At 67.3% G+C, this 57,671-nt stretch carries 51 protein-coding genes (1 of these 51 running past the window's edge); 34 read left to right on the forward strand and 17 right to left on the reverse strand.

From position 1 onward, the window contains the following. Positions 1-428: 428 nt before the first annotated feature. The gene (locus VP06_RS09950) at positions 429-1,391 is read right to left on the reverse strand and encodes a helix-turn-helix domain-containing protein (protein WP_156295525.1); all 963 of its coding nucleotides are present in this window, start codon (positions 1,389-1,391) and stop codon (positions 429-431) included. A 339-nt stretch (positions 1,392-1,730) separates the two neighbouring features. On the opposite strand from VP06_RS09950, the gene VP06_RS09955 reads away from it, so the two are divergent. The 6 genes from VP06_RS09955 to VP06_RS09980 are packed head-to-tail and all read left to right on the forward strand — an operon-like array spanning position 1,731 to position 8,380. Next, the gene (locus tag VP06_RS09955; RefSeq protein ID WP_048463618.1) at positions 1,731-3,353 is read left to right on the forward strand and encodes an ABC transporter substrate-binding protein; all 1,623 of its coding nucleotides are present in this window, start codon (positions 1,731-1,733) and stop codon (positions 3,351-3,353) included. Then, positions 3,350-4,366: an ABC transporter permease gene (locus VP06_RS09960; protein WP_048463619.1), complete on the forward strand. Its 1,017-nt coding sequence runs from the start codon at positions 3,350-3,352 to the stop codon at positions 4,364-4,366. The genes VP06_RS09955 and VP06_RS09960 overlap by 4 nt, the downstream gene beginning before the upstream one ends. Then, the gene (locus VP06_RS09965; RefSeq protein ID WP_048463620.1) at positions 4,363-5,205 is read left to right on the forward strand and encodes an ABC transporter permease; all 843 of its coding nucleotides are present in this window, start codon (positions 4,363-4,365) and stop codon (positions 5,203-5,205) included. The genes VP06_RS09960 and VP06_RS09965 overlap by 4 nt, the downstream gene beginning before the upstream one ends. A gap of 13 nt (positions 5,206-5,218) precedes the next feature. Continuing rightward, positions 5,219-6,229 carry an ABC transporter ATP-binding protein gene (locus VP06_RS09970; RefSeq protein WP_048463621.1) on the forward strand — a complete coding sequence of 337 codons (1,011 nt, stop codon included), beginning with the start codon at positions 5,219-5,221 and terminating at the stop codon, positions 6,227-6,229. After that, positions 6,226-7,230 (forward strand): ABC transporter ATP-binding protein, encoded by a 1,005-nt coding sequence (locus tag VP06_RS09975; RefSeq protein WP_048463622.1) that lies wholly within the window; start codon positions 6,226-6,228, stop codon positions 7,228-7,230. Before VP06_RS09970 ends, VP06_RS09975 begins: the two co-directional genes overlap by 4 nt. Before the next feature lies 1 nt (position 7,231). Further along, positions 7,232-8,380 (forward strand): NADH:flavin oxidoreductase/NADH oxidase, encoded by a 1,149-nt coding sequence (locus VP06_RS09980; RefSeq protein WP_048463623.1) that lies wholly within the window; start codon positions 7,232-7,234, stop codon positions 8,378-8,380. 139 nt (positions 8,381-8,519) lie between these two features. On the opposite strand, the gene VP06_RS09985 is transcribed toward VP06_RS09980, so the two are convergent. Next, positions 8,520-8,822, reverse strand: a complete 303-nt coding sequence (locus VP06_RS09985; protein WP_048463624.1) for a hypothetical protein — start codon at positions 8,820-8,822, stop codon at positions 8,520-8,522. A gap of 697 nt (positions 8,823-9,519) precedes the next feature. Between VP06_RS09985 and VP06_RS38960 the strand changes: the two genes are divergently transcribed. Then, positions 9,520-9,990: a transposase gene (locus VP06_RS38960; protein WP_425350901.1), complete on the forward strand. Its 471-nt coding sequence runs from the start codon at positions 9,520-9,522 to the stop codon at positions 9,988-9,990. Positions 9,991-10,102: 112 nt separating this feature from the next. Continuing rightward, entirely contained in the window at positions 10,103-10,348 is a 246-nt protein-coding gene (locus VP06_RS38965) for a hypothetical protein (protein ID WP_053081658.1), read from the forward strand. A 272-nt stretch (positions 10,349-10,620) separates the two neighbouring features. Here the strand turns inward: VP06_RS38965 and VP06_RS34075 are convergent, their stop codons facing one another. Continuing rightward, entirely contained in the window at positions 10,621-11,304 is a 684-nt protein-coding gene (locus tag VP06_RS34075) for a GntR family transcriptional regulator (protein ID WP_197093175.1), read from the reverse strand. Positions 11,305-11,507: 203 nt separating this feature from the next. On the opposite strand from VP06_RS34075, the gene VP06_RS10000 reads away from it, so the two are divergent. The 9 genes from VP06_RS10000 to VP06_RS10040 all read left to right on the forward strand — a co-directional run bounded on the left by VP06_RS10000 (position 11,508) and on the right by VP06_RS10040 (position 23,162). Next, positions 11,508-12,704 (forward strand): ABC transporter substrate-binding protein, encoded by a 1,197-nt coding sequence (locus VP06_RS10000; protein ID WP_048463626.1) that lies wholly within the window; start codon positions 11,508-11,510, stop codon positions 12,702-12,704. Positions 12,705-12,745: 41 nt separating this feature from the next. After that, positions 12,746-14,452, forward strand: a complete 1,707-nt coding sequence (locus VP06_RS10005) for a thiamine pyrophosphate-binding protein (protein ID WP_197093176.1) — start codon at positions 12,746-12,748, stop codon at positions 14,450-14,452. After that, the gene (locus VP06_RS10010) at positions 14,449-14,988 is read left to right on the forward strand and encodes a VOC family protein (protein ID WP_048463627.1); all 540 of its coding nucleotides are present in this window, start codon (positions 14,449-14,451) and stop codon (positions 14,986-14,988) included. The genes VP06_RS10005 and VP06_RS10010 overlap by 4 nt, the downstream gene beginning before the upstream one ends. 7 nt (positions 14,989-14,995) lie before the next feature. Next, positions 14,996-15,796, forward strand: a complete 801-nt coding sequence (locus tag VP06_RS10015; protein WP_048463628.1) for an SDR family NAD(P)-dependent oxidoreductase — start codon at positions 14,996-14,998, stop codon at positions 15,794-15,796. Between the two features lie 183 nt (positions 15,797-15,979). Beyond that, the gene (locus VP06_RS10020; RefSeq protein ID WP_048463629.1) at positions 15,980-16,768 is read left to right on the forward strand and encodes an SDR family NAD(P)-dependent oxidoreductase; all 789 of its coding nucleotides are present in this window, start codon (positions 15,980-15,982) and stop codon (positions 16,766-16,768) included. A gap of 324 nt (positions 16,769-17,092) precedes the next feature. Next, the gene (locus VP06_RS10025) at positions 17,093-18,541 is read left to right on the forward strand and encodes an aldehyde dehydrogenase (RefSeq protein WP_048463630.1); all 1,449 of its coding nucleotides are present in this window, start codon (positions 17,093-17,095) and stop codon (positions 18,539-18,541) included. Positions 18,542-19,320: 779 nt separating this feature from the next. Continuing rightward, positions 19,321-20,550, forward strand: coding sequence for an MFS transporter (locus tag VP06_RS10030; protein ID WP_048463631.1), 1,230 nt, complete (start codon positions 19,321-19,323; stop codon positions 20,548-20,550). Positions 20,551-20,714: 164 nt separating this feature from the next. Further along, positions 20,715-21,728, forward strand: a complete 1,014-nt coding sequence (locus VP06_RS33710; protein ID WP_197093177.1) for an AraC family transcriptional regulator — start codon at positions 20,715-20,717, stop codon at positions 21,726-21,728. 504 nt (positions 21,729-22,232) lie between these two features. After that, positions 22,233-23,162, forward strand: coding sequence for a LytTR family DNA-binding domain-containing protein (locus tag VP06_RS10040; RefSeq protein WP_053081663.1), 930 nt, complete (start codon positions 22,233-22,235; stop codon positions 23,160-23,162). 75 nt (positions 23,163-23,237) lie between these two features. Here VP06_RS10040 and VP06_RS10045 read toward each other — a convergent pair whose 3' ends face one another. The 3 genes from VP06_RS10045 to VP06_RS36180 all read right to left on the reverse strand — a co-directional run bounded on the left by VP06_RS10045 (position 23,238) and on the right by VP06_RS36180 (position 26,370). After that, positions 23,238-24,239 (reverse strand): hypothetical protein, encoded by a 1,002-nt coding sequence (locus VP06_RS10045; RefSeq protein WP_048463632.1) that lies wholly within the window; start codon positions 24,237-24,239, stop codon positions 23,238-23,240. 631 nt (positions 24,240-24,870) lie between these two features. Beyond that, positions 24,871-25,194 (reverse strand): hypothetical protein, encoded by a 324-nt coding sequence (locus VP06_RS10050; protein WP_048463633.1) that lies wholly within the window; start codon positions 25,192-25,194, stop codon positions 24,871-24,873. Between the two features lie 573 nt (positions 25,195-25,767). Continuing rightward, on the reverse strand, positions 25,768-26,370 hold the full coding sequence (locus VP06_RS36180; protein WP_156295527.1) for a hypothetical protein: 603 nt from the start codon (positions 26,368-26,370) through the stop codon (positions 25,768-25,770). A gap of 198 nt (positions 26,371-26,568) precedes the next feature. On the opposite strand from VP06_RS36180, the gene VP06_RS10055 reads away from it, so the two are divergent. Continuing rightward, complete coding sequence (locus VP06_RS10055) at positions 26,569-28,908, forward strand: FAD-binding oxidoreductase (RefSeq protein WP_048463634.1); 2,340 nt, start codon at positions 26,569-26,571, stop codon at positions 28,906-28,908. Here the strand turns inward: VP06_RS10055 and VP06_RS10060 are convergent. The 3 genes from VP06_RS10060 to VP06_RS10070 are packed head-to-tail and all read right to left on the reverse strand — an operon-like array spanning position 28,901 to position 35,346. Then, positions 28,901-31,855 (reverse strand): ATP-binding cassette domain-containing protein, encoded by a 2,955-nt coding sequence (locus tag VP06_RS10060; protein ID WP_048463635.1) that lies wholly within the window; start codon positions 31,853-31,855, stop codon positions 28,901-28,903. The genes VP06_RS10055 and VP06_RS10060 overlap by 8 nt on opposite strands. Beyond that, entirely contained in the window at positions 31,845-34,034 is a 2,190-nt protein-coding gene (locus VP06_RS10065; protein WP_048463636.1) for an NHLP family bacteriocin export ABC transporter peptidase/permease/ATPase subunit, read from the reverse strand. Before VP06_RS10065 ends, VP06_RS10060 begins: the two co-directional genes overlap by 11 nt. A 1-nt stretch (position 34,035) precedes the next feature. Continuing rightward, on the reverse strand, positions 34,036-35,346 hold the full coding sequence (locus tag VP06_RS10070) for an NHLP bacteriocin system secretion protein (protein ID WP_048463637.1): 1,311 nt from the start codon (positions 35,344-35,346) through the stop codon (positions 34,036-34,038). A 301-nt stretch (positions 35,347-35,647) separates the two neighbouring features. Between VP06_RS10070 and VP06_RS10075 the strand changes: the two genes are divergently transcribed. The 5 genes from VP06_RS10075 to VP06_RS10095 all read left to right on the forward strand — a co-directional run bounded on the left by VP06_RS10075 (position 35,648) and on the right by VP06_RS10095 (position 39,812). Next, entirely contained in the window at positions 35,648-35,995 is a 348-nt protein-coding gene (locus VP06_RS10075) for a hypothetical protein (protein WP_156295528.1), read from the forward strand. Positions 35,996-36,190: 195 nt separating this feature from the next. Further along, on the forward strand, positions 36,191-36,619 hold the full coding sequence (locus tag VP06_RS10080) for an ATP-binding protein (RefSeq protein WP_048463639.1): 429 nt from the start codon (positions 36,191-36,193) through the stop codon (positions 36,617-36,619). Between the two features lie 129 nt (positions 36,620-36,748). Beyond that, positions 36,749-37,081 (forward strand): STAS domain-containing protein, encoded by a 333-nt coding sequence (locus VP06_RS10085; RefSeq protein WP_053081669.1) that lies wholly within the window; start codon positions 36,749-36,751, stop codon positions 37,079-37,081. Positions 37,082-37,083: 2 nt separating this feature from the next. Then, positions 37,084-39,435, forward strand: a complete 2,352-nt coding sequence (locus tag VP06_RS10090) for a PAS domain-containing hybrid sensor histidine kinase/response regulator (RefSeq protein ID WP_053081671.1) — start codon at positions 37,084-37,086, stop codon at positions 39,433-39,435. A gap of 11 nt (positions 39,436-39,446) precedes the next feature. After that, positions 39,447-39,812, forward strand: coding sequence for a response regulator (locus VP06_RS10095; RefSeq protein WP_048463641.1), 366 nt, complete (start codon positions 39,447-39,449; stop codon positions 39,810-39,812). Positions 39,813-39,833: 21 nt separating this feature from the next. Here VP06_RS10095 and VP06_RS10100 read toward each other — a convergent pair whose 3' ends face one another. The 3 genes from VP06_RS10100 to VP06_RS10110 all read right to left on the reverse strand — a co-directional run bounded on the left by VP06_RS10100 (position 39,834) and on the right by VP06_RS10110 (position 43,943). After that, positions 39,834-41,024, reverse strand: a complete 1,191-nt coding sequence (locus tag VP06_RS10100) for a PP2C family protein-serine/threonine phosphatase (RefSeq protein WP_053081673.1) — start codon at positions 41,022-41,024, stop codon at positions 39,834-39,836. A 1,073-nt stretch (positions 41,025-42,097) separates the two neighbouring features. Then, a complete protein-coding gene (locus tag VP06_RS10105; protein WP_048463642.1) occupies positions 42,098-42,727 on the reverse strand; it encodes a tyrosine-type recombinase/integrase in 630 nt (209 codons plus the stop codon). 505 nt (positions 42,728-43,232) lie between these two features. Next, a complete protein-coding gene (locus tag VP06_RS10110; protein WP_048463643.1) occupies positions 43,233-43,943 on the reverse strand; it encodes an SDR family NAD(P)-dependent oxidoreductase in 711 nt (236 codons plus the stop codon). On the opposite strand from VP06_RS10110, the gene VP06_RS10115 reads away from it, so the two are divergent. Next, positions 43,912-44,907 carry a LysR family transcriptional regulator gene (locus tag VP06_RS10115; protein WP_245291123.1) on the forward strand — a complete coding sequence of 332 codons (996 nt, stop codon included), beginning with the start codon at positions 43,912-43,914 and terminating at the stop codon, positions 44,905-44,907. The genes VP06_RS10110 and VP06_RS10115 overlap by 32 nt on opposite strands. Positions 44,908-45,073: 166 nt before the next feature. Here VP06_RS10115 and VP06_RS38035 read toward each other — a convergent pair whose 3' ends face one another. The 4 genes from VP06_RS38035 to VP06_RS10130 are packed head-to-tail and all read right to left on the reverse strand — an operon-like array spanning position 45,074 to position 47,513. Next, a complete protein-coding gene (locus tag VP06_RS38035; protein ID WP_245291124.1) occupies positions 45,074-45,370 on the reverse strand; it encodes a 4-hydroxylaminobenzoate lyase in 297 nt (98 codons plus the stop codon). After that, positions 45,312-45,659, reverse strand: coding sequence for a 4-hydroxylaminobenzoate lyase (locus VP06_RS38040; RefSeq protein ID WP_245291125.1), 348 nt, complete (start codon positions 45,657-45,659; stop codon positions 45,312-45,314). Before VP06_RS38040 ends, VP06_RS38035 begins: the two co-directional genes overlap by 59 nt. Position 45,660: 1 nt before the next feature. Next, positions 45,661-46,383: a nitroreductase gene (locus VP06_RS10125; RefSeq protein ID WP_048463645.1), complete on the reverse strand. Its 723-nt coding sequence runs from the start codon at positions 46,381-46,383 to the stop codon at positions 45,661-45,663. Positions 46,384-46,385: 2 nt separating this feature from the next. After that, complete coding sequence (locus tag VP06_RS10130) at positions 46,386-47,513, reverse strand: ABC transporter substrate-binding protein (RefSeq protein ID WP_245291126.1); 1,128 nt, start codon at positions 47,511-47,513, stop codon at positions 46,386-46,388. Between the two features lie 224 nt (positions 47,514-47,737). On the opposite strand from VP06_RS10130, the gene VP06_RS10135 reads away from it, so the two are divergent. Further along, the gene (locus VP06_RS10135; protein ID WP_048463646.1) at positions 47,738-48,757 is read left to right on the forward strand and encodes a LysR family transcriptional regulator; all 1,020 of its coding nucleotides are present in this window, start codon (positions 47,738-47,740) and stop codon (positions 48,755-48,757) included. A 128-nt stretch (positions 48,758-48,885) separates the two neighbouring features. Here VP06_RS10135 and VP06_RS10140 read toward each other — a convergent pair whose 3' ends face one another. Beyond that, a complete protein-coding gene (locus VP06_RS10140; RefSeq protein WP_048463647.1) occupies positions 48,886-49,563 on the reverse strand; it encodes an HD domain-containing protein in 678 nt (225 codons plus the stop codon). A 118-nt stretch (positions 49,564-49,681) separates the two neighbouring features. Here VP06_RS10140 and VP06_RS10145 point away from each other — a divergent pair, with 118 nt between their 5' ends. From VP06_RS10145 to VP06_RS10180, 9 genes are all read left to right on the forward strand, one after another. After that, positions 49,682-50,647, forward strand: a complete 966-nt coding sequence (locus tag VP06_RS10145) for a GlxA family transcriptional regulator (RefSeq protein ID WP_048463648.1) — start codon at positions 49,682-49,684, stop codon at positions 50,645-50,647. Positions 50,648-51,816: 1,169 nt separating this feature from the next. Continuing rightward, positions 51,817-52,548 (forward strand): FadR/GntR family transcriptional regulator, encoded by a 732-nt coding sequence (locus VP06_RS34755; protein WP_082167318.1) that lies wholly within the window; start codon positions 51,817-51,819, stop codon positions 52,546-52,548. A gap of 239 nt (positions 52,549-52,787) precedes the next feature. Beyond that, complete coding sequence (locus VP06_RS10150) at positions 52,788-53,606, forward strand: ABC transporter permease (protein ID WP_245291127.1); 819 nt, start codon at positions 52,788-52,790, stop codon at positions 53,604-53,606. Continuing rightward, on the forward strand, positions 53,603-54,409 hold the full coding sequence (locus tag VP06_RS10155; RefSeq protein WP_048463650.1) for an ABC transporter permease: 807 nt from the start codon (positions 53,603-53,605) through the stop codon (positions 54,407-54,409). The genes VP06_RS10150 and VP06_RS10155 overlap by 4 nt, the downstream gene beginning before the upstream one ends. Continuing rightward, entirely contained in the window at positions 54,403-55,161 is a 759-nt protein-coding gene (locus tag VP06_RS10160; RefSeq protein WP_053081675.1) for an ABC transporter ATP-binding protein, read from the forward strand. The genes VP06_RS10155 and VP06_RS10160 overlap by 7 nt, the downstream gene beginning before the upstream one ends. A 41-nt stretch (positions 55,162-55,202) precedes the next feature. After that, the gene (locus tag VP06_RS10165) at positions 55,203-55,490 is read left to right on the forward strand and encodes a hypothetical protein (protein WP_238193741.1); all 288 of its coding nucleotides are present in this window, start codon (positions 55,203-55,205) and stop codon (positions 55,488-55,490) included. Beyond that, positions 55,490-56,545: an ABC transporter substrate-binding protein gene (locus tag VP06_RS10170; protein WP_048463653.1), complete on the forward strand. Its 1,056-nt coding sequence runs from the start codon at positions 55,490-55,492 to the stop codon at positions 56,543-56,545. Before VP06_RS10165 ends, VP06_RS10170 begins: the two co-directional genes overlap by 1 nt. Before the next feature lie 59 nt (positions 56,546-56,604). Continuing rightward, the gene (locus VP06_RS10175; RefSeq protein ID WP_048463654.1) at positions 56,605-56,910 is read left to right on the forward strand and encodes a DUF1330 domain-containing protein; all 306 of its coding nucleotides are present in this window, start codon (positions 56,605-56,607) and stop codon (positions 56,908-56,910) included. 78 nt (positions 56,911-56,988) lie between these two features. After that, positions 56,989-57,671, forward strand: the 5' portion of a protein-coding gene (locus VP06_RS10180) for an iron-containing alcohol dehydrogenase (RefSeq protein ID WP_048463655.1). The gene runs 457 nt beyond the window's last position; only the first 683 of its 1,140 coding nucleotides appear in the window; the start codon lies at positions 56,989-56,991; the stop codon falls past the right edge of the window.

Here is a 57,671-nt window from a genome sequence, read left to right on the forward strand (position 1 = left end):
CGCGAATTTGCCCCGGTTACGTTGAAAGCCCCGTACCCTACTGATCAAGCAGAGCTTTTTTCGCGCTGTGCTAGGAGCGCGCTAGAACGCTCCCCGGGGCTTCAAGGGCGCAGCCGGCAGTCGAGCTGCCGGGCCAGCGTACCCGTCGCTGGCAGTTTCCGTTAAACGGAAGGGCCGACGGTGGATGATAAAGAAGGTGTAATGCAGCTCAGTTCCGCGCATCTCGTTCTGAGCCCACTCCTCCCGGCCGGCGGCCCGTAAGACGTGGCGCCAGTTGGTAGCGTTGCAAGGCCGCACCGAGATATGGTCGTCGCTGGCGCTGTTGGCTAAGCGATGCGGCGTGAGAAGCGGGGGTGCAGCCGGACGGGTGGCGGCTGGAAGGCAATGCCTAGCTGTAACGGATCAGCGGCTACACCGAAGCCGCGGCGTCAGCCGTTGCTAACGCGCCGGAACTCAGCTGGCGGAACGCCGGTGAAGCGACCGAACGCCGTTGTGAGGTGGCTCTGACTGGAAAAACCCGTCTCCAAGGCGATCTCCGCGATCGGCAGGTCCGTCGCGAGCAGGAGCGCTTTGGCCCGCTCGACCCGCTTAGCCAAGATGTACTGATGGGGCGAGGCGCCGTACGCCTCCCGGAACACGCGTCCGAAGGCGTTGACCGGCAGGTTCGCGACCTGGGCCAGGGCGGCGAGGCTGAGGTCGCCGCCGAGTTCCGCCTCGATGTAGTCGGCTATGCGGCGCAGGTCCGGTCCGTTCGCGGCGGACCGCCCGGGCGGGATCGGCTTTGCGCCAGTCCGCGAGCCGTGCCGCCTCAGGAGGTGCACGGCGGCCGAGCGCGCGAGCGCCTCGACATAGAGGGCGCTGCCGCCATCCTCGACCGCCAGCAAGGTGTGTAGCACCGCGAGCGCGAACTGCTCGAGGAACGCGTCCATCGTGCCCGGTGCAAGGTCCACCTCGGCCGTGCCGGCGCCGCCCTGGCTCCCGAGTTCCCGCGCGACGGTGTCGAGCAGGTCCTGCCGGAGATAGATCATCAGCATCTGGGTGCGCCCCCGCCGATACCACTCCGAACTCTGCCCCCGGGGGATGACGAAGAACTGGCGCGGCCGGAGCGTCACCTCCTCATCGCGCCGTCCCGCCAGGCGCCGGCGCAAATAGGCCGGCTGGCTGACGCAGTAGGCGAGGCAGTGATGGGCATGGGCGGGATGCGCGCCGGACCACGTCGTCACGTTCGCGAGCGAGGCATGGATGTCGCGCCAGCCGCGCCCCTCGCTCTCGGCAAGCACCGTGTTGCCCGGTAACCAGCCGATCTGACGGGTCTCCGCCGACCGGAACTCCGCGACGCGATCGCTGAAGTGACACAGAGGCAAATCCGACGCTCCCGCCGCCCATCGCACCCAGGTGCCTTCTTGAAACACACATGGTGGGTTTTTGAAAGACCACCTCGAACCTTCGACGGCATCCTCAAGCAAACACGATAAATTCTGCCGAAAGCGGCGGCAGCGGCTGCCAACGAAATACCCTAACTGCGCACGTCGTGTGCGAAATCAACTTGAGCGATGAGTCGATCGAGTGAATACCTCGGCTGTCAGAGGGCGGCAGAACGGCAGTTCACGAAGGAGATAGGGTCGCGGCGGCCGGTCACGGATCGGCGCCGCGACGGGCTGGACGGCGATGACGCGATCGCCATCCAGCCAACGGACTTGAATCGCGGATAGGCAATAGCGGATCTGGACATGCCTCGCTCTCTGACTCGCAGGTTCCTCGTCGGGGCGGCCGTGGTGGCCGGGCTCGGCCTCGCGCTTCCGGCCAGCGCGCAGGATGCGCCGATCCGGGGCGGGACCCTGACGGCTCTGCTCCATCCCGAGCCGCCCTACCTCCTCTCGGCCGTTGACCCGACGCTGCAGATGGCTGTCGTCACGACGAAGATGTACGAGGGGCTCCTCAGCTACGACCTCGACATGAAGCCCCGGCCGCTGCTGGCGGAATCCTGGAAGGTGGCGCCGGACGGGCTGAGCTACGTGTTCAAGCTGCGCCAGGGCGTGAAGTGGCACGACGGCCGCCCTTTCACGGCTGACGACGTCGCCTTCTCGCTCGGCGTCTGGAAGGCGCGGCACGCCCGCGGGCGGCAGAGCTACGCGCGCGTGACTGGCGTCGAGACGCCCGATCCCCACACGGTGATCCTCCGCCTGTCGGAGCCCGCGCCTCAGATGGCGACGGTGTTCTCAAGCTACGAATCGCCGATCATCCCCAAGCACGTCTTCGGCACGGGCGACCTCCTCTCCAACCCAGCGGCCTCCGCGCCGGTCGGCACCGGGCCGTTCCGCTTCAAGGAGTGGAAGCGCGGCGACAATCTGATCCTCGAGCGCAACCCCGATTATTGGGATACCGGCAAGCCCTACCTTGACCGGGTCGTCTTCCGCTTCATCGCCGACGCCTCGTCGCGGGCCGCCGCGCTCGAAGCGGGCGAGGCGCAGATCGGCGCGCTCACGCCGGTGCCGCTCTCCGAGATGGCGCGGCTGACCGCCAACCCGAACCTCGTCGCGACAACGAGCGGCTACGACTACATGGCGCCGGTTCTGCTGCTGCAGCTCAACGTGCGCAACAAGCCGCTCTCCGACCGCAAGGTACGCCAGGCCATCGCCTACGCGATCAACCGCGACACGCTGACGAAGACCGTGTGGTTCGGCTACGGCAAGCCCGCGACCGGACCGATCCCGAGCGTGGTCAAGGCCTGGTACACGACGGACGGCGTGCCCGCCTACCCGCACGACCCGAAGAAGGCCGAGGCCCTGCTCGACGAGGCCGGCTACAAGCGCGGCCCGGACGGCAAGCGCTTCAAGATGCAGACCGACCCGTTCCCGGGCGGGGCCGAATTCACCCGCACGGCGGAGTTCATCAAGCAGCAGCTCGGCCGCGTGGGCATCGAGGTCGAGCTGCGCACGAGCGACTTCCCGAGCTACGTCCGCAACATCTTCGGCGAGTACAATTTCGAATCGACGCCGATGTACAACGGTGCTTTCCCGGATCCGAGCGCCGGCCTGCAACGCATCTACTGGTCGAAGGCGGCCCAGAAGGGCGTGCCTTTCGTGAACGCCACCGGCTACGCCGACCCGGCTATGGACCACCACTTCGAGGACGCGCAGACCCAGAACGACCCGAAGAAGCGCTGGCAGGACTTTGCCGACATGCAGCGCCAGGCGATGACCGACCTGCCGGTCATCCCCCTGATGGAGATGCGCTTCGTCACCCTCGCCAACCGCCGGGTGGTGAACCATACCATCACCGCCGACGGGCTGATCGGCACGAACTTCGCCAACGTTTATCTGGCGACCCCCAACCCGGCGGCCCCGAAATGAGGGGCTTCGCGTCGATTTCGGCTCTCTCCCGTCACTTCCCGCGGTCGCACTACGTGCTCGCCCGCGTCGCGAAGTCGATCCCGGTCTTCCTCGCCATCGCGGTGTGCAACTTCATCCTCCTGAAGCTGGCGCCGGGCGACGCGGCCGACGTGCTCGCCGGCGAGGCGGGCTCGGCGACGCCGGAATACCTCGCCGCGTTGAAGAGCCAGTTCGGCCTCGACCAGCCGACCTGGGCACAGCTCGCGCATTACGTCGGCCGGCTGCTCCGCCTCGATCTCGGCTGGTCGTTCCGCAACAACCAGGGCGTGCTGGCGCTGATCCTCGAGCGCTTGCCGGCGACGCTGCTCCTTATGATCGGCGCACTCGGCCTCGCCTTCATCCTCGGCGCAGCGCTCGGCGTGCTAGCCTCCCGCCACGTGAACGGCGCCCTCGACAACCTGATCTCGGTCGTCGCGCTCCTGTTCTACGCCACCCCGCTCTTCCTGGTCGGCCTCGGCCTCATCATCGTGTTCGCGGTCCATCTCGGCTGGCTGCCGACGGGTGGGCTGACCACGGTCGGGGCCAGCTATACCGGCTTGCGCTTCGCCGTCGACGTCGCCCTGCACCTCGCGATGCCGCTCGTCACCCTGGCGCTTTTTTTCCTTGCCCTCTACGCGCGGCTGATGCGGGCCTCGATGCTCGAGGTCTTCAATCAGGACTACGTGACGACGGCCCGCGCCAAGGGGCTGTCGGAGGGGCGGATCACCGTCCGGCACGTGCTGCGCAACGCGATGATGCCGATGGTGACCATGCTGGGCCTCCAGGTCGGCACCCTGCTCGGCGGCTCGGTGGTGGTCGAGACGGTGTTCGCCTGGCCGGGGATCGGGCGGCTCGCCTTCGAGGCGGTGATGAGCCGCGACCTCAACCTGCTGCTCGGCATCCTGCTGATCTGCTCGGTGGTCGTCATCATGGCCAATATCCTAGTCGACCTCGCCTATGCCTGGCTCGACCCCCGCATCGAGCTCGCCCGATGACGGGCGCCCTCGCCTTCTGCCGCCGCTTCGCCCGCAACCGCGCGGCGCTCGCCGGCCTCGTCCTGCTCCTCGCCATCCTGCTGATGGCGGCGCTCGCCGGCGTGCTGTTTCCCGACGATCCCTGGGACATGGTGGCCCAGCCGCTGCTGTGGCCGGGCCAGGATGGCGAGTACCCGCTCGGCTCGGACCTGATGGGCCGCGACCTGATGAGCGGCCTGTTCCACGGGGCGCGCGTCTCGCTGGCCTTCGGCTTCACCGCCACGGCGGCGGCCCTGCTGATCGGCGTCACGGCGGGCGCGCTCGCCGGCTACTACGGCGGCCTCGTCGACGACGTCCTGATGCGCATCACCGAGCTGTTCCAGACCGTGCCGCCCTTCATCCTGGCGATCGTGCTGGTGGTGATCCTGACGCCGTCCGCCCTCACTATCGTGACGGCGATCGCGCTGGTATCGTGGCCGGGCGTCGCGCGCCTCGTCCGGGCAGAGTTCCTGTCCTTGCGTGGGCGGGAATTCGTCCAGGCCGGCGTCGTGCTCGGCATGGGCGACGCCCGCCTGATACTGACCCAGATCCTGCCAAACGCGCTCGGGCCGATCATCGTCAGCGCCTCGCTGATGGTCGCGACCTCGATCCTGCTCGAGGCGAGCCTCGCCTTCCTGGGGCTCGGCGACCCCAACCTGATGAGCTGGGGCACGATCATCGGGGCCGGGCGCGACGCCCTGCGCAGTGCCTGGTACGTCGCAGCGCTGCCGGGCGCCGCGATTCTCGTCACGGTCCTGGCATTCAGCCTCGTCGGCGAGGGCTTGAACGATGCCCTCAACCCGCGCTTGCGCAACCGCTGAGGCCCGTTCCCGCATGACGCTTCTCGCGATCGACGACCTCCAGACGCATTTCTTCACGCGGTCCGGGATCCTCAAGGCTGTCGACGGCGTCAGCCTGTCTATTGAGCCCGGCGAGGTCCTGGCGGTCGTGGGCGAGAGCGGCTGCGGCAAGTCCGTTACCGCCTTCTCGGTGCTCGGCCTCGTGCCGAACCCGCCGGGCCGTATCGTCGGCGGCAGCATCCGCTTCGAGGGCCGGGAACTCGTCGGCTTGCCGGCGCGCGACATGCGGGCGCTGCGCGGCGACCGCATCGGGATGATCTTCCAGGAGCCGATGACGAGCCTGAACCCGGCCCTCACGGTCGGCGACCAGATCGGCGAGGTCTTGGTCCGCCACCGCGGCTTCACCCGCCGGCAGGCCCTGACGCGGGCGGAGGAACTCCTCGACCTCGTGCGGGTGCCCGACCCGCGGCGGCGGGTGACCGAGTACCCGCACCGGCTCTCAGGCGGGATGCGCCAGCGTGTGATGATCGCCATGGCGATCGCCTGCGAACCGAAGCTGCTGATCGCCGACGAGCCGACTACCGCCCTAGACGTGACGGTCCAGGCCCAGGTGCTCGACCTCCTGGCCTCGATCCGCGCGCGCTTCGGAATGGCGATTCTGCTCATCACCCACGATCTCGGCGTGGTCGCCGAGACCGCCGACCGCGTCGCCGTGATGTATGCCGGGCGCAAGGTCGAGGAGGCCGCCACGGCACGGCTGTTTGCAGACCCCCAGCATCCCTACACACGGGGTCTCCTCGGGGCGATCCCAGAGGTGGCGGACGACGACCCGGCGATGGGGCGGGACCGCCCGCGCTTGAGCGAGATCCCCGGCATGGTCCCGGCCCTCGACGCGATGCCGCCGGGCTGCCGCTTCGCCCCGCGCTGTCCCGAGGCGATGCCGGTTTGTCGCACCGCGCCACCCGCCTTGCGGCCGGCCGGCGGGGGCGTGGCCGCCTGCTACGCCCGGCAGGACGATCGGCCGAGCCTGGAGGAGGTGGCATGAACCCGCATCTCCTCCGGGTCGACGACCTCACCAAGCACTTCCGGACGCCCGGCGGCACGGTCCACGCCCTCGACGGCGTGACGCTGGAGATCGCCCCCGGCGAGACGCTGGGCCTCGTCGGCGAGTCCGGCTGCGGCAAGTCCACCCTCGGCAAGACGCTGGTGCGGCTCTACGAGCCCGATTCGGGCCATATCGAGCTGCTCGGCCGGGACATCGCCCATCTCGGCCCCGGGGCGCTCCGCCCCCTGCGGCGCGAGATCCAGATGATCTTCCAGGACCCGTTCGCGTCGCTCAATCCGCGGGCGGCGGTCGGGCGGATCCTCGAGGAGCCGATGATCGTCCACCGGACCCACGGGCGGGCGGAGCGCCGGGCGCGGGTGGCCTGGCTGATGGAGCGGGTCGGCCTGCGGCCCGAACACGCCGGGCGCCTGCCGCACGAATTCTCCGGCGGGCAGCGCCAGCGCATCGGCATCGCCCGGGCGCTGGCCCTCTCGCCCAAGCTCATCGTCTGCGACGAGCCGGTCTCGGCCCTCGACGTGTCGGTCCGCGCCCAGGTCATCAACCTGCTCGCCGACCTGCGCGATGCGTTCGGCCTCGCCTACCTGTTCATCTCGCACGACCTCGGGGTCGTCCGGCACGTCGCCGACCGGATCGCCGTCATGTATCTCGGCCGCCTGGTCGAGACCGGGCCGGCGGCGGAGATCTGGTCGCGCCCGCGCCATCCCTACACACAGGCCCTGCTCTCGGCAGTCCCGCAGGTGAGGACCGAGCACCGTCGTCCCCGCGTCGCGCTCGTCGGCGACCTGCCCTCCCCCCTCGCGCCTCCCAGCGGCTGCCGCTTCCGCACCCGCTGTCCGCGCGCCACGACACTCTGCGCCGAGGCGGCGCCGGCGATGCTCGCGGTCGCCTCCCGCCACCTCGCGGCTTGCCACCATCTCGATGCCCCGGCCGCCCCGCATGCCGGCACCGCCTCATCGACCGTCCTCTCCGAGGCTTCCTGACATGCCCAACCTGTTCAGCCCGTTCACGCTCAAGGACGTCACCTTACGCAACCGCATCGCGATCTCGCCGATGACGATGTTCTCCTGCGCGGCCGACGGCCTGGTCAACGACTGGCATCTCGTCCATCTCGGCGCGCGGGCGGTCGGCGGAGCGGGGCTCGTCATAATCGAGCAGCTCGCGGTCTCGCCCGAGGGGCGCATGACCCCGACCTGTGCCGGCATCTGGTCGGACGACCACATCCCGGCCCTGCGCCGGGTCACCGACTTCATCAAGGCGCACGGCGCGGTGCCGGGCGTGCAGCTCGGCCATTCGGGGCGCAAGGGCAGCATCACCCCCCCGTGGGACGGTTACGCCCAGCTGCCAGTGGATCATCCACTGGCCTGGGAGCCGATCGGGCCGACGGACGAGCCCTTCGGCGGCGCCCGCTACCCGCGCGGCGCGCGCTACGCCTCGCAGGCCGACATCGAGCGCCTGAAGGACGACTTCGCGCAAGGCGCCCGCCGGGCGGCCGAGGCCGGGTTCGAATGGGCCGAGCTGCACTATGCCCACGGCTTCCTTGGCGCGAGCTTCTTCTCGCCGATCGCCAATTCCCGCGACGACGCTTATGGCGGCAGCCTCGAGAACCGGTCGCGGTTCCTCGTCGAGACGCTCGATGCCGTCCGGCCGCTCTGGCCCGAGTCCCTGCCGTTGACGATGCGGATCGGGGCGACCGACTACCACCCGGACAGCCACACGATCGAGGACACAATCTGGCTCGTGCGCACGATGGCTGAGCACGGCCTCGACCTCGTCGACATCAGCATGGGGATGAACTCGGACCGCAGCACCGACGTGCCCTGGACCGATCGCGGCTTCATGGTGCCCGCCGCGGCGCGGATCCGCCGCGAGGCAGGCCTGCCGACCGCGGTGAGCTGGAACCTCGCTGACCCGGCTTACGCCGACTCGGTCATTCGATCAGAGGAGGTCGACCTCTTGCTCATTGGCCGGCCGGCTCTCGAGAACCCGCACTGGCCGCTCTACGCCGCGCTCAAGCTCGGTCTGGATGCGCCCTATGAACTCATGCCAACGCAGTACCAGCACGCCCTTGCGCGCAGCCGCGACCTCGTCAATTGCGGCGGCTTCGGCCCGATCGGCCCAACAGCGTCCTAACTCATCGTGTCGCTGCGACTTCTTTGGTCACCGGCCAGAAGATCCGGACGGTGCCGTCGAACGGCGTCACATCATCTCTATAGGTCCTTCCGCGCGGTGGCGTGAGCCGACGCCGGAGAGCCCCCTGCCGGAGCTTCCCTCAATCCACGACTTTGAGGTCGTTCACATTCACGTCGCCGTCCTGGGTGGTGAAGCTCGGTGCCCGGCCGTTCGACTGGGAGACGCCGCTGATGCGGTGGTCGCCGCTATCGTAGGTGGCCAGCTTGCCGTCGGTCTCGACGAGGAGCCGCTGCTTATCGGGGAAGAACGCGTAGCGCATCCCGTTCTGGCCCCCGCTAGTCAATGGCTGGCCGAGTTCCTGCGGCCACCAGGGCTCGGAGCCCTTCATGGGTTCCATGGGCTTCATTGACCTCATGGGCTCCATGGGCTTCATCGGTTCCATCGTGCTCGGTCCTCTGATGGGATGTCTGAAGCCAACGCTACGCTCGAAGCGCCGAAAGGTTTCCCAAAAAGCTAGGACGGCGAATTCTGCTGTTGAGCTTGTCGTTCGAGAACGTTGAGATAGGCGCCGGGATCGCTGCGGAAGTGAGTGAACTGGGTTTGGGACTGCCTGCGGATATTGAGGGCCCGCATTAGCGAAGCTGCTCGTTGCAAGCTTGAAGCTGTCCTGCTGGGCTCAGGATGCCCCAGGACCAACGGGGCAGCGCGGGGGCATGCCGACAGCAGGACGCCCCTCGAACGCGCTGTACGGCGCTCCTGGCGCATCAGTGCGGAGCGCCATCCCCTACGCGGGGCATAGAGGCGCCCCTACGCTCTTTTGATGCTGCTCGCTGCAGGCCCCCGACATCTCCGTATGTTCGCGGCTCACGGTAGCAGCAAAGACTCGGAAGGCTCTGCTGCTATCGTCCAAGTCGATCAGCGGGGCAGCCGGAGAATGTCCTTGCCGGCCTGGCTCGCCAGGAACAGCGTCGGCTTGCCAGGATTTCCAAGGGCTTCACGACCGTTGAGCAGGCAGCCAACGTCAAGGCAACGACATTTTCCCGTTAAACGGAATAGCCACAGCTTGTTATTGCAACGTACTCTCCCGTCCTACTTGTCGGCTATACGCCATATCCGGACCTCCGGTCCTTGCTGCTGGCATGGTCGATCGTCACCCAAGAGCGGCCATTCGAACTCAGCGCTCGCATGAGTTTGCCCCCCAAACTCGGGGCAATACCAATCCCACTCTGTGCCCGAATGGGCGTACCCGAGACGGCTTGCGAGGCGCACAGCAAGGGCGAGATTGCTCTGTCCAAACTCGTTCGGCTCGTGAGGTCGGGATCCGGTTCGGGACCGTTCTTTCCGATGCCTGCTCCGGCAGCAGCGCCGCCTTCCGCCACGCCCCGGGCAAACGCGGCCTGAGCTGGGTGGTCGGCATCCTTCGCCGCCGAAAGGTCGACGCCGTCGACCTCACCCTCGTGCCGCCTCCCGACCGCGTGCGCAAGCTCGTCCCAGACCAGGACCCGCGCACTGTCGAGGCGGTACTCGAGAACGTTCTGGCGGCGTGTCATGTGGCGCCAGGGCACCAAGGGCAAGCTGTCCGTCTGCTTCAGGGTGTAAGTCGCCGATGAGGTCTGACTGGTAGGCGAGTAGTGCTCCTCGGGCGAGCGCAAGTACTACCTGTCCAGCTTCCCGGCACGGATCACGCGGCGGGCGCTCGTTGGGGCGATCAAGGCACGCTGAATGTGCGAGCAGGCGCATCAGCAGCTCAAGGAAAAACTCGGCCTCGACCACTTCGAGGGCCGCTCGCGGACCGGGCTGCATCGTCACGGGCTGATGACGTGCCTGGCCTTCGCACACCTGCAGCATCGTCGCCTTGCCAGGACGAACCTGATGGGGCGGGGGAAAATGAGGGTCCGTCTTTCGAGCCCGCCGCCCCCGCCGAGCCTCCCAGCATTGCGCCAGACCATCCGCGACCGGCTGTTCTAGGATCTTGTCCCACCCCATCAGTGCCCATGCCGCCAGCATCGTTTCAGGCTGCCACCCAACCTTGAAGTTCCCAGGGAGTGCTATGGTGCCAGTCTGCACAGCTTCGAAAGCGAACATAGGTGGCTGAGAAGGATGGGGACGCGATACTCCATAACCGCGCGATCCTCACGCCCTTTCAGTCGTGAGCGATCGACGTTCTTCCGCACGCTCGTCGCAGCAGGGATGGATATCGCCATCTACAAGGACGGCCTGATCCCGATCTGCGTGTCGTCTCAGGCGATCTTCCGGGTTGCGCTGCCCGACTCGGAGAGCTGTTCCAGGATCTGCTCTGCAGCCGACAGCAGATCGTTGCGCATTGCTTCTGCTGCAGCTTCGCCGTCCCGACGCTCAAGGCCGCTCAGGATCATCTCGTGGTACCCGGCGGCCCGGCGCGTCCCGATGTCCACGGCCAGATGATTGAAGAGCGGCCCCATTTGGAGCCAAAGGCCTGCGATCATCGAGCAGAGCTGCGGGAGACGCGCTGCCTCGTAGATCCCGAAATGAAACTGTCGATTCAATGTCCAGAGTTCACGTCGGGTGCCGCCCGCCCGATCCGAATGAGCGAGTTCCTCCTGGACCCTTTTAATCCCGGCGAGCTCATCATCCGCGATACGTTCGGCCGCGACGCGTGCCGCCTCCGCTTCCAGCAGGAGGCGGATCCTCAGGATTTCCCGATATTGATCGGCTGACAGGCGCGGCACGCCGAAACGCCGGCCGGGGCGTAACTCAAGCGCGCGTTCTCCGATGAGACGCCGGACGGCGTCCCTCACCGGCATCGCGCTCGTGCCGACAAGTTCGGCCAGCGAGGCCAAGGTTACCTCTGCGCCGGGCTGAAGCTCGCCGGTCGAGATGACCTCGCACAGCTTCCGGTAGACCTGAAGATGCAGTGATCCTCGTTCCACCGGTGACGCTGCCAACCCCACCCCTCCGATTCCGTCCCGTGCCATCGACTACCCCTTTCCCAGCTCACTCTACCCCGGTTGGCTGCAAAGGGGCAGAGCGCGAAATGCCCGGTTTCGTGATCATTGATCATTGACCACCTGCTCGATGGCCGGTATCCCTTCCGGTGATCGGGGCCGAAGAGCACCCGGCGAGGATGTAGGTCCCAGGGAGGTTTGCTATGAGGCGGCTCGGCCTGCTGGCAGCGCTCGTATCGGCACTCGGCGCACAAGCCGCCCTTGCGGATGGCGTGGGTGTGAAAATCGGGGTTCTGAACGACCAAGCCTCGATCTATGCGGTTGATAGCGGCCTGGAGACAGTCGAAGCCGTCAAGATGGCCGCCGAGGATGCGGGCCTCGTTCTCGGCCACAAGGTCGAGGTGGTGAGTGCCGATCACCAGCAAAAATCCGATATCGGCGTGGGGATTGCCCGCGAGTGGTTCGACAACAAACAGGTCGACGTGATCGCGGATGTGCCAAATTCAGCCATCGGCTTCGGTGTCCAGGCGCTCTCGACCCAGAAGAAGAAGATCGCACTCTTTGTCGGCGCGATGAGCGCTGACATCTACGGCTCGAAATGCAGCCCCTACGCCGTCCAATGGGGGCTCGACACTTGGTCCCTCTCCCATGCGCTCGCCAAAGCCATTCTCGCACGCGGCGGCAAGCGCTGGTTCTTCATCGGCGCGGACTACACGTTCGGCAAATCGCTGGTCGCGGAAACCAGCGACGCCGTGAAGGCGGGTGGCGGCACCGTTCTCAGGGCAGTATACGCACCGCTCGGTGGATCGGACTTCTCCTCCTTCATCCTGCAGGCACAGGCCGCCGACCCGCAGGTGGTCGCGTTGGCGAACTCATCCGCGGACACAGTCGCGACATTGAAGCAAGCCAAGGAGTTCGGGCTTGGCGGCAAGGACCAGTCTTTCGCCGCCTACGTGATCTTCCAGAGCCATATCAAGGAGATGACCCTTCCGGTCGCTCAGGGGCTGCTGGTGGTCAATCCCTTCTTGTGGACGAAGGACGAGGAGACGCGCGCCTTCTCGAAGCGGTTCTCGGACCGCGTCGGCCATCCACCGGACTGGGATCCGGTGATGACCTACTCGGCGGTGCTCCACTACCTCAAGGCTGTGAACGCGGTCGGCAGCAAGGACGCCGACAAGGTCATGGCCAAGATGCGCGAGATGCCGGTCAACGACTTCGCGACTAAGAACGGCCACCTGCGCCCAGACGGTCGCCTCGAACGCGACCTCTACCTCCTGGAGGTCAAAGCGCCGAGTGAGTCCACCGGACCCTACGACGTCTACAAGCTTGTCGGCACCGTGCCGGCCAAAGAGGCCTTCCGGCCCATGAGCGAGGGCGGCTGCCCGCTCGTGAAGCCCTGAACACCCGAAGCTGCGGCCAGCCCACGACAGAAGAGCAGAACATGATGAGGACGATCAGTTGCGGCCAGGCCGTGGTCGAGGTCTTCAAGGCCGAAGGCGTGCGTTACATCTTCGGCATGCCGGGCGGCCATACGATCGGCATCTACGACGCACTCTACGACGCGCCTACCATACAGCACGTGCTTATCAGGCACGAGCAGCACGCCGCCAGCATGGCGGCGGGCTACGCCCAACTGACGGGTGAGCCCGGCATCTGCCTGGTGACTGCAGGGCCCGGCGCCACCAACCTCGTGACCAGCGTCGCCGAGGCTTACGTCGGTGCGCTGCCGATGATCATCATCGCGGGCCGCGGCGCCACGCGGAATGCACATCGCGGCGCAAGCCAGGAGATCGACCAGGTCTCGATTTTCGGGCCCATGACCAAATGGGCCGTCCGGGTCGACCGGCCCGACTTGATCGTCGAGTGCCTGCGGCAGGCATTCGTGATCGCCCGCTCGGGCAAGCCCGGCCCCGTCCTCATCGACATCCCGCAAGACGTGCTCGCCTCCCAGGTCGAGTTCCCAGCGTATCGTCCGGCAGGGCGCCCCGCCGCACCGCGCGGCAACCGTGACGCCATCGCAGAGGCGGCCGCAGCGCTTGCCCGTGGCCAACGTCCGCTGATCGTGTCGGGCGGCGGCGCGATCGCGTCGGGTGCATCGGCTGAGCTGCGGCGTCTGGCCGAACGACTCGCGATCCCGGTGCTCACGACGCTCGCCGGGCGCGGCGTCCTGCCCGACGACCATCTGTTGGCCGCCGGCGGCATCGGCCACCACCGTCAGGCGATCACCAAGCAGTTGCTGCCGGATGCCGACGTCGTCCTGGCGATCGGCGCCCGGTTCGAGCAGCAGGAGACGAACTGGCAGCCCGACTTCCTGCCCGCGCCCGAGGCGACCTACATCCAGGTCGATCTCGATCCGACCGAGCTCGGCCGGTCCGTCGTGCCGGCCGTCGGCATCGTCGGCGATGCGAAGGCGGTGCTGGAAGATTTACTGGCGGAGCTCGACACGGCCGGCGCGCCGGACCTCTCGAGCCGTCTCGCCGACAACCCACGCGTCGAGCAACTGGCCCGCATGCGGGCAAAGCTCGAAGCTGAGATCGACGGGATGGCAGCCTCGACAAGCACGCCGCTCCATCCGATCCGCGTCCTGCGCGCGATCCGCGAGGCTTTTCCGCGCACAGCGACGATCGGCATCGATGTCGGCGTGCTCGCGCAAGGTATGGGCGGGGCCTACCCGTATTTCAAAATCTACGAGCCGCGCACGACGATCGTACCGTCGAGCTTCTACGGCATGGGGTTCGTCGCGTCGGCCTTCCCTGTCGCGGGTCTTGTTCGGCCCGATCATCCGGCAGCCTGCCTGGTCGGCGACGGATCGTTCCAGATGGTCATGAACATTCTGCCGACCGCGGCGGAACTGAAGGTGGGCGTTACTTGGTGCGTCCTGAACGACGCCGCACTCGGCTCAATCCGCGATATCCAGGAGCGGGCATTCAACGGCCGCTATCTTGGCACCGAGTTCAGTTTCGTGCCGGATTACGCCCGCCTCGCCGAAGCCTGCGGCTGCTTCGGCGCCAAGATCACGACGCCGGACGAGATTGCGCCGGCGCTGGAGCGGGCGCGGGCTGCCAACGCCGAGGGCCGACCAGCCGTCCTCGACTTCCACGTCGCGAAGGAGCGACTCGCCGGTAGCCTGGAGTTCTTCAAGCGATGAAATACCACCCCTTCGGCCAGGCCGTCGGCGGCATCAGCCAGATCGCCTATGTCGTCGCGGACATTGAGAGGTCGATGAAGGACTTTTCCGACCGCCTCGGCATGGGGCCGTGGTTCGTGTCGGGACCCTTCGTTCCGCCGGAGGGCCTCTACCGCGGCAAGCCGACCGACATGCGCGTCACGTTGGCGATCGCCTTCGCCGGCCACGTCATGATCGAGCTGATCCAACAGCACGATGACAAGCCCTCGGTCTATCGCGAGATGATCGAGACGCGCGGCTACGGCTTCCATCACTGGGGAATCTGCTCCGAGGATTTCGACCGCGATGTCGAGCGCTATGTCGGCGCCGACTATCCTGTCGCCTTCTCGGACCGATCGCCGCGCGGCGTCCGCATCGCCTATGTCGACGCGACGCGCGACCTGCCCGGCATGATCGAGATCATCGAGTCCAGCGACCGGTTGCAATCCATCGACATGGATTACTTCGCCGCCTCGCAGAACTGGGACGGCACCGATCCCGTCCGCCGCTGGCCGTGAGGATCAAGTGAAAACCGCAGATCTCTTCGACATTCGGGATCGGGCCGTCGTCATCACAGGCGGTGCTCGGGGGCTTGGCCGCTCCATGGCCGAGGCGATGGTCGATAACGGCGCCCGGGTCATGTTGCTGGACCGCAGCCGCGAGGATCTCGACCGGGCCGTCGACGCGCTTGCCCATCGCGGGCGCGTCGAAGGCATGATTGTGGACGTAGCTGACCGGGAGGGGTTGGACGAGGCAATCGCAAAGACGACCGAAACCTTCGGCCGGCTGGACGTCGCCTTCGCGAACGCGGGCATCGCGGCGGGCCCCGGCTTTCTTTCCACCGAAGGTCAACGCGACCCGGCCGGCGCGATCGAGGCGATCCCGTTCGAACTCTGGGACCGGGTCGTAGAGACAAACCTCACGTCGATATTCGCCACCATCAGGGCGGCGGCGCGTCCGATGAAGACGCAGAGGCAGGGTCGTATCGTGCTCACGGCCTCAATCGCGGGTCTTCGTCCCGGAGCGATTATTGGCACTCCCTACATGGTCACCAAGGCGGCCGTCGCCCATCTTGCGAAACAGGCGGCGCTGGAGCTGGCACGGTACAACGTGCTCGTGAACGCGATCGTGCCGGGCCCCTTTCTGACGCAGCTCACGACGCCCGAACTGGAGGCACGCTTCGCGGCCGGCAGTCCAATCCATCGAGCGGGCCGTCCGGATGAGATCCAAGGTCTCGCAATCTACCTCGCGTCTGCTGCATCTAGCTACGTCACCGGCACGCATATCGTGATCGACGGCGGCTCAATGCTCGGGCGGGCGGACTGATACCGACGGCCGTTGAAAACGACCGTCGGTTCCATTCTCGAATTTTGCTGGGCCTCCAGCCTGGCGTCGGAAATTCGAGATGGATCAATGGTCCTGTCGATCTCGGGCCTGCCCGAGATCGAGTCGATGCGTCAGCATCTTGGGCGCTTGGTATGAAGCATCTCGCAAAAGGCCAGGAGAACGATGCGAGCTGAGCAGCTCTTCGACGTGTCAGGTCGCGTCGCGATCGTCACGGGCGCCGCGAGCGGGATCGGGCTCGCCATGTCCGACGTATTGAGTGCCAATGGCGCTCACGTCGTCATGGCGGACATCGCGAAGGCGCAGCTGGACGAGGCGGCGGAGAGCTTCCGCTCCGAAGGCCGGCGGGTTGACGCGCGGGTGCTTGATGTCGCGGACCTGGTGGCCGTCGACGAGACTATCCGCGCCGTCGCGGCCCAACATGGCCGGTTGGACACGGTCTTCGCGAATGCCGGCATCACCGGCGGGCCCGGCTACACCTTCCCGAACGGCGACATGGACCACGTGTCATTCGAACTCTGGGACCGCGTCATGCAGGTGAACCTGACCGGCGCGTTCGCGACGCTTCGGGCCGCCGCCTCGGTGATGAAGCCCCGTCGCCGGGGCTCGATCGTGGTGACTTCCTCGGTTGCCGCCCTGCGCGCCTCGCACCTGCCCTCACACGCATACCACGCGTCGAAGGCGGCGATCGCTCAGGTCGTCCGCGTTGCCGCGCTCGAGCTCGGACCGCACAATGTTCGCGTCAATGCCATTGCGCCGGGCCCGTTCGCGACGGGCATCGGCAACGGGCGCCTGAGAAGCCCGGAGGTTGCGGCGAGCTTCGCCGCAACGGTGCCGCTCGGCCGTGTCGCTCAGACTGAGGAGATCATGGGGCTCGCGCTCCTGCTCGCCTCGGATGCGTCGAGCTTCATGACCGGCGCGATCATTCCGATCGACGGCGGCACGCAGGCTTGAGCGAAGACCACAAGGGAAAGATATCGTTGCCGAACTGGCCTTCACCTTCGGGTTTGCCGTCAACACGGCGGCGCTCGTCCAGATGATCTGGGGCGGGTACCGGTCGACAACCGCGTGCACGACGTCGTGAACGCACCCGCACCAAGCGAATCGAGCCAGAACTCGGCAGCTCGGAGCGAATGACTCGAAATTTGGTACACTGACGCCTGCATAAGGTCACCGCACATAAGAAATTCGATCGCTACTGCGGACGGTTAGCAAGCGAATATATGGCTCGTTCGTCAGCATCAGTGCTCTAAGCAGAAAAATCATAGGAGGCAGATCATGACTTTCGATGTCCAGTTGCTTATCGACAATCGCGACGAGGCTGCCGAGGCTGGCCGCGCCTATGAGCGCCGCGACCCGGTCACTGGCGAGGTCGCGTCCCGCGCGGCCGCCGGCAGCGTCGCCGATGCGAACCGCGCCGTCGAGGCAGCCGCGGCTGCCTTCCCGGCCTGGTCGGACATGGCGCCGAATGCCCGCCGCACGCTCCTGCTCAGGGCTGCCGACCTAACGGCGTCGAAGGGCGACGCCTTCGCCGAGCTGATGCTGCGCGAGACCGGTGCCACAGAGCCATGGGCGAGGTTCAACGCCATGCTGGCCGCCAACATGCTGCGCGAGGCGGCCTGCATGACAACCCAGATCGCAGGCGAGGTGATCCCCTCCGACAAGCCTGGCTGCCTGTCGATGGCGATCCGCCAGCCGGCCGGCGTCTGCGTCGGTATCGCGCCCTGGAACGCGCCCGTCATTCTCGGCACCCGCGCCGTCGCCATGCCGCTTGCCTGCGGCAACACCGTCGTGCTGAAGGCGTCGGAAATGTGCCCCGGCACGCACAGGCTGATCGGCGAGGTGCTGCGGGAGGCGGGCCTGCCGGAGGGCGTCGTCAACGTCGTGACAAATGCGCCGGCCGATGCGGCGGCGGTTGTCGAGGCGCTGATCGCACATCTGGCCGTGAAGCGCATCAACTTTACCGGCTCGACCCGTGTCGGCCGCATCATCGCCGAGACGGCAGGTCGCTATCTCAAGCCCGTCCTGCTCGAACTCGGCGGCAAGGCGCCGCTGATCGTGCTCGACGACGCCAACATCGACGAGGCGGTGAACGCCGCCGCGTTCGGCGCCTTCGCCAATTCCGGCCAGATCTGCATGTCGACCGAGCGCATCATCGTCGACCGCACGATCGCGGACGAATTCGTGATGAAACTTGCCGCCAAGGCGAAGTCGTTGCCGTCGGGCGATCCGCGCGAGCATGTCGTGCTCGGCTCGCTCGTCAGTGAGGAAGCGGCCGCGCGCGTCGAGGAGCTGGTGCAGGACGCCAAGGCCAAGGGCGCACGCGTCGCGGCGGGCGGCGGCCGTCTCGGCTCGATCATGGAAGCCACGCTCGTCGACGGCGTGACGCCGCAAATGCGCATCTATGCCGAAGAGTCGTTTGGGCCGGCGAAGAGCATCATCCGCGTCGATGGTGTCGAGGAAGCAATCCGCGTCGCAAACGACACCGAATACGGCCTCTCGTCCGCCGTGTTCGGGCAAGACGTGCGTCGCGCCATGGAGGTGGCCAAGCGGCTCGAGACCGGCATCTGCCACATCAACGGCCCGACCGTCGGTGATGAGGCGCAGATGCCCTTCGGCGGCGTGAAGGGCTCCGGCTACGGCCGCTTCGGCGGCAAGGCCGCCATCGCCGAGTTTACCGAGCTGCGTTGGATCACCATCGAGGGTCCGCAGCACTATCCCTTCTGACGAAGCTCGCATCAGCAGCTGGATAGAGAATAGCAGGATGCGCTCTGGAAGGCCGCCGCAGCACGGACCGCTCAAGTCGCGAAAAGTGCCAGGGCGCGGTCGACTAGCTGCGAAGGCTCGGCTGGGCGACTACACCTCACGCGTCCTCGATCAGTTCGCGCCTGGCTAGTTCGAGGACGACTGGCTGGATGGCTGGGGCCGCTTAATCCTTCGTACCGGACGTTCACGGGATAGCCATTGAGGGTCTGCAAGGGGTCACTTGCGGACCGTCGGGCATCGCTGCCGGAATGGCCGCTCCTCTCCCGCTAGCCGCCATTCTGCAATAGGGCGAGTCAAGGGACCATAAGCTCCTCATAGGTGAGCGGCCTGCATGTCGCCCGTTAGATCCCTCGGATCTAACGAACGCCGAAATCAGCGCCAGACGAGGGTGGGGGAATGTCACCGCCGCCCACTGTCAGTGCGGCGACATGAGGACATCATTGGCACGATTGGCAGAATGCAATCCATCTCCACGCGCGCTGAGTGGGGAGCAGCCAACGGCGAGTTCAATTATTTCTGTAAACACTCACAACGCGGCGGAACGTTCGTTGTGCAGACTCGATTTTCGACGAGCGCCACGCTTTGAGACCATGCATAATGCTTCGGCAAAGCCGCTGGGAAGGCGACCTTCGGCAAAAGGACGATTCATGACCCTTGCGACGATCGACCCGGCATCCCGCCCAAGATCTCCCGCCAGGCAAGCCCGACTCCCTGACGACGCGGCGCGCCGACGCGGCGTCATGGCCGCTATTATCGGCAACACTCTCGAATTTTACGACTTCACCACATACGCCTTCTTCGCCGTCACGATCGGTCGCACCTTCTTTCCGGTCGGCGACACTTGGCTCAGCCTTCTCGCCTCGGTCGCCACCTTCGGGGTTGGTTTCGTCACCCGACCGGTCGGCGCCGTAGTCATTGGCGCCTACGCCGACCGGTCTGGCCGTAAGCCCGCCATGATGCTGTCGGTCGGTCTGATGGCGCTCGGTATGCTGATGCTGGCGCTGACCCCCGGCTACGCGACGATTGGGATGGCAGCGCCGGTCTTGATCGTGATCGGGCGCTTGATCCAGGGCTTCGCGCTCGGCGGGGAGGTCGGCCCCTCGACTGCCTACCTCATCGAGAACGCACCTGCGGACCGGCGCGGCCTCTATGCGAGCTGGCAGGTTGCCAGCCAGGGCCTCGCGACGCTTGGGGCCGGCGCGATCGGCCTCGTCTTGTCCCTTGGGCTGACACCCGAGCAGATGCAGGACTGGGGCTGGCGGATCCCGTTCCTCCTCGGCCTGCTTATCGTCCCGGCCGGCCTCTACATCCGCCGCGCTATGCCCGAGACCGCTGCCGCGGTAGCCGGGTCGACAAACCAGGCCGTGCTCCGCCGGCTCGTCCGCGCCCATGGCGGCCGACTGGCACTGATGGTGCCTCTGGTGCTCTGCGGCACGGTCTCGGCCAATGTCGGCAACTACATGACCACCTATGCGATCGCGACGCTGAAGCTGCCGGGCAGCCTCGCGATCACCGCGACCGTGGTGGTCGGGATCAGCGTCGCGACATCCGCGCTCCTCGGCGGCTGGCTCGCCGACCGCGTCGGCCGCCGGCCAGTGATGATTGTGCCGCGGCTGCTCCTCACCCTCGCGGCCTATCCGGCCTTCCTGCTGCTGACGCGGGCCCCGGGCGCCGCCACGCTCCTCGGCCTGTCGGCGCTCCTTGCGGTGCTGGGGACGCTGAGCAGCACAGCAAGCCTAGTGGCAATGGTCGAGATGCTGCCGCGTTCCGTCCGCAGCGCTGGCCTCTCGGTCGTCTGGGCCTTCACGGTGCTGGTCTTCGGCGGCACCACACAGTTCGTAGTGACTTGGCTGATCGGCGTCACCGGCGATCCCCTGGCACCCGGCTACTATCTGATGGCGACCGGCCTCCTCGGCATCGCCGCGATGCTGGCCATGTCGGAGACGAAGGGGGCAGCACTGGTCGAGTGAGGCAGAAGCCCGGTGCGCAGCGATATCAGTCATTCATGCGACGGAGGCACCATGGCATGCATGCTCCGCTCGTCGCGGCCAGGATAGGCGCCCCAGAGTTAGCCGAACTGGTCGCGTTGTGTCGGAGACCAAGTGCGCAACGTCGAAGAATGGAGAGGGTAAGCTTGGTCAGCAAGCGTTTGATCGAGGTCATGACGGTGTTCGACGTCGTCGATCCGGAGGAAATGGGGACCGATTCTCGGGTCAGCGGACGGTTTCCGTCGTCGAACAACAAGCATCGGTACACGCTCCGCAACGGGCCCCGGAGGTCCGAACCGCAGCGCGGCGTTCTCAGCCGGTTTGCCATGCGGCATGCCGGCGACCTCCTGCTCGGCTTCGTGGCCGACCGCTACGGCACGAAGGTCGAGATCACCGCCGATATGAATCGACTCTGCCTTGGGACCATTCTGACTGGCGCCATGGACGTGCGCACGGTAGGCGGCGCGCACGGGGTTGCGTCGGGGAGCACCGGCCTCGTCTACCGTGGCGATGCTGCGACTCGCCTGCACACAGGCGACGGAAATTCTCGGCTCAACCTCTGGGTCCCGGTCGAGCGGGTGGACAGGGCGCTACGCGCCACACTCGGAATCGACCTGAAGCGTCCGGTGGAGTTCGAGCCGACCGTTGATTGGTCGGCCACCGGCGCGGCCAGCGTCCAGGGCCTCATCCAGTACCTGTGCGCCGAGATGGAGCGCGGTGAGGCGGGCCTGCTCGCGAACCCGATGGCGCTCGCCACCTTCACCGACCTGCTGACGCAAGGGCTCCTCAACAACCTCCGCCACTCGTATTCTGACCGGCTGTCCGTCCCGCACCAAGCGACGGTGCCGCGCTCCGTCCGCCGGGCCGAGGAGTACCTGCGCGCGCACGCCTCCGAGCCGGTGCGGATGGAAGACCTCGCGGCGGCTGCGGGATGCAGCCTCCGGGCGCTGCAGATGGCATTCCGCCGGTTCCGGGACACGACTCCCCGGGCGGTCCTGCTCGACATCCGGCTCGATAGCGCGCGCGCCGACCTAGTGGAAGGTGTCCTGCCGGTGGCGCAGGTTGCGGCGCGCTGGGGATTTCTGAGCGTCGCGCGCTTCGCCGCCGCCTATGAGAGGAGGTTCGGCGAGCGGCCGGTGGAGACGCGGCGCGCCCTGTAGAGGTACGACGCGCGCAATCTGGAGACGATGGGCGCATGAAACCTCGCGCCGATATGGTTGGGCTGTGGACGATGGCGAGTGAGGCCGTTAGCTGGAGACGCACGTCGCTGTTCTTTGACGGCACTCCGTCGAGTCGAAGCATCCCGATGAGTTCCTTCTTCCCTTTAATAGCCGGCACGCATTTCGATAAATCAAGCCTTTGCGGGTTAGGCCCTGCAAGGATGCCAACGAGCACATTGATTTTATCTCGGCCGATGATGGCGGTTACCGGCAAGATTCGGGCAGCGGACGACATCCCGCTCGCGTAAGAGAGCGGCACCATCGCGGTAGCCGCTCGCCCGCCCGGCTCCCGGATTCAACGTCGTAAATACCCGCACGGGTTCATTCCCCATATGGAAGGCCGCGGCGATCGGCAGCCGTGCAGCATCACCAAGCGCAAGCCCCGACGAGGCGGCCCCGTCCGGGTCGCCGGTATCTGCGAAAGCCCCGTTGACGAGGTACGCCATGCTGGCCGGACCTGACCTCCTCCTGGCCCCACATCCATCCTACGAGTTCCTGGCTCCGGCCGACTGCGATGCCGCCGATCTCGACTGGTCGTTCCGGGCCGCCCGCCTCCTACTCGCCGAGCCGGCCGACGCCGCGATCGCCGCCATCCTCCGCATGATCGGCGAAGCTTCCGGCTCCGACCGTGCCTGGATGGTCGAGTACGGCGACGACCAAACCAGCATCCGCAACACCTTCGTAGAGTGCCGGTGTCACGCCGGCCCCCACGTCCCGGCCCTCCAGGACGCGAGCGCCACGATGTTCGCCGAGTTGCACCGCCCGCTCGCCGCCGGTCGCGCCGTGATGATCAGCCGCCGGACCGAGGGTCGGCCGCCCACCGCCCGTCCGCTCCAGGCCGAGATGCGCCGACAGGCCGACCCAACCATCCTGGCCGTGCCGATTGTTCACGGGGGTCGCCTGCGCGCCGCCCTCGGCTTCGAGACGGTGCATCGTCGCTGGCCCGGGGCCGAGGTCAGGGCGCTGTTCCGATGCGCCGAACTGGTCGCGCTCGTGCGCTATGGCCGGGGCGCCGGGGCGCCGGACGGGCCCGACCGCTCTCCCATGATCCACCTGCGCGGGATTAGGGGGACGCGGGGCGTCGAGCCGGACGCGATCGTGTGCCTGCGCTCGGCGCGCAACCGCACCGACATCCTGCTCGCGGACGGCGCGAGGGTGGTCGACCCGCGGGCCTTCGGCCTGTGGTCGAGCCTGCTGCCGCTGGCGCGCTTCGTGCAGGTTCACCGCACGGCGATCGTGAACCTGCGGCACGTGCGCGGGGTGCGCCGGGAGAGGGATGCGACGTGCTGGTTCCTGGAGGTCCGCCACCTCGACCAGCCGCTCTCGGTGTCACGTCCCTACCGCGCGGAGCTGAAGGCGCGCCTAGGCCTGTGAGGCCGCGACCGCCGCCCGGAGGGGCCGCTCCGCCAAGGCGGCCGGAGCCGAGAGGCGGGGCTGGAGAGGTCCCGCTTACAAGGCGGGCTCCTCGACGGCGAGGTGCTCGCACGTCGCGAGCCAGACCCGATCGCAGGCAATCGTCAGCCAACCGGAGGCATCGGCACTTCCCTTGAGCGATCCGGCCCATCCTCCCGTGTCGAGGTACTCGGCCACCCGGCGGTCGAGATCGGGGGCGGCGGCCACCGCGAGGCCGAGGGCGGCGAGTTCTGACGCGGGCGACGCACCGGCCTCCAGGTACCTGTTGCCAGCCTCGAGCCGGTGGCCGGCCTGGGGCGGGATCCGCACCGCGACGAAGCGCGTCGCATAGGGCGGCTGGTTGTCCGGATCGACGACGGTGAAGCTCGACATGATCCCGGTCAAGACGCTGACCGGTCTGGTCGGCCGGAACAGCGTCACGAAGATTGGCGCGAGCGAGGCGCTCACGGTGTGCATGGCGAGGCAGGGCGTTTGCCCGTACATCCGCACCGGGCCGCTAAGCCGGGCGACGCCGAAGCTCGGCGCTGTCTGGGTATAGTGAGCCATCGCCGGCTCGCCCGGGTCGTCCGGCGGCTCGATCGTAAGGGACGAGCGGATGAGACGCCCACGGTAGTAGGGCGATTGCGCGTGCGAGAAACAGGCGTAATGCCCCTCGAGCGGGCGCTCGTCGATGCGTGGGACCACCAACGGCAAGCCGTCGGCTTCACGGCGCGCCCGCGTCCCCCGGACCGCAGCAGGGACCTGCCCGTAGCGCTCGGCGAGCCAGTCGCGGAAGGTATCGAGGTCCGCCGTGAGCAGTTCCTGCGTGGAGCGGCCCAGGTTCAGCAGGCGCGCCCAATCGTCAAACAAAGCCGCCGAGCGCGGCAGAGTCCGCCCCTGCGTCCACTTGTACGATCGCGCGACGTCGAACTCCGTCCGCGGATTGATCTGACGGAAGCGGGCTGCGAGCGATTTCTGGCTCTGGCAGCCGAGAACTGCCGCCGTGAGCTGGAGCTTGGCGGCGAAATCCCGCGGCTCGACACCGAGGCCCGTCGTCATGCGTGAGGAAGGCCACAAACGCGCGAGACGTTGTGATCATGAGGCCCAAAGCCCGACCGTGCCGACCTGCGAACCATGCGCCAGCTTTCAAGCAGTTATCTCTGGCGCAATATAATTCGGCCTAGATGGCAAGTCGATTCTGTCACGGTCTCGGCTTCCGGAGCGACACACTGGTCGCCGCCACCGTTGTCGAGGTCCGTCGACGTGCCGAATCGACAGAGAAGCGTGCTCGACGGACAAATTTCGAGCCGTCCCGGTCCGAACGCTCGGACTGCACTGGGAGAGACCGTCGGCAAAGCACGCCGACGCTGCTGCGTCATGGCGCCGCAACAGCGCCTTGGCCACGCGCTCGGCCGGACTTCGCGCCGTGCTCTGGTCCGACGTACGAGATTATGGACGATGCGGATTGTCCGCTCTCGGCAGGTCCACGCACCGTCCGCACTCCGGTCGTCGCCATAGGACGTGAAGGAACCCCACTTCGATTGGTCCTCCAGTACCGCCAGATCTGTCTGCGATCCGCGCCACTCCCCGGCTGTTGATAATCGTCATGGTCGTCCAGTCCGACGAGAGGTTTGCCGACGGGCTTCATCGGAGCGCCGGCCGCGAAAGTCCGGGCTCATCCCACGAGAGATCAGAAAGTCTTGGGGGCCGTCGAAGCCGTCTTGGCCGGGGACAGTCCGGTCGTCGTGGATTTGCTCGGGGGCGCCAGGGCCTCCGACCCGCTCGTGGCGGCATGGGCGGTCATCGACTCCAAGAGAGACGACGCCGCATGCGCGGTCACTGGGGGGTGCAACGTGCCGTTGGCAAGGGCTTCGCGGATCGGGTCCGGGCCGCCTTGGACGTCGCTGGCCTTCAAGGGCTGTTGGGGAGTCGCGAGGCCGCCCGAGATCCCGTCCAGTTCGTCGCTGGAGAGGCGGCGGGACGGATCGGCCGGGTAGGGATCGGTCTCGGTCATCGGGATGGCTTCCTCTTTCTCTTTGCGAATGACGTTTCCCGTCGGGGCGTTCGGCCAACGGGGTCCGGATCGATATGGGAAGTGGCGGCGCGGCGGTTGATGGGGACTGCTCGCCCTCGGTCGTCGTCGCGAATTGGTCACTCGGGATCCGGTCGCTCAAGACCTGGTCGCGCAAGACCTGGCTTGTTCGGCGGGTGTCCGGCTCGGCGCTCCTGCGTCTCGTGACGAGATGGCCGTCGCCACGCCCCTCGCACAAGCCTCGGCGGTCCGTGCGACGGGAGCGAAGTCGCGAAGCGGTCAGCTTTGACTGACGCCAGGGCGCATCCCAGCGAGTCCCAAGGGGCCAGGATACTGGACATCGTGAGAAGCGTTCCACACTGTCCTAGCTGCAATATTTTGGAGTCCAGCATGACATTGCTGCCTGCAACTCGTCGCGGATAGGGAGGCGCCATCATCGGGGCATTGTCGGTTCTAGAGCACTTCACGATCGCGTTGCACTCGTGAAGCTTCTCAAGGTCGTTGATTTTACCGCATTTTTTCGACGATCCGGCGTCCACTTCATCGGAAAATGCCCTAGTAACTTGCTGTCTTTTGAGCAGACCCTTGGGATCCCGTTAAATTTCTCCCAATGGGCCCATATTCATTTACTTCTGCTGGATCATTAATTTTAATCTTGCTGAATTTCCCTGTTTCGACTTTGTAGCTATAAAGGGGTGTCAGCTGCATGTCGCCAATTATGTCTCTCAGCTCGTCTATCCTAGAGGTTTTATTGGTGTTTATAGCCTCGCCCGGCTTCAGGAGAACGGCGCCCCCGTTGGGGCTATTCAGCATTTTTTGCATTAAAACTTGATATTCATCATACGCCGCCCTCTTTTCTGGGGTCAAGGCAGCGATTTTGTCGGCCAAGGGATTATCCATGACATTGCCATGGATATTTTTATCATGCACCACCGTGTCTATTTTTATGGACGATGAAGCGATCTTCAGCGTTGATGGCTCCCCTGCAAGATTGAACGGGCTGGCAGGAGTCTCGACGTGCTTCTCAGTCAACAGATGCGAAGGACCGTTGATCTGTACGACGAACTGTTCGCTCGCCACGCCGCCCGCAATACCATCGAGTTCGTCACCGGTCAGGCGGCGCGACGGGGTGGTGCCGGATTCATCGGTCTTGTTCATGGGTAGGGCCTGCTCTCGCCTGTGAGGCAACCGCCGCCCGAGCGATACTCGGTGAGCGGATCGAGCCGGACACTTGATCGGATGACGCCGCAAATGAAGTGGAACGTTTGTCCCCATTTGTCGTGGACAGGACGTCAACCTGGACACCTGCTATCCGGTCTCTGATGACGACCGGATCGGCTTGACGAGGGCGCCCGCATGACTTGGCCCGGCGACACTTGGCCCGGCGACCCGTTCGACCTGCCGCGCGAGGCCGCCCTCCTCGCCGCGGCCAACCGCACGACCCTGGCGAGCGACAGGCGCCTCGCGGGCGTGGTGGCGCCGGGCTCGGCGGAGGAGCTGCGGGCGGTGCTGCGGGCGGCGGTCCGCGACGGCCTCGCGCTCCACCCGGTCTCGACCGGCCGCAACTGGGGCTACGGCTCGCGGCGGCCGCACCGGAATGGAGCCATCCTGGTCTCCCTCGCGGCGCTCGACGCGATCGAGGATTACGACGAGGTCACCGGCACGGTCGTGGTCGGTCCGGGCGTCACCTTCGCGGCCCTGGCGGCGTTCCTGGCAAGCCGAGGCGGCCGGTTCCAGCCGCCGCGCACCGGCTCGTCGCCCGGCAGCTCGGTCGTCGGCAACATCGCCGAGCGCGGCATCGGAAAGGACCTGTACGAGGACATGGCCGGCCACCTCGTCGGGCTCGCGGTCATGACGGCCGATGGCGGCCTGCACGAGGTCGGCCCGATGCGCGGGCCGATCCTGCCGCCGGCCGGGCCCGACCTGCGGGGCCTGTTCGTGCAGGGAAATCTCGGGATCGTCCTGCGGGCCCGGATCCGGCTCGCGCTGACGCCGCCTGTGCGCCAGGTCGTGGCCGCGGCGCTGCCCAGCCATGGGGCGCTCGCCGCCTTCGTCGAGGCGAGCCGGGCCGCCCTGCAGATCGGGGATCCCTGGCTGCGCGTCGAGATCGTCAACGCGGCGCGGGCCGTCGCCCAGGACGAGGAATCGCCCGGCGCCCCGTGGCTCGCCTACGCGACTGTGTGGGGCAAGGGGCCGGAGGACCTGGCACTGCGAGCCCGGACGGCGGCGAACCTGCTCGGCCGGTGCGGGACCGGCCTGGAGGTGTGCGCGCCCGACGACGGCCCTCCCGCCGCGCCCTCCACGACGGGGCTCCACTCGGCCTATCACGGCAAGCCCTTCGCGATGCCGGACGACCCCGACCCGGACCGCGACCGCTGCGGCGTGCTGTGGGTCACCGCCAACCTGCGCCACCACGGCGGCGAGGTCGCGGGCATCACCGAGGCCTTCGAGACGATCATGTCCGCCCACGGCTTCGCGCCGGCCCTGTCCCTGCGCGCCATCGACGGGCGCTCGCTGCGCCTCGTCGCGGGCCTGTTCGGCGACCGCGACCGCCCCGGCGACGACGCGCGCGCCACCGCCTGTGCCGAGGCGCTGCACGCGCTCATGGCGCGGAACGGGATCCCGGTCGGGCGCCGCACCAGCGCCCAGGAGGTCGGGCAGGATCTCGACCAGAATCCCGGGGATGCGCGGCTCGCGCGGGCGCTCAAGCGGGCCCTCGATCCGGACGAGATCCTGGCGCCGGGCCGCGGCATCCCGGCCGGGCCGCCGCTGCCGGGCCTCCCGCTCACCTTCGGCGGTCCCCCGGACGATCCCGTCCTCGACGACCTCGCCCGGCAGATGGCGGCGGACCTGGACGGGCTCGTCGCCGGCCTGCCGGAGGGGCTGGCGCGCGACGCGCGCGCCGCCCTCGCCGCCTATGCGGGCAAGCACCCGACGTTCTTCGGCCTGTACTACCGGCCGACTTGGTCGTTCCTCGCCCGGGTGGCGCTGCCGGGCCCGGCCGCCCGCCATCGGCCGCGGCTGCGCCGGCTCCACGCGCTCACGCTCTTCCTCCACCTCTGGGACGACCACCTCGCCGACGGGCAGCTCGCGCCGACGCTCGGCCGCATCCACCTGCGCAGCTGCGCCTGGAGCGCGATGGAGGACGAGGCCGCCGCGCTCAGCCGGGCCGCCGGCCTGCCCGACGCGCCCTGGCGCGACGCGGCAGCGGCCTATCTCGAGGCCGTCGGGGCGCCGCCCGAGCCGGCGGACCTCGACGCCGCCCTGGCGCTCGCCCGGCGCGAGGCCGCCCTTTGCACGATCGCCCCGGGGCTCCACGCCGCCCTGGCCGGGGAGGATGCCGCCGCCCTGGCGCGGATCATCGAGGATTTCGCCGTCGCCTGGCGGATCGTCGACGACCTCCAGGATATCGGCCGCGACGCCGCCGCGGGACGGCGCAGCACGGTGCGGCTCGCGCTGACGGGCGCCGCCGCGGGCGCGTGGGACGCGGCCGGCGTAGGGGATCCGCGGGCGCTCGCGGCGCTCGCCGCCCGCCTCGGCCCGGCCGTGCCGGGCCTCGTGGCCCGCGCCCAGGCCGCCCTCGACGCCGCCCGGGCGGTCGCGCAGGCGCATGGCTGGCGGGACTTGGCGGCGGATCTGGCGGCGAGCCGGGTCGTCATCCCCGACGTCGCCGCCCCCGACCCGGCGCTCAGGTGAGCTGGCGCGCCGCGATGGCCGCGAAGGCACCGCCGGCCTCCAGCAGCTCGCGGTAGGACCCGCTCTCGACCACCGCGCCGTCCTCGATCACCAGGATCCGGTCGGCGGACATTACCGTGCTCAGGCGGTGGGCGATGACGATCCGCGTCGCGCTCAAGGTGGCGAGCGTCGCCGTCACCTGGGCCTGGGTGCGGTTGTCGAGAGCGCTCGTCGCCTCGTCGAGGATCAGGATCCGGGGCCGGTGGATCAGGGCGCGGGCGAGCAGGATGCGCTGGACCTGCCCCCCGGACAGCCCGCCCTCGGAATAGACCGTCTGCATCCCCATCGGCATGGCGCGGATGTCGTCGGCGATCCCGGCCTCCTCGGCGGCCCGCCACGCTTCGTCAGGGCCGAGCTGGCGGTTCGAGGCCAGGATGTTGTCCTCGATCGAGGCGCCGAAGAGCTTGCCGCGCTGCAGCACGACGCCGAGCTGGCGGCGCACCGCCCCGACATCCAGGCTGCGCAGATCCTGGCTGTCGTACAGGATGGCGCCGCGCTGCGGCACCTCGAAGCCCAGCAGCAGGCGTACGATCGTCGACTTGCCGCCGCCGGACGGGCCGACGAGCGCCACGAACTCGCCGGCCGCGATCTGGAGGCTGAGGTCGGTGAGGACCGGCGGGGCCGACGCACCGTAGGCGAAACGCACGTTCCCGATCTCGATCGCCCCGGTCAGCGGGCCGGGATCGACGGCGCCGCTCGACCGTTCGGGCGTCGCGACGAGGAGGACCGAGGCGCTGTCGAGGGCGGGCTTGAGCGCGAGGACCGACACGATGCCCCCGGCCATCGCATTGGCGCCGCCCACGGCCTGGCCGAAAGCGGACAGGAACATCACGAGGGCGCCGAGGCCGAACCCGGCCTCGACTGCACCGCTGCGGTAGATCAGCAGGAAGATGATCGCTTGGGCGGACAGCGACATGGCGCCGAGGACCAGCCCGACCCGCAGGTCCACCCGCTTGGCCGCGTCCGCGACCTGGACGAAGGGGGCGTAGACCGCCGCCCAGCGGGCGAAGGCGCGGTTCTCCGCCGCCGCCAGCCGGAGCTTGACGATGCCGCTCATCAGGTCGAGCACATGGGCCGAGAGGCGGGCGCGGTTGCGCACCAGATCCTTCTCGTACGTCTTGCGCTTCAGGCCGAGCGCGGTGGCGGTGCCGACGAGGATGCCGACGAGGACGAGCCCGGCGCCCATGAGGGTGGGCGAGGTCCAGGCCATCACGGCGACCGACGAGGCGAAGATCGATGCGCCGACGAGGGTGGCCAGCAGCCCCTGGACCGTCCCGTCGACGGTCCCCTTCAGCGAGCTGATCTTCTGGGCGATCTCCCCGGTGGCGCTGGTCCGGAAGAAATTCGCCGGCAGGCGCAGCACCCGGTCCATCAGGGCGGCCTGGAGCCGCGACCCGGTCGAGCCGTCGAGCCGCATCATCGCCCGGCCGGAGGTCAGGCGCATCACCAGCTGCAGCATGGTGACGACCACCAGAATCGCCATCGCGTCGATGAGCCCGGGCAGGTCGCGGGAGGGGACGAGGTCGTCGGCCACGTGCCCGATCATGATCGGGAACACGAGGGCGAGCAGGCCCGGCAGCGCGCCGAACGCCGCGACGATCCGCAGCTCTCTCCTGCCCCCCGCCCAGACGCGCCGGAGGAGCGCCGGGAGGTCGAGCGGCCGGTCCGGGAGCGGCTCGTAGAGCATCAGGGCGGGGCCGGTCAGGCGCTGCGCCGCCCGCGCGCCGAGCCGCCGGCGTCGGCCGTCCGGGCCGACCAGCGCGACGCCGCGACCGCGTCCCACCAGGGCGGCCGGCCGCCCGTCCGGCCCCTCGAGCAGGAGCAGCGGCGCGACATCGTCCCGCCACCAGCCAAAATCGAGGTTGATCCTGCGGCTGCGCAGGTTGCTCGCCCGCAGCACCGCCTCGAGGTCCGGCGGGCCCGCCTCGTCCCCGTCCTGCGGGAGGACGAGCGCGATGCCCATCGCGCGGGCGACGTGGCGGAGGGCGGCCATCAGGTCGTCGCCCGACTCGGACTCGATCTGGCGTGGTGGCGGAAGCTTGACCACCACGGCGGCGAGGATGGCGCGGGCCTTCGCGACGGCCCGGGCCTCGTCCTCGGTGCGCCGCCGGAGGCGGTTAATCTCGTCGACCGCGGCGAGGCGCAGGAGCAGCGGAAGCACCTCGGCGGCGGCGGCATGGAACTGCGCGAGGGCCGTCCAGAGCCGGCCGTCGCGCAGGGCCGAGGCCGTATCGAGGCAGGCGACCTCGCCGGCCGTGCCGAGGGTCAGCCAGGTCTGCGGGCAGACCGGGAACAGGCCGTCGCCGGGCACGTCCGCGCTGTCGAGGAAGAGGGCCTCGCGGTCCCGCACGTCGAGCCAGCCGACGGGGGCCGCGACGGTGACGCGCGCATCCGCCGCGCAGTCCGCGCGCTCGCCCGGCGCCAGGGGGAGGCGCACGGCGGGCGGGGGCGGTCCCCCCGACACGAGGGCCGCCGACACGGCCGCCACCCAGTCTTCGATGAGGGTACTCGCTTCGATGAAGGGCCCAGCCCCGGCGAGGTCGCCCGGCCGGCTCGGCGGATCCCGCGACAGGTCCCGGAGGCGCGCCAGCGGCAGCGCGACGAGGCGCGAGCCGGGCGCGGGCACGGCCCTGAGCCCGATCGCCCCCATCGCCCCGTCGCCGAGGCCGAAGACCAGGCGGCCGGCGCCGAAGCTCGCCAGGAAGGTGCGGGGGCCGGCGGGCTGGTCCGCCCCGGCCTCGACCAGGAAGACGTCGAGCCCGCCGGAGACGACGAGGATCGCCAGGTCGGGATCGTCGAGCCGCAGCGGATCGGCGCCGCTCGCCTGCACGTCGGGGCCGGCGAGCGCCAGGCTCTCGACGAGCGTCGCCCCGTCCGGGGCGGCGGCCTGCGGGATGCTATGGAGCACGCGCGTCCTCCGAGGTTCGCACCAGGTCCCGGTAGGGGCCGTCGATGGCCATCAGGCTCTCGTACGTCCCGCGCTGCACGATCGCGCCCTTGTCCATCACCAGGATCTCGTCGCAGTCGCGCACGGTGCTGAGGCGGTGGGCGATGACCAGGATGGTGCAGCCGCGCCGGCGGATGTTGTCCGAGATGATCTTCTCGGTGACCGGGTCGAGGGCGCTGGTCGCCTCGTCGAGGACGAGGATGCTCGGGTCGGTGACGAGGGCGCGGGCGATCTCGAGGCGCTGGCGCTGGCCGCCCGAGAAGTTCCGGCCGTCCTCCTCGACGGGGTCGTCGTAGCCGGCGGGGCGCTTCAGAATCTCGTCGTGGATCGCCGCGTCCTTGGCCGCCCGGACGAGGCGCTCCTCGGGGACGCTCGCGTCCCAGAGGGCGATGTTGTCGCGGATCGTGCCCTTGAACAGCGCGATGTCCTGGTCGATCACCGCCATCGAGTTGCGCACGAGCGGCCTGGGCAGCGACAGGATCGGCTGCCCGTCGAGCGCGACCGCCCCGCTCCAAGGCTCGTGCAAGCCTGAGATCAGGCGCCCGAGGGTCGACTTGCCGGAGCCGGACGCGCCGACCACCGCGACAGCGCTGCCCGGCGCGATCGAGAGCGACAGCCCCTCGATCAGCGGGCGGCTGAGCCGGGCGTAGCCGAAGGTCACGTCGCGCATCGCGATCGCGCCGCGCAGCTTGCGCACCCGCCCGAGGGCCCCGGCCCGCTGCTCGGGCGTCTCGGCGGCTGGCGAGAATTCCGGCGCGAGGGCCGGCGCCTCGATGTCCTCGAGCTGGTCGAGCATCGCGCGGCCGCGCCCGAGCGCGACCGTGCTGCCGAGGATCTGGCGCACCGGGGCGAAGAACGCCGCCTGCAGGATCAGGAAGGCCATGAGGAGGCCGAGGGTGAGCTGGCCGCCCATTACGAGGTAGCCGCCGACGGCGAGGACTGCCGCGCTGCCGAGTCCGCCGATGGACTCGGTCAAGGCCGCGCTCAGGCCCATCAGCCGCCCGAGCCGCTGCTGCCCGTTGACCACGAGGGCCTGCTGCCCGGTCCAGGTCTCCAGGAAGCGCTCCTCGCTGCCGCCGGCCTTGATCGTCTCGAGAAGGGACAGCCCCTGCATGGTGGTGCTGCCGAGCTTCAGCGCGTCGAGGGCGATCTTGCGCTCGACCTCCTCGACCTTGCGCCGCGAGACGACGCTGAGCGCGGCGCTCACGAGGGCGATGCCGGCGACGAGGAGCGCGAGGAGCGGGTTGTAGAGGGTCATCAGGCCGAGGAAGACCAGGGCCGAGAGGGCCGCCACCGCGAGGCCCGCCAGCGGCCCGCTCGCCTGCTCGGCGGTCCGCTCGGCGAGATCGGCGCGGGCGCCGATCGTCGCCGGCGAGCGCTGGGCGAAGAAGCCGACCGGCATGCGCAGCGCGCGCCACATGAAGTCGGTCGCGATGCCGATCGCGATCGCATTGCGCAGGGTCAGCTGGCCCCAATGCTGGATCCGCGTCAGGCAGGCCTGGAACAGCACGACCACCGCCATGGCGGCGATGATCCAGGGCACGAAGTCCGCCTGCTTGTCGACCACGTACTGGTCGATGAAAGTCCGGGTGAAGGCCGGGACGACGATCGTCGGGATGGTGAGCGACAGGCCGGCGGCGACCAGGAGGAGATAGATCGCCCGCACCCCCTTGAGCCGCCCGAGGAGGGGCCGGAGCGTCCGGGGCGCCCGACCCGCGCGGGCGAAGCCTGGCGTCGGGCGGAAGGTCAGCGCGATGCCGGAATAGATCTCCTCGAATTCCCGCCGCGTGTAGGTGATCCGGCCGCCGGCCGGGTCGCTCACCCGGACGAGCCGTCCGAACGCCTCGAGGACGACGTAGTGGTTCGCGTTGACGAAGACGATTGCGGGCTTGCGGACCGTGCGCAGCTCCTCGGCCGGCAGGCGGTAGCCCTCGGCCTCGAGGCCGAGCTCGCGGGCGGCCTTGACCATGTTGGAGGCGCGCGACCCGTCGCGGGACACGCCGCACAGCCGCCGCAGCTCGACGAGAGGCACCCACCGCCCGTAATGGGCGAGCACCATCCCGAGGGCCGCGGCGCCGCATTCGAGCGCCTCGAGCTGGAGGATCGTCGGGACGGGCCGGCAGCGATGCGTCCGCGCCACGTCAGCGGCCCCAGGCAGGCAGCACCGCCGGCAAAGCCGCCGTCCAGCGCCGGACGCTCAGCATGAGGGTCTCGGCCCGGGGTATCACCAGCCCGATGATCGGGACGCGGTCGACGACGATCCGCGCCTCCGTCACCGTCCCGAGGCCGATGGGCGAAGCCGGCCCGGTGCCGGTCGACCAGCGCAGCCCGGTGGGCGAGGCGGGATCAGTCGCGAGGGCCACGGTGGCCTCGTAGGGTAGCCCCGCCTTGGTCAGCTGGTCGACGAACGCCGCGTTCTTCAGGACGCGCATCATGCTCTCGCGGGTGGCCGGGAGGTCGGAGACAGCGACGACCAGCCCCTCGATGAAGCCATCCCGCTGGAGGCGGACGGTTGCCGGAACGATCTGGGCCTGCATGCCGGGCCGGACCCGCTTGCCGCCGCCGCCCGCCACGAAGACCACAGCCTCCAGGTTGGCGGCCGCGCCGCTGCCGGGTAGCATCCGCATGATGGCGGCACCGATCTGCACCGGCTCGCCCAAGTTGACGTTCACCTCAACGATCTGCCCGTCGCGCTGAGCGAGGACGGTGTCGGAGCGGGACAGGTTCGCCCGCGTGACCGCCAGCTCGCGCTCGGCGGCCGCGACCGCGATGTCGGCCCGGAGCAGTTCCCGCTCGTCGCGCGCCTTCTGGTCCTCTGCCTCCGCCTGGAGGGTGATCAGTTGGCTGCGGGCGTCGTTGAGGTCGTTCTCGGTGCGGGAGCGCTCGTTGGTGGTCTCGAGGGCGCGCACCAGCGTGGTCACCCCGGAGGCGAGCAGGCCCTTCGTGTTCGCCTCGATCTCGCGCATCGTCGCGAGGCGGCTGGTCAGGCTGGCGATGCGGACATCGATCGCCTCGCGGCGGCGGGCGCGCTGGCGCTCGGCGATCTCGAAGGTCCGCGTGGCCAGCCGGCGGATCTGCTCCCGCTCGGTCTTGCGGGCCTCCAGCTCGATCGTCTTCGACTTGAGGGTTTCGCCGAGGTCCGGCTGGCTGATCTCCGCAACGACCTGTCCGGCCACGACGCGGTCGCCGACCTCGACCTTGAGGGCGGTGACGCGGCCGGCGGCGTTGGCGGTGACGTCGCTCACCCCGAGCCGCGAGAGGATCAGGCCCTGCGCCTGCACTTTCACCGGCGCCGTCGAGACAAAGCTCCAGATCGCCGCCGCCACCGCTGCCGCGACGAGCACGGCGAGCGAGAACGCGGCGAGCGAGGCGCTCAACCGCAGCGGACGGTCGAGCCGGTCGGGGCTGCGGCGGAGCAGGGCTGCCCGCGGGGCGGGCGCCGTCGTCGGCACTTTCGTCAAGACGCGTCACTCGAAGCGGTGAGACTGCAGGGCAATGCCTTCGAGGCGTTATCTGGACCGTCGCGGATGGAGCCGAGAAGCGTGGAGTTTGTCATCCATTGTCCAAGACAAACACGCGGAGCGGGCGACCGGAGCTTCCAGTCGAGCGGACCTTTGACAACGCCCTATGAGCGTGTAAGCGAGTGGGAAGAGGCTTCGGCCTCGTCAAAACGAGATGTTTCATCGGTCCGGCGACCCCGCAGATTGCCACGGGTGGGCGCGTTGCTGGTTTTCGTGCTCTGGGAGTCTCGAAATGCGTGATGGGATGTACGGCCTCGTGATCGAGAGTGTTGCGGGCCAGAGCGCCGGGTCGGTCGTCTTCCAGAGCGGACGCATCTTCGGCATTGACGAGGGCGGCGCGCTCTACGACGGCTCCTACACCCCGGGGGAAGGCGACAAGGTCGACATCGCCGTGACGGTCGTGCTGCCCGCCAACGTGCCGTCGGTGCTCGGAATCGTCTCCGAGGAGAGCTGGTCCGTCAATCTCAAGGGCTCGGCCAGCTTCGATACCGACGAGGGACTCATGCAGCTGGACATGCCGATCGGGCAGCCGCTCACCGCCGTCTACAGGTTCCTGCGCCCGGTCCCGCCGGCGGCCTGACTGCGGGCGGCACCCATCGCCGACTGGATGGCTCGGGGGCGCCCGGGCACCGCAGTGCGAGGCGTGCGTCGAAGGGGGGGACGCCGCTGGCTGTCCGCGAGGGGGTCCGTTGGCACCGATCGAGGCGCCGGCCCGGCGCGACACGTCCTCCGTCCGATCCGCCCCTGCGGCGGCGGCGCAACCGGCTGGCGAAGCGTGGCCCACGACGTAGAGCATCGCTTGCGCCTCTCGGGCGATCCCGCGGCGCTCGAAACGCTGAACGCGGCGGTCGAGGCCTTCGCCGAGGCCGCCGGCCTTGGCGCCCGGCAGACCCACGACCTCAACCTCGTCCTCGAAGAACTCTTCACGAACACGGTCACGCATGGCTACGGCCCGGACGAGGTGGGCTGGGTCGGTATCGTGCTGCGGTCGTCCGGGGGCGGGGTGCAGCTCGAGCTGTCCGACGGCGGACGGGCCTTCGATCCCCTGGCCCACCCGGACCCGCCGCCACCCGCGACGCTCGACGAGGCACCGATCGGCGGCCTCGGGGTGGCGCTCGTGCGCCGTCTCACGCGGGGCGGCCGATACCGGCGCGTCGCTGGCGAGAACCATCTCACGCTCGAGCTGCGCCCCCCGCCCTCATGAGGCTGGCGGTGGGGAAGGCCTCAGCATCATTCGCTGGAGCGGCCCCCGGTTCGGCGGCGAACAATAAACCGAGCAGGGTTGCGCAGCGCAACTCTGCTTAGAGAACGAGCGACGATCGGAGCATCTGTGATGATCAGTGTCGAAACCGAGGACGACCATCCGATCGTGCTGATCGCCGGCCGCCTCGATGGGACGACCGTGGCGGCGGCCGAGACGGTGGTGATGACCGCGCTCGGCGACGGACGCGGTGCGGTACTGGACCTCAGCGGCCTCACCTACGTCGCCAGCGTCGGCCTGCGCCTGATGCTGCTCGCCGCGAAGCGGGCCAAGCAGACGGGCCAGAGCCTCGCCCTGTGTGGGCTCCAGCCGCAGATCCGCGAGGTGTTCGAGATCGGCGGCTTCGACACGCTCCTGACCCTGCGAGACACGCGGCGCGACGCCCTCGCCGTCCTGCGAGGCTGACGGTGGAGTCCCGTCCCGCCGGCTCCCGCAGCGTCATCCCGACCCCGCTGGCCCAGGCGATGCAGCGCGCCCGATCCACCCTCGATGGCCTCACCCTCCGCACGCGCCTGCTCGGCTTTGCCGGGCTGGCACTCCTCCTCCTCCTCCTGACCAACTTGACGACCGCCGTGGCCGGGACAGGCGTCGCGGTCCTGGCGATCGCTGCGGCGATCGCGATCGCTGCCGCAGCGGCCGCGATGATCGTCGACTCGGTGCTGCGCACGATCAGGCGCCCCCTCGACATCCTGGAGAGCATCAACCGGGGCGATCTCGACGTTGACCTTCCCACCGCCGGTACGGACGAGGCCGGCGGCCTGATCCGGGCGCTCGCCCACCTGCGCGACATGGCGCGGGAGCGGCAGGCGCTCGCCGCCGAGAACGCCCGCCAGCACCGGATCCGGGTCGACGCCATCGCGACCTTCGAGATCGGCTTCGCGCTGTTCGACCTGGAGGACAGGCTCTTCATCCGCAACCCGATCTACGCGACCTTCCACGAGGGCATGGAGGAGATGATCAAGCCCGGGATCACCTTCCAGGAGATCCAGCGGGAATGCATCGCCCGCGGGCTCGTCGCCCTCGGCGACCAGGAGCCGGAGGCGTGGCTGGCCCGGCGCCTCGCCCATCGCGACCAGTCGGCGGAGTCGTTCGAGATGGCGCTGGGCAGCCGCTGGCTCAGCGTCAAGGAGCGGCGCACCCAGGACGGCTTCATGGTGGAGGTCTACAGCGACATCACCGCCACCAAGCGGCGTGAGGCCGAGTTGGAGCAGGCCCGCAACGATGCCGAGCAGGTCAACCGGCTCAAGAGCGAGTTCCTGGCCAACATGAGCCACGAGCTGCGCACGCCCCTCAACGCGATCATCGGCTACAGCCAGATCCTGCAGGAGGACGCCCAAGACGGCGGCGATGCCGCCCTGGAGGCCGACCTCAAGAAAATCGAGGGCGCGGGCGTCCATCTCCTCGGCCTGATCAACGACATCCTCGACCTGTCGAAGATCGAGGCCGGCAAGATGGAGGTCTTCATTGAGACCTTCGAGATCGCGGCCCTGGTCGAGGACGTGCGGCTGATGATCGAGCCGCTGGCCGCGCGCAACGAGGTCGCCCTGACGATCCGCTGCGCACCCGATCTCGGAACGATGCGCAGCGACGTCACCAAGCTCAAGCAGTCCCTCCTCAACTTCCTCAGTAACGCCTGCAAGTTCGGCAAGGGCGGGCAGGTCGAGCTGTCGATCCGGCGCGATCCCGGCCGCGTGCTGTTCGCCGTCCGGGACACCGGCATTGGCATGACGCCGGCGCAGATCGGCCGCCTGTTCCAGGCCTTCCAGCAGGCCGACAACTCGACCACGCGCAAGTACGGTGGCACCGGCCTCGGGCTCGCAATCACCCGCTCGTTCGCGCGCCTGCTCGGCGGCGACGTCACGGTGCGCAGCGCGCCGGGCCGGGGCTCGACCTTCACGCTCTCGCTGCCGGACGCGGTCCTGGACGAGACCCCGGCCCCTGCCGCACCGGCGCCGAACGTCCCTGCGGGCCCGGGGAACTCCGTGCGTCCCGGCGAGGCGGCCATGACGATCCTGGTGACCGACGACGAGGAAGCGTCCCGCCACATCATCGGGACCCACCTGCTGCGGGAGAACTACCGCGTCCTGTACGCGAGTTCCGGATCGGAGGCGATCGAGATCGCGCGGCGCGAGCGGCCGGACGCCATCACCCTCGACGTCCTGATGCCGAAGGTCGATGGCTGGACCGTCCTGCGGGCGCTCAAGGCCGACCCGCTCCTCGCCGGGATCCCGGTCGTCCTGGTCAGCATCGCGGCCGACCGCGGCCTCGGCTTCACCCTGGGCGCCGCCGCGGTCCTGAACAAGCCGGTCGAGCGGGCGGAGCTGATCGCGGCCCTGCGGGCGCACACGGCGATCACCGATGGGGCGCCGGTGCTCGTGGTCGAGGACGACCCGGCCGCCCGCACCGTCGCGCTGCGCACGCTGGACCGCCTCGGGCTCACCGCGGCGATGACCACGAACGGCGCGGAGGCGCTCGACTGGCTCGCCCGCAACGGCCCGCCTGGCCTGATCCTCCTCGACCTGATGATGCCGGTGATGGACGGCTTCGCGTTCCTGCGCGCGCTGCGGGAGAACCCGGACTGGAGCAAAATCCCTGTGCTGATCCTGACGGCCAAGGCGCTCACCGACGAGGAGCGCGAAATCCTCTCGGAGGCAACGCCGCACCTGATGCTCAAGTCCGGGAGCGGGCGCAAGGACTTGACCGAGGCCCTGTCGGACGCCATCCCCCGCTCCGTCCGGCCCTGGGCCGTGTCCGGCTGACGGGGCTTGCCATGGCGCGCATCCTCCTCGTGGAAGACAACGAGCTGAACCGGGACATGCTGTCCCGCCGCCTCCTGCGCAGCGGGCACGAGGTCGCCTTCGCCCATGACGGCCAGGAGGCGATCGAGAAGGCGCGGGCCCAGCGGCCCGAGATCGTCCTGATGGACCTGAGCCTGCCGATCATCGACGGCTGGGAGGCAACCCGGCGCCTGCGGGCGGATCCGCAGACAGCCGACCTGCGCATCATTGCGCTGACCTCGCACGCGATGATCGGCGACCTGCAGCGGGCGCTGGAGGCCGGCTGCGACGACTACGATACCAAGCCGGTGGAGATCGCCCGGCTGCTCGGCAAGATCGCGGCCCAGCTGGCGCGCTGAGCCGCGGCTCGGGCGGCGCCGTCAGCCGTAGCGGACGGCCAGAACCGTCACATCGTCGGCGGGCGCGACATCGGCGGCGAAATCCCGGACCTTCGCCGCCAGCATCCGGGTGATCGCGGCGGGATCGAGGTCGGTTGCCTCCTCGAGGTCCCGTACCACCCGGGCCGCGCCGTACTCCTCCCCCTGGGCGTCCAGCATGTCGGTGAGCCCATCGGTGATCGCGACGAGGCAGGTGCTGGGCTCCAGCACGACCGTGTGGTCGACGTACCGGAGGCCCGGTGCGATCCCTAGGGGCGGCGCGGGCCGCGTCGCTACCTCCTGCGCTGGCGCGCCGGCACGGAGCAGGAAGGGCCGCGGATGCCCCGCATTGACGAAGGCGAAGCGCCCGCTGGCCCCGTCGAGGAAGCCGAGGATCAGGGTCACGAACATGCCGGCCGGATTGTTCTTGCACAACTCCTCATTGAGGATCGCCGCGAGGTCCGAGGGCGTCGGCGCCGCCCCCGTGAGGTCGGCGTGGTGGAGCGCGGCGGCGCGAAGTAGGCTGCGGGTCCGCGCCATGAACAGGGCGGCCGGGACGCCCTTGTCGGAGACGTCCCCGATGGCGAGGCAGGTGAGGTCCGGGCCGCACGCGAAGCAGTCATAGAAGTCGCCGCCCACCTCCCGGGCCGGATGCATGACCGCGTGGACGGCGAAGGGTTGGCCAGGGCCCGCGACGGGAAACTCGTCCGGGACCATGCTGAGCTGCTGGCGGCGGGCTTCCGCCAGCTCGTTCTCCAATCGCTCGAGCTGCCGGTCCAGCGCGTCGCGGAGGTGCTTCTTCTCCAGCACGGCGTTCAGACGGGCGCGCAGCAGCACGGGGTTGAACGGCTTTGGCAGGTAGTCCTCGGCGCCGAGCTCAATGCAGCGCACCACCGTCTCGATCTCGGTCGCGGCGGAGATCATGATGATCGAGACCTTCCGGGCCCATCCCCGCGCCGTGACCGCCTCGAGCACCTCGACCCCGTTCATCCGCGGCATCATCACGTCGAGCATCACGACGTCGTGGCCGTCGCCGGCCTCCAGGGCCGCGCCAATTTGCGCGAGCGCGTCGAGCCCGTCCTCCGCCATGTCGATGCGGTGCGGGCCGATGCGTCGAACTCGACGCGCGAGCATGTCGCGGTTGTCGGGATTGTCGTCGACCACGAGGATACGGGCGCCGGGAGGCTGATGCAACGTTGTCTCCTCACATCTTGCGCTTTCAGGACGGCCAAGATGTTCGCCGGTCGCCCCTCCGCTAGGCCCAAGGACGGGATATCCAACTCGAACTCTAGCGCTACCCCGACTTTGCACGAGAGCTGCCGCTCTGACAGCCCCGAGCCGACAGCGAGACAAAGAATGTCCGGAATTTCTGTGGCCCGACAGGGCCGTGGGCGCCGATCCATTTGGCCACTGGCATCACCACCGGCAGCTCCGCCAGACCAGCGAGCTCCGGAGCTACTGTTTTTCGAAACGGCCGCAGACCCTTCGCCGATCCCAATCCGACCAGCGTCTGAGTGGTATGGAACGGCGTTGCAAGCTTCAGGTAGCCGAGCGGGAGTCTGACAGCGACCGAGAGTGCTGCAATGCCCATGGCGACCACATCCATACTCACCTAAATGGACAGCGCTGGCACGAAATTTGGTGCAGTGAAGTTGATCTATCGTATATCAGACAGTGAGTTCAAATTTCTTGTCGTCAGTCAGTATTTGCAGTCGACTCACGGCGTCATGATGAATGACATCTTAGTCGTCACATTGAGGCCACCCTGGTGGTGGCGGTGACGAGCAGAAAGTCGAACTGACGATTATTGGGAGAATCTTCAACGACAATCCCACTATCAACCCCTCCACGACGGTTGGGACCTGTGATAACTCCCCGGACGAGGCGCCGCAAACGCCCGTTACCGTACGGCGAGCGCGGCGGCTGCCTTGCTCCAACGCCATGTTGCATCGGCAGCAGGGGTATTTTTCGAGACGCAATTCATGTTTCTCTCAGCGATGATGCTCTTGCATCAGATGCGGCAAAGAATTTGACCTCTCTGCAAGACACTCAGTGCATGCTGTCGATAGGCAGCGAGCCACAGCTGCAAGTTGTCGCCAATTTGACCGGACCTGCTATTGTCATTCGATGCCATTGGCAGGCCCGCTTCTTCCTCACTAGCGGACATGTGCATCCGGAGGGTGGAATGTCCGGAGAGGGTCATTTTGAACCCTGGAAGCAAAACTCCTCGTTGATACGCCGCGGTCAATCCGACCGCGGCGCCCAACTCATATCTCCGTCTGCTCAGACAGGATCAGCGCGTCATCGACTTCGATGCCGAGGTAGCGCACCGTGCTCTCCAGCTTGGTGTGGCCAAGCAGCAGTTGGCAGGCACGGATGTTGCCAGTCCGTTTGTAGACAAGTGCGACCTTCGTTCGCCGTAGGCTGTGCGTGCCGTAGGCTGCGGGGTCCAGGCCGATCAAGGCGACCCACTGGTCAACCAGTCGACCGTAGTGTCGCGTCGTGAGGTGCTGACCACGCCGAGAGCGGCTCGGGAACAGCCAGTCGCCCGGCCGTAAGCTGCGCGAAGCCAGCCAATCCGCGAGCGCCTCGCGTGTCGGCTCGGTGATCTCGAAGGGCACCGGTCTTCCGGTCTTCTGCTGGCACACGGTCGCTCGAAGGCGCACCGCATCGCCGAGGTGAACGTCGCTTACGCGCAGGCGAACGAGATCGCACCCACGCAGCTTGCTATCGACGGCAAGTTTGAAGAGGGCGAGGTCTCGCGTGCGTTTGGCGAGCTGCAGGCGGGTTCGCAAGGCCCAGATGTGCTTGGGCTTCAGGGGTGGTTTCGGTCCGACAATACGGCCACGGTTCCAAGGAACACGCGTGGTAGACGGAATGGTTGAGGTTTCCTGCATGACAAGCTCCTGAGTTGAGGAGCAAGTCAGGAGACGTCTGCCGATGCCGTTAAGCCAAACTCTGATGGCGGTATGGTTCTGTGACAGCCGACAAGAGAGCCGTGGAAGCTGATACGGCACCTTAGACCCGATAGTGCACCGATGAAGGCGACTGCACTTTTGCCGCCGTTGACCGACCGCCCAGGCCCCTCCCCTTCCGCTCCGCGGGTACGCCCGCAACTATGTGCAGGTACGTAACCATGCGTCGGCTTACTATAACTATGTCTTCAACGGACATGCAGGCGGCTGCCGACTGAAATATTGACCGTGTCCTCGGCTAGTATGCCGTCTTTTCAGTATGCGCCACTTTCGAATCTTCAACAAAGGCTGCCTGAAAGTTCGCTCGACGCTCGATATTAGCCCTTCAAAGTTAGCGATAACCATGTCCTGCTGAACGAGAGCGAGAGAAGTCGCCGGCGCGCACCTCAGTCGGGAGAGCACCGCGGGACGCTCTCGCCAGATCGTATCAGCGACCGGCGATCAAGCCACCGTCGACGTGCATAATCTCGCCAGTCGAGAAGGCGGCATCTTCGAGGTACAACACGGCGCGGACGATGTCCTCGACCGTGCCCACGCGGTTCATCGGGTGGAAGGCCGCCAGGGCTTCTGAGTGTGCCGGGTCGTGCATCGGCGTCATGATCACACCGGGGGCGACCGCGTTCGCCCGGATGCCCTGCTTCGCGTATTCGATCGCGAGGGCGCGAGTGGCCGAGTTCAGGCCGCCCTTCGTCAGCATCGCGATGATGGCCGGGGCGCGCGAGCTGGCGAATTCGGCGGTCGAGGCCGTGATCTGGATGAGGTGCCCGCCGCCCTGCTTGAGCATCACCGGAACGACCTGCTGCGTCGTGAAGAAAAATCCGTCGAGGTTGGTCCGCAGCTTCAGCCGGTAGTCCTCCTCGGTGTAGTCGGTGAAGGACTTGCCGATGAAGATGCCCGCATTGTTCACGAGCGTGTCGATGCGGCCGAACTTTTCGAGGGCTGCCGCGACGATGCGCTTGCCGGTGTCGGAATCGCCGATGTCACCGGCGACCGCCACCACGTCCGGATCGACCGACGGCTGGATCTTGCGCGAGGTGGCGACCACGCCGTAGCCGCGGGCACGGAAGCCTCGCACGATGCCTTCGCCGAGCCCCTGCGAGGCGCCGGTGACGATCGCGACCTTTCTGATATCCGACATCGCTGAACCGCTTTCTGTCTGTCAGGTGGCCAGCCTGTACGGCGCTGTCGCGAGCGAAAAAATTCGCTATTTTCGATCAATGGCTGATAAAAAACGCACAGAGATCGACTGGCAGGACGTGCGGATCTTCCTGGCCCTCGCGCGGCACGGCAGCTTGTCCGCCGCCGCCCGGACGTTGTCCGTGAACCACGGAACGATCGCGCGGAGGCTCCACTCCCTCGAGGAGAGCGTGGGCGAAAAGCTCGTCGAGCGACGGGCCGACGGCTACGTCTTGACGCCGGCCGGAGCGCAGGCTCTCGAAGCCGCGAGCGTCATGGAGCAGGCCGCCCGGATCCTCGGCCGCGGCCTGATGGGCGGCGCGCCCAGCGGCCTGGTCCGCATCAACGCGCCGCCCGCCTTGTCGAGCGGCTTTCTCACGTCGCGCCTCGCGACGGTGGTATCGCGGCATTCGAAGATCGACATCGAACTGGCGGCCGATCACCGTTCGGTCAGCTTGGAGCGGCACGAGGCGGACGTCGCCATCCGCTTCGGGAAGCCCGAGGACGGCGATGTTCTCGCACGACCGCTCGTGACGGCCGGGTACGGGTTCTATGGAACGGATGACGCCTGCCGGTCGGTCGAGGCGGGAGCGGATCCGGTCTTCATCGGGTTCGACGAAGCGGATGCCTATCTGCCCGAGGCAACCTGGATGGCGCGACACTTCCCGCGCGGGCGGCTCGCCTTTCGCGTGGCCGACCAATTCGCGCAGTCGATGGCCGCGCGATCGGGCGCCGGACTGGCGCTCCTGCCGCATTACATCGGCCGCAGCGACCCGCTCCTGAGGATCTGCGATCTGGGACCGGTACCTGCGAGCAAGGACATCTTTCTGCTGACCCGCAGGCGCGATAGGGACGATCGAACGATACGCGTCGCCTTAGATGAAATCGTTGCAATATTTCAGCAAGAATCAGATATATTCAATTAAATATAGATATTATAATCGCGGTAGGCACAATCCACGGATAAATTCGAATATGTTCTTGGTGCACGCGTATCGATCCGGCTCTCCAGGCGCTGGCGGAGCAGCCGGATCGACCGATGTCGAGGGCGCGGGCTCGCGCCGGATGTGAGCCCGCGAGCGCCGCCTTCCCTTATGGCTGAACCGGCTGCGTCTCCGCGTCGACGGGCGGCTTCACGTCGTAGGAGATGCGTCCGGCAGGCAGAAAGAACAGGGCGATGATCGCGCCGCCCTTGACCTCCGGATAGTGATGGCTGCCCGGCCCCGGCGCCGTCCAGCCGGCGTGGCACCAGCCGCTCGGCCCGGCGAGCACGGCCGTGTCGTCGAGCGGCACCACCATGTTCAGCTCGCCGTAGGGGTGGCCGTGGTAGTCACCGCGGAAGCTCGCCTGCGCATCGCCGGGCTCGTCGTCGTGGTCGTCGATGACCATCCGGCCGCCTTTGGCTGTCCATGTAGACGGCGGTGATGCTGAAGTTCAGCGTCCGCTCGGTCGGGTCGCACAGCCGGCTGCGGCGGTAGCGCCGGCCGCCGACCTCGATGTTGGCCGCCCAGCCCTCCTCGACCCCCTGCTTGATGAGCCGGGACAGGTCCTCGTAGAGGGCGCTGCCGGGTCCGTAGGTCTCGTTGAGCCAGCGTTCCACCTCCGGGCCCGCGGTCATGTTCTTGACCTCGTCGAGGAAGGGGATGCTCCGCTCGATCAGCTGCTCGCGTCCGTCCATCTCACTCTCCCGTGTCACGCGCCGGCGGCGCCTCGAAACCGTGGAAGCTCGCGAACGCCTCGACCGGCGCGCGCTCCATCACCCCGCGGCGCGACGCCGCCGCGGTGTCGCAGAACCCGAGCGCCATACCGCACACGACGATGTCCTGAGGCGCGATGGGCAGGTGGCGGCGCAGCACGCGGTGGTACTTCGCCAGCGTCTCCTGCGGGCAGGTGTCGAGCCCGCGCACCTTGGCGGCCAGCATCACGTTCTGCAGGAACATGCCGAGATCGAGCCAGCTGCCTGTCTCCAGGCGCCGGTCGATCGTCACGATCAGGCCGACCGACGCACCGAAGAACGCATAGTTCTTGGCGGTCTGCGAAGCGCGTCCGGCGGCGTCGTCCTGGGCGATGCCGAGCGCGCCGTAGAACACCCGGCCGAATTCCTGCTTGCGGCCCTGGTACCGGTCGGGAAGGTCCGGCGCGTAGTAGGTGTACTCCGAGGCGTGCTGCGCGGCCTCCCGATCGTGGGCGGCCAGGATGTCGGCGCAGATCCGAGCCTTCGCAGCGCCGGCCAGGGCGTGGACCCGCCAGGGCTGGGTGTTGGCACCACTCGGCGCGTAGCGTGCGGCCTCCAGGATGGCGCGGACGGTCTCGTGGGGGACGGGCCTGTCGATGAAGAAGCGGTTGGCGTAGCGGCCCTTCATCACGCCGTCGAACGCCTGGACGAAATCGGGATCCGTCATGCTCACCCCCGCTTGATCAGCGGGCAGTTGCCGGCCGAGAGCGGCCGGAACGCTTCCTCGCCCGGGATCGTCTCCAGTAGCTTGTAGTAGTCGAAGCGTCCCTTGCTCTCGGACGGCACCTTGACCTGCATTAGGTGAATGTCGCGCACGAGACGCCCGTCCTCGCGGATGCGGCCGTCGCGGGTCATAAAATCGTTGACCGGCATCCGGCGCATCTGCGCCGCAACGGTCGGGCCGTCATCCGTGTTCGCGGCGGCCATCGCCTTGAGGTAGTGCGTGACCGCGCCGTAGGTGCCGGCATGGATCATCGTCGGCACCTTGTTGGTGCGCGCGACGAAGCGCTGCGACCAGGCCCGGGTCTCGTCGTTCAGGTCCCAGTAGAAGGCAGTGCTCAGGATCAACCCTTGCGCCGCTGCTAGGCCGAGGCCGTGGATATCGGCGATGAAGACGAGGAGGCCGGCCAGGGTCTGGCCCGATTGCACGATCCCGAACTCGGCCGCCTGCTTGAGCGCCAGGATGAGGTCGCCGCCCGCATCCGCCAGCCCGACGACCTGCGCCCCCGACCCTTGCGCTTGCAGGAGGTAGGAGGAGAAGTCCGCGCTCCCGATCGGATGGCGCACCGAGCCGAGCACGCGACCGCCCGCCGCCTGGATCACGCGCCGGCTGTCCTCCTCGAGCTGCGTGCCGAGCGCGTAGTCGGCCGTGACGAAGTACCAGGATTTCCCGCCCCGCCGGGTGACCGCACGCGCGGTTCCTTGGGCGAGCGCGTAGGTGTCGTAGGTCCAGTGGATGCCGGTGGGCGAGCAGGCCTCTCCGGTGAGCCGCGAGGTCGCCGCCCCCGAGGCCAGGAAGATCCGGCCGCGCTCGCGGGCGATGTCCTGCACCGCGAGCGCGATGGCGGAGTTGGGCACGTCGACGATGACCTTGACGTCGTCCGCATCGAGCCAGCGGCGCGCGAGGGCTGCGCCGACATCCGTCTTGTTCTGGTGGTCGGCGGAGACCACCTCGATCGGACGCCCGAGGACGCGGCCACCAAAATCCTCGACCGCCATGCGCGCGGCAACGACCGAGCCGCTGCCGCCATTGTCCGCGTAGAGCGACGAGAGGTCGGTGAGGACCCCGATCTTCACCGGTGGTCCGCCCCCTGCGCGGTGGCCGGGGAGAGGGCGAGCCAGAGGCCCGTGAGGGCCAGCGATCCCCCCTTCAGAAGGCGTCGGGCATGGGCGAGTGCAACCGGCATGGCACGTTCCCTTCGAGGATGAGGAACGATGCCCGGCCGGGTGGCTCTTGCGGAAGTGCAAGTTCGCCAATCTCATTATGACTGGCATTCATCGCGCGGAACGAGGGGGCGGTCATGGCAAGGAATGCCGGGACGCGGGCGAGCATCCTGAACCGGCTCGACCTGAACCTTATCCGGCTCTTCGACGCGGTGATGCGCGAGCGTCATGTCGCGCGGGCCGGGCAGTCCCTAGGCTTGAGCCAGTCGGCAGTGAGCCATGGCCTGCGTCGCCTGCGGACGCTGATCGGCGACGACCTCTTCGTACGGACGGCGCAGGGCATGGAGCCGACCCCGCGCGCGCTGGCCATCGCCGTGCAGGTGCGCGACGCACTCACGGCGATCGAAAGGGCGATCGGCCCGCAATGCTTCGACCCGACGAGTTCGACGCGGCAGTTCCGGCTGGCCGCGACCGATCACGTCACGGCCGTCGTCGCCCCTTCCCTGGTCGGGATTGTTGAGACGGAGGCGCCGCTGGCGTCCATCCTGATCCGGCCCGCGACGCGGATCGACCTGACCATGCAGGTCGATCTCGGGCAGATCGACATCGCCGTCGGCTTGTTCTCGCAGATCCCGCATCGCCTCCACGCCCGGACCCTGTTCGAGGACCGCGATGTCCTCGTCACTGCGCCCGATCATCCGGACGCGGGAGGCGCGATTGATATCCGCACGCTGGCCCGCGACCCGCTGGTGGTCGTCACCGTCGGCGGGAGCGAGGACGGCGTGCCGGACGGACACCTCTCGGAGCGCGGCCTGACGCGGCAGACCGAGATGTTCGACCGCGACGCCCTAAATCAGGCGTTCAAGTCGGCGGGCCTGGCGCCTCGCCTCTCTGTCCTCCAGCCGCATTTCCTGGCGGTGCCGAGCCTCATCGCGCAGTCGCGCCGCGTGGCGATCGTCCCGGCCTCGCTGGCGCGAGGCTTCGAGGCAGCCGGCGTGGCACGCGCATCCACGCCACCCTGGACCCCGCGTCCAGTGACTGTGCAGATGGTCTGGCACGAGCGGTGGACCCAGGATCCGGCCCATAGCTGGCTTCGGGAGGTCCTTTTCCGCGCCAGTCGAGGCGTTGCCGACATCGTCGGGGATGACCGGCACTGATCGCCGAAGTCTTCCGGACGGCGATAATGCGAAGCCGAGGTCGCCGGCACGGGCCGACCCGCTCGTGCCTGCAGCCGGTCCGCAGCGCGACAGCACCGATCTCCGGATGCTGTCGTCCGGCCGGCGGATCAGTCGTGGTTCCCGCATCCGCAACCCGGCGCATGCGTGCCGCCGGGCCAGCGGGACGCGCGGATCACGCTGCAGAAGTTCCCTCGGCGGAAGTCCGGCTCCTTGTCGGCGATCACGTCGGCCTTCACGTTGCCGAAGGTGGTGACGGGCTTGTGCTTGATGCCGTCGTAGAAGGCCTGGATGATCTCCTCCTTGAAGCCCGGCGTGCGAGGATAGGCCGAGACGACCGCCTCGCGCTCCGCGTCGGAATACTCGCCGTAGGTCAATCCGAGCACGTCCATCTCGACGCCAGCCGTGACCAGGGCGACCACCGGGTGCATGTAGACCGGGATGCCGGGCGTGGTGTGGAGCGCGATAGCCGTCCAGACCGTGTAGACGTCCGCCTCCGGCACGCCGTGCGACTTCAGAAAGTCACGGGCGGCGTTGGCGCCGTCCACCTCGAAGCGCTCCGTCGCGCTGCTATGATTCGGCATCAGGCCGACGTCGTGGAACATGGCGCCGGCATAGAGCAGCTCGCGGTCGAAGGTCAGGCCGCGATGGAGGCCGGCGAGCACCCCGAACTGGTAGACCCGGCTCGAATGGTTGAAGAGCAGGTTCGTCTCGGTGTCGCGGACGAATTCGGTGATCGCCTTGGCGAGGGCCGTATCGGGAATGGCAGCCTCGGAGGGGATGGTCATGGCGCGTCTCCTTTGCGCTGAGCCTCCCGATGAGCTAACGGGCACCGCCTATGTCATCAATCGCCGTGTCACGACGATTTCTGCCATCGTGCGCGCATCCTCAGCCACGGAAACCCGCATGGCCCCCCGATCCGTCGCCGTCCTCGCCTTTCCGGGTGTCCAGCTCCTCGACGTGGCCGGCCCGCTCGACGTCTTCGCCGAGGCGAACGCCCAGAGCGGCCTGGACGTCTACGACCTCGCCGTCGTCGGGACGGAGCCTGGTCCCATCGTCACGTCGTCCGGGCGCGGCCTGGTCGCGGATCTGGTCGCGCCCGAGGACGATCCGACGCGCTTCGAGACGCTTCTCGTCGCGGGCGCGCCCCGAATCCAGGACCTCGATGTTCGGGCCGACCTCCTGGAGTGGCTCGGCCGGGCCGCGGCGCATTGCCGGCGCTACGGTTCGGTCTGCAGCGGCGCCTTCCTTCTCGGGCAGGCCGGTCTGCTGGGCCGTCGCCGCGTCACGACGCATTGGGCTGTGGCGGAGGCGCTGGCCGAGCGGTACCCCGACGCCATCGTCGAGCCCGACGCGATCTGCCTGTTCGACGGGCCGTTGCGCACCGCGGCCGGCGTCACGGCCGGACTCGACCTCGCCCTGGCGCTCGTGGAGGAGGATCTGGGCGCCGAGATCGCACGCCGGGTCGCGGCCCAGCTCGTCATGTTCTTCAAGCGCGGCGGCGGTCAGATGCAGTTCAGCCGCCGCGGCGTCAGCGCCCCGGCCGGCCGCTCGGTCCTGCAGGAGGTGCAGCGCTGGGTGGCGGCCCATCCCGCAGAGGATCACGGCGTCGATCGTCTGGCCGAGCGAGCCGGGATGAGCCCCCGCCATTTCGCGCGCCTGTTCCGGGTCGAGACAGGGCTCACGCCCGCCGCTTACGTGGAGACCGTCCGGATCGACGCCGTCCGGCATCGTCTCGAAACCGGGGATGCCGCCCTGAAGCAGATCTCGGGCGCCTGCGGCTTCCGCGACGCCGACACGCTGCGGCGCGCGTTCATGCGCCGGGTCGGCACGACGCCGGCCGAGTACCGGCGTCGGCATGCAGGGGGCTGACCTGGATTCCAGTCCCGTGGGGCCCCGGACCGCCGGGTCGATGCAGCAGCAGCCCGGCAGCTGGCGGACCCTCGAACGTGTGCTGTTCGACGCTCCTGGCACATCAGTTCGCCCGCCCTCCCTGCGCGGGGCACAGGGGCGATCTGCCCCCTGGGAGCCGCGTGCTTGGACCTCCTCGACATCGTCGGGCACACGCATGATCATGGCAGTACCGAAGCCTCGGAAGTCTCCGCTGAGTGTCTCGTCGATGAGCGCTGCAGCGGAAGGGATGCCCTGGCTGGCCTCGCGCGCCAGGGACAGCGATGATCTGCCAGGACTTCCACAAGCTTCATGGCCGTTGAGCGGCCAGCCAACATCGAGGCAGCGACCTTTTTCATTGAACGGCATGGCGGCATCTTGTTATCGAGAAATACTCTCCAATCACCGAATTAGACTATGCGCCATGAGCCAACATTGGATCAGTCGGTGTCGGACCGCCGTTCCTGCTCGTTCTCGGGCCGTGGGAGAGTCCGCTTCCGGGCAACGCAATCATTATACCGTCGCGCCCTCGAACAGACGTGTTCGAAAGCGCGAGGCGAGCCGGACGGGCGTCGGCGCCCATGCGAAGGCGCGGGGTATAACGGAATTATCGATGATGGACTGATCAGGCTGTTGCGATCATCGCCATGCCGGAAAATAGATCATATATCGGCTTGATGCGTGCACTCGAATTCGATTTAGGTGCAGCATTTCTATGAGTTTACATCGAGTTTTAACCAATTATCGCAGAATTATTACTTCAATAATTAGGATATATTTGTCATAACAGCTTGCAGATGGTCATTTGCGCTAACAAAATCACATATCTTTTTTTGCGACATCATGACGTGACGTACAAGTACAACAAGGTGCTTGTTCCAATCATAATTTGCAAGTGCATGCCGACCCAAAATAAAAAGCGACAAATCGACGGGAGATGAAAAATTATCAACGTAATCAGAGGCAGAAAAACATCATAAATTCAATCATATTCATAACATATCACTCTACCACTTGGTAAATAGGCGATCGTAGGCGAAACATTTTTCATGATTGATGCAGCGAGGTGAGTTGACACTGAACATCCGATGTTTAACATCTCACGAAAGAGGCAAGGGTGACGGACGTTCACCTGCTTCGGGAGGGCGCTCTTGAACGATGCGCAATTGGAATCTTTCGCTCGTCGAACGAAGCCCCGCCGAATTGACCACGTGGTCGCACTACTCGGTCGTGAGATCGTTCAAGGCATCACACCTATAGGCGCATTGGTTGCACCTGAGCCGGAACTCGAACAGCGCTTCGATGTCAGTCGAGGCGTTATTCGGGAGGCTGTTAAGATTTTAGCCGCAAAGGGCCTGATTGAAGTGCGGCCTCGTCATGGCACGCGCGTCCTCTCGGTCGAGAACTGGAGCCTGCTGGATCGGGATGTGCTCGGATGGTTGGTCGAACGACCATCTGCAGATCTGAACCTGTTGCTCGCCATACAAGAGGTTCGATCGATCATCGAACCTGAAGCCGCAGCACTCGCTGCGGAACGAGGGTCAGAGAGCGACCTTCAGAGAATCGACGCCGCTCTCGCCGCAATGGAAACGTCGCATGATTCCAAGAGCGCGACCGCTGCCGATAAGGCCTTCCACCTCGCGATCCTGCACGCCACACACAATCCTGTGCTTCAGGGGTTCAGCGGTGCCATCAATGCAATTCTCAGCGCAGTGTTCTTCGTGGCGGTAGGTACTTCAGGCTGGTTCGAGGAAAATCTTCCGAACCATGCGACGGCTGCACGCGCCATTCGCGAGAGAGACCCGGATGGTGCACGGATAGCGATGAAACAGGTTCTGGCGTTCACGGGCGACAGGCTCGAGCAGCGGAAGAGAGCACGCTGAAGACCTGGCCGCTCGCGTTGATATCGGATGTTGCTGTAGATCTTTGATTTTTCGACGGTTCTTCGAAGGACGATATCTGCCACGTTGTGGAATATTCCATTTGCCGAGTTGGGCGTGCGGTTGACGGAGGTTGGGTCGGTTGAGCTCTCGGACCGATCAGTTATTCTGTAAGTCGAACATCGAAAAGCCAAAGAAGGCTCGGGATTGCGATCAATCAGATTGATCGCGGGGAGGATGATGTGCTGCTTGCATTTCGCGGTGCGCGCTCGACACGACTTTTCCGACGAATGAACGGGATTGTCGACGGACTTTTATTTGTTGCGCCCCTCATCGGGCTGGTCGTGATCTGGGCGATCGTCGTTCCGTTGTTCGACATAAGCCCACGGACCTTTCCGTCTCTTGGTGCTGTGGCACGAGCAGGGCTCGAATCACTGCGCGACGGATCCCTTCCGGCCCATGTCGGGGCAAGCCTTCTCCGTGTCGCCCTTGGCACATTGCTCGGTGTCGTCACGGCCGTGCCTCTCGGAATCGCGATGGGTGTCAGTCGCGCCACGGCGATGTTCTTGACGCCGCTGTTCCGATTTTTCTCGGTCCTGGCGGGTATCGCGTGGATCCCGATCGCGACGCTGTGGTTCGGGTACGGCTTCGGTGCGATCATCTTCGTTATATTCAATGCCGTATTCTTCGTTGTCGCGTATAACACGCTACTCGGAGTGTCGACGATACCACATTCGATCCGGAACGCTGCATCTTCCCTTGGCGCCGGGCGCTGGGCGCTGCTCTTCCACGTGCTCCTTCCGGGTGCATTGCCGAACATCGTCATGGGTGTGCGGACCGGTCTCGGCTTTGCATGGCGCGGGCTGATAGCGGCCGAGATGATCGCAACAAACGTGGGCCTCGGTTACATGCTGTTTGTTGCACGTGATTTCTACAGAACAGAAGTGATCGTTCTTGGCATGGTCTTGATCGGAACCATCTGGCTCATGATCGACCGGTTGATCCTCGTACCGCTTGAGCGCGCCACGATCGAGCGTTGGGGCATGGTGAGGCAATCATGAACGTAGCACTGCATGTCTGGAGCACCTACGTCAGGCTTACGGAGCGATGGCCTGTCATCGCGACGCTTGTGCCCTTTCTGCCGATCCTAGCGCTCTGGGAAATACTGGCTTGGGCCGGCGTCTTTCCCCCGGCGTTCTTTCCCAGCCCGGGCAACGTCGTCAAATCCTTCGTCACCCTCACCTACAAAGGTATTTTGCCAGACTATCTTCAAGATAGCCTCGTGCGCCTCGCCCTGGGCGCGGCGATCGGGATCGTGTTGGGCATTCCCTTCGGCCTCTTGATCGCGACCAACAAAATAGCGCACCGTGTTTTCTGGCCGATCCTTCTGTTTTTTCAAGCGATCGGCGACATCGCTTGGCTGCCGATTCTGTTAATCTGGTTCGGGTTCGGTCTCGGCACGATGACGTTCGTCATCGTCTATACGGTGCTATTCCCGATCGTCCTCAACACCGTGCTGGGCGTGGAGACCATCCCGCGCGATCTTCCGCGCGCGGCACGCAGCCTCGGTTCGTCCTCACTGAGCGTGTTGTGCCACGTGATCCTGCCAGGGGCTCTGCCAAACATCCTGACCGGTCTGCGCAATGGGCTCGGCTACGGCTGGCGGGCGCTTATCGCCGTGGAGATCATCGTCGGCACGAGCGGCATCGGCTTCCTGATGTTCGATGCCAGACGCGCCGGCTCGACGACCGAAATCATCCTCGGGATGATCATACTTGGAACATTATGGTACATTGTCGATGCGTGGATACTTGCTCCTCTGGAGAAGGCGACTGGTGAACGCTGGGGGATTGTGGCATCATGACTCTGTCGATCCAAAACCTGGAGAAGACTTACTTCAACCCGTATGCCGACGCGCATGTCACGGTGATCCGCGACCTGTCCTTGACGGTCGAACGGGGCGAATTCGTTTCCGTGGTCGGTCCGTCCGGGTGCGGCAAGACCACGATGCTGAACATGATCGCCGGATTCATCCCGCGATCGGGCGGAGACATCCTGCTCAACGGCAAGTCCGTCAGCGGCCCGGGTGCTGATCGCGGCGTGGTCTTCCAGTCCTTCGCCCTGTTCCCGTGGAAGACCGTCCTCGACAATGTCGGGTTCGGGCTCAGGATGAAGGGCGTGCCGAAATCCGAGCGGGACCGGATCGCTCGCGAATACCTGACCCTCGTCGGGTTGGCCGAGGCCGCCAACCGCTACCCCAACGAACTCTCCGGCGGCATGCAGCAACGGGTCGGCGTCATCCGCGCGCTGGCCAACGAGCCCGACGTGCTGCTCATGGACGAGCCCTTCGCCAGCGTCGATGCGCAGACGCGCATGACCCTGCAGGAGGAATTGACCCGTATCTGGCAGGAACGGCGGCCGACCGTCATCTTCATCACGCACGACGTGCCCGAGGCCGTGTTCCTGGCGACGCGCGTCGTCGTGCTCTCGAAGGGGCGCGTGCTGGACGACATCGCGGTCGACCTTCCGCAGCCCCGCGTGTGGGACCGTCTCGTTCACGACGATCGCTTCAAGACCATCTCGGCGCGGGTCCTCCAGCAGGTCCGCCTCGCGTGACCCGGGCGCGGGCATTCCTGCGGTCCTCGCGGACCCGCACCGTGCTGGGCGTCATGGCGTGCTGGCTCGGCTTCCAGCTTTGGCTGACCGTTGCGGCCCCCGGCAAGATCTCGCCCGACCTCTCCCGGGCGAGTGGACGCGTGAACGTCCAGATCGATCTGCCCTTCACGCCCGAGAGGTTCCACGTGCTCGCGGTGCAGAGATACGGGCGCATCGCCGGTGCCGATGAGCACTCGATAGAACTGCGCGGGGTGAGAACGAGCGATCTGACGTCGCTCGCCCGCCCGTTCTGGGTCAGGAAGGTCGAACCGCTGAGGGAGGATCAATAATGATAAGACGACTTGTTACCGCCGCGGCTCTAGCGCTGTCGGTCGTTTGCGCCCGCGCCGACGAGCCGGTCAAGATGAACGTCGGCATGGTGAGCGCGATCGACATGCTGGCGATACCCGTCGCGCTCGAGCGGGGATTCTTCGAGAAGCACGGGCTCGACGTCACGATAGCGAGACCCTACCCAACGGGCGTCGACGCGCTCAACGCGCTTCAAGCGGGCGAGACGGACATCGTCCAGGTCGGCGTTCCCATGATCGGCGCGGTTCTCCGGGGCATGGACCTCGTCGCGCTCGGCAATTTCAGCGGCAGCACGACCAAGGCCGGGTCGGATGCCACGATGGCGCTCGTCGCGCGCGAAGGCTCGGGCATCGTCGCGGGCGACCTCAAAACCCTCAAAGGCAAGAAGATCGCGACCTCCTTCGGCACGATCAACCACCTCTACATCCTCGGTCTGCTCCAGAAGGCGGGCCTCACACCCACCGACGTCGCGCTCGTGAACACGCCGCCTCCGGACATGACGGTGGCGCTTCTGGCGAAGGGGGTCGATGCGTTCGCCGGCTGGGACCCGTGGCCGATAATCGCGCAGAAGGACGTTCCCGGCGCCTTCCAGGTGATCCGCGGCGGCGACGTGATCTCCTATATCGGCTTTGCCGTCGCCCTGCGCTCCTGGGTCGATGCCCATCTGGGGCTGGCGGAGAAGTTCCTGGCCGCGACCTCCGAAGCCGATCAGTGGATGCGCAAGAACCCGAAGCAGGCCGCCGGGATCGGCACGCGCTGGATCCCCGGGCTGAAGCGTGACGTCGCGGAGGCGGCGATGCAGTTCAACGTGCAGCAGCTCGACCGGCGGCTGTCGCGCAACAACTACCGGGCGCTCTGGACCGCCGAGGACACCCTGGCGAAGCTCGGCACCATCAAGTCGACCTTCGACGTCAACAAGCACGTCGATCCGCGGCCGATCCTGGCCGTCATGAAGGCGCACCCGGAGCTCTTCTCGGACCTCCCGCCGATCCCGGACGACTTGGCGATCAAGCCGGGTTTCGTCTTCCAACCGTGACCCTTCCCGCGGGCGGGCTTCCGCGGTCCGCCACGCGCCAACGAGGAGAGAACCACGTCATGGCCAAAGGCTACTGGATCGCGCACGGCGATCTCATCAATCCGGATGGGTACGGTGAGTACACGAAGCAGAACGGCCCTGTCTTCGCGAAGTTCGGCGCCCGGTTCGTCGTCCGCGCGGGCAGGCAGATCCAGGCCGAAGGCAGCACCCGCTCGCGGACTGTCGTTCTGGAATTCGATGATTACGAGACGGCGGTCGCCTGTTACAACTCTCCCGAGTACCAGCGCCTCGTCGCCATCCGGGCCCCCCACGCCCATAACGACCTCATCATCGTCGAAGGCTACGACGGCGCGCAGCCGGCCTGAAGTATGTTTCCAAGATCGACCACTGTTTCACAGTGGTCGCTCCGGCGCTGCCGCGAGACAGACCAGCGTGAGAGTACAATGAACGTCATCAACTACATTACACAGATCAATTTCGGGTTCGGGGCACTCGCGGCGCTCGCAGCAGAATGCGAGCGGGTCGGGGTCGCGCGGCCCCTGCTGATCACGGATCGCGGCGTGCGGGCCGCAGGCCTGGTCGACACGGTTCTCAGCCAACTCCCCGGCCGGGCGGGCGTGCCGGTCTACGACGGCACGCCCGGCAACCCGGACGAGGCTTCGGTTCGCGACGCGCTCGAGCTGTATCGGGAGCACGGATGCGATGGTGTCGTCGCGCTCGGCGGCGGATCTCCCATCGACCTTGCCAAGGCGGTCGCGGTGCTTGCCGCACATGGAGGAGCGCTCAAGGATTACGCCGCGATCGAGGGAGGAGCGGCCCGCATCACCGCCAGAACGCCGCCGGTGGTCGCGATCCCGACCACCGCGGGCACGGGCAGCGAGGTCGGCCGTGGCTCCCTGATCATCCTGGACGATGGGCGGAAAGTCGGCATCCTGTCGCCCCACGTCGTGCCGAAATCGGCGATTTGCGATCCCGAATTGACGCTTGGGCTGCCGCCGATCCTCACCGCTGCCACCGGCATGGACGCCATCGCCCACTGCATCGAGACTTTCCTGTCGCCGTCCTTCAACCCCCCGGCGGAAGGGATCGCGCTCGACGGTCTCCAGCGTGCCTGGGCGCATATCGA

Origin of the sequence: Methylobacterium aquaticum, from assembly GCF_001043915.1 — a bacterium.
Lineage (GTDB): Bacteria > Pseudomonadota > Alphaproteobacteria > Rhizobiales > Beijerinckiaceae > Methylobacterium > Methylobacterium aquaticum.

Bases quoted from the DNA above. Each gene is read 5' to 3' on its own strand.
- VP06_RS09965 (WP_048463620.1), top strand. From the start codon at position 4,363: ATGACGGGCGCCCTCGCCTTCTGCCGCCGCTTCGCCCGCAACCGCGCG.
- VP06_RS10045 (WP_048463632.1), bottom strand. From the start codon at position 24,239: ATGACGACGGGCCTCGGTGTCGAGCCGCGGGATTTCGCCGCCAAGCTC.
- VP06_RS10085 (WP_053081669.1), top strand. From the start codon at position 36,749: ATGATCAGTGTCGAAACCGAGGACGACCATCCGATCGTGCTGATCGCC.
- VP06_RS10145 (WP_048463648.1), top strand. From the start codon at position 49,682: ATGGCCCCCCGATCCGTCGCCGTCCTCGCCTTTCCGGGTGTCCAGCTC.
- VP06_RS10050 (WP_048463633.1), bottom strand. From the start codon at position 25,194: ATGACCGAGACCGATCCCTACCCGGCCGATCCGTCCCGCCGCCTCTCC.
- VP06_RS10025 (WP_048463630.1), top strand. From the start codon at position 17,093: ATGACTTTCGATGTCCAGTTGCTTATCGACAATCGCGACGAGGCTGCC.
- VP06_RS10010 (WP_048463627.1), top strand. From the start codon at position 14,449: ATGAAATACCACCCCTTCGGCCAGGCCGTCGGCGGCATCAGCCAGATC.
- VP06_RS10095 (WP_048463641.1), top strand. From the start codon at position 39,447: ATGGCGCGCATCCTCCTCGTGGAAGACAACGAGCTGAACCGGGACATG.
- VP06_RS38960 (WP_425350901.1), top strand. From the start codon at position 9,520: ATGGTCGATCGTCACCCAAGAGCGGCCATTCGAACTCAGCGCTCGCAT.
- VP06_RS09980 (WP_048463623.1), top strand. From the start codon at position 7,232: ATGCCCAACCTGTTCAGCCCGTTCACGCTCAAGGACGTCACCTTACGC.
- VP06_RS10030 (WP_048463631.1), top strand. From the start codon at position 19,321: ATGGCCGCTATTATCGGCAACACTCTCGAATTTTACGACTTCACCACA.
- VP06_RS10055 (WP_048463634.1), top strand. From the start codon at position 26,569: ATGACTTGGCCCGGCGACACTTGGCCCGGCGACCCGTTCGACCTGCCG.
- VP06_RS09975 (WP_048463622.1), top strand. From the start codon at position 6,226: ATGAACCCGCATCTCCTCCGGGTCGACGACCTCACCAAGCACTTCCGG.
- VP06_RS09985 (WP_048463624.1), bottom strand. From the start codon at position 8,822: ATGGAACCGATGAAGCCCATGGAGCCCATGAGGTCAATGAAGCCCATG.
- VP06_RS10125 (WP_048463645.1), bottom strand. From the start codon at position 46,383: ATGACGGATCCCGATTTCGTCCAGGCGTTCGACGGCGTGATGAAGGGC.
- VP06_RS10170 (WP_048463653.1), top strand. From the start codon at position 55,490: ATGATAAGACGACTTGTTACCGCCGCGGCTCTAGCGCTGTCGGTCGTT.
- VP06_RS10000 (WP_048463626.1), top strand. From the start codon at position 11,508: ATGAGGCGGCTCGGCCTGCTGGCAGCGCTCGTATCGGCACTCGGCGCA.
- VP06_RS10105 (WP_048463642.1), bottom strand. From the start codon at position 42,727: ATGCAGGAAACCTCAACCATTCCGTCTACCACGCGTGTTCCTTGGAAC.
- VP06_RS10175 (WP_048463654.1), top strand. From the start codon at position 56,605: ATGGCCAAAGGCTACTGGATCGCGCACGGCGATCTCATCAATCCGGAT.
- VP06_RS09955 (WP_048463618.1), top strand. From the start codon at position 1,731: ATGCCTCGCTCTCTGACTCGCAGGTTCCTCGTCGGGGCGGCCGTGGTG.
- VP06_RS09960 (WP_048463619.1), top strand. From the start codon at position 3,350: ATGAGGGGCTTCGCGTCGATTTCGGCTCTCTCCCGTCACTTCCCGCGG.
- VP06_RS10075 (WP_156295528.1), top strand. From the start codon at position 35,648: ATGCGTGATGGGATGTACGGCCTCGTGATCGAGAGTGTTGCGGGCCAG.
- VP06_RS38040 (WP_245291125.1), bottom strand. From the start codon at position 45,659: ATGGACGGACGCGAGCAGCTGATCGAGCGGAGCATCCCCTTCCTCGAC.
- VP06_RS10140 (WP_048463647.1), bottom strand. From the start codon at position 49,563: ATGACCATCCCCTCCGAGGCTGCCATTCCCGATACGGCCCTCGCCAAG.
- VP06_RS38035 (WP_245291124.1), bottom strand. From the start codon at position 45,370: ATGGTCATCGACGACCACGACGACGAGCCCGGCGATGCGCAGGCGAGC.
- VP06_RS36180 (WP_156295527.1), bottom strand. From the start codon at position 26,370: ATGAACAAGACCGATGAATCCGGCACCACCCCGTCGCGCCGCCTGACC.
- VP06_RS09970 (WP_048463621.1), top strand. From the start codon at position 5,219: ATGACGCTTCTCGCGATCGACGACCTCCAGACGCATTTCTTCACGCGG.
- VP06_RS38965 (WP_053081658.1), top strand. From the start codon at position 10,103: ATGTGCGAGCAGGCGCATCAGCAGCTCAAGGAAAAACTCGGCCTCGAC.
- VP06_RS10155 (WP_048463650.1), top strand. From the start codon at position 53,603: ATGAACGTAGCACTGCATGTCTGGAGCACCTACGTCAGGCTTACGGAG.
- VP06_RS10040 (WP_053081663.1), top strand. From the start codon at position 22,233: ATGCTGGCCGGACCTGACCTCCTCCTGGCCCCACATCCATCCTACGAG.
- VP06_RS10020 (WP_048463629.1), top strand. From the start codon at position 15,980: ATGCGAGCTGAGCAGCTCTTCGACGTGTCAGGTCGCGTCGCGATCGTC.
- VP06_RS10135 (WP_048463646.1), top strand. From the start codon at position 47,738: ATGGCAAGGAATGCCGGGACGCGGGCGAGCATCCTGAACCGGCTCGAC.
- VP06_RS10005 (WP_197093176.1), top strand. From the start codon at position 12,746: ATGATGAGGACGATCAGTTGCGGCCAGGCCGTGGTCGAGGTCTTCAAG.
- VP06_RS10110 (WP_048463643.1), bottom strand. From the start codon at position 43,943: ATGTCGGATATCAGAAAGGTCGCGATCGTCACCGGCGCCTCGCAGGGG.